This window comes from Microbacterium tenebrionis (assembly GCF_903645325.1).
GTDB classification, from domain to species: domain Bacteria; phylum Actinomycetota; class Actinomycetes; order Actinomycetales; family Microbacteriaceae; genus Microbacterium; species Microbacterium tenebrionis.
Genome location: NZ_CAHJXQ010000009.1, coordinates 55,930 through 105,177 on the forward strand (window position 1 = coordinate 55,930; position 49,248 = coordinate 105,177).

The following is a 49,248-nucleotide window of genomic DNA, read 5'->3' on the forward strand; positions in this document are numbered from 1 at the left end:
CCGCCAGCGCGTGCCTGCAGGGGCGTGGGTGCCGTGTCCGCGGGAGCCGCGGCGTGCGCGGGCGTTGCGGCCAGCGCTCCGACCAGGACGCTGACCATCGCGGCCGGCGCACCGATCTGGGCGGATCTCTTGCGGTTCGACATCGCTGCGAGTCTCACGGTTTCCCTCCTGTTCGGACCCTGAAACGCTGACACGGATGTAAAGGGAAGTCAACCAAAGTGACGAATGTGATGCATGTGACAGAAGAGGCGATGTGCGCCATCGCGGCGGAGGTGAGATAGTCGAGACGTGTCTGACGTACCTGCAGCATCCCCCGGCGACTGGCTGACCACTCCTGACCTCGTCGAGGCCCTGGGGGAGCCGCTCGGCCGGGTCCGCCGACTGATCGCCGAGCAGCATCTGGTCGGCTCGACCCGCAACGGCGCGTTCGCCGTTCCCGGCATCTTCATCGTCGACGGACGCCCACTGGCCTCTCTGCGCGGAACGATCATCGTGCTCGCAGATGCAGGCTTCTCCGACGACGAGATCATCGACTGGCTGCTCGCCGAGGATGAGGAGCTGGGCAGAACGCCCATCGCCGCGCTCCTCGACGGGCACAAGAGCGCCGTCCGCCGCGTCGCGCGCGCACTGGCCTGAGGCCTCAGGCGGTTCTGACCGTCGCCGCCCTGGCGAGCTCGCGGAGCGTGCCGACCGCCGCAGTCTCGAGCCGTGCGCCCGACAGGGCGCGATCGGCCTCTGCGGCGTAGTCCTCGATCATCGCCTCGACGCGGTCCAGCGCTCCCGAGGCCGTGATCGTCGCCTGCAGTGCCGCGACCTGGCTCGCATCGAGGTCAGGATCGCCCAGCAGGTCGTCGAGCACGCGGCGCGCGGGGGCGTCGAGGTGCTGACGTGTGAGCGCCACGAGCACGGTCCGCTTGCCCTCGCGCAGGTCGTCTCCCGCCGGCTTGCCGGTGACGGACTCGTCGCCGAACACGCCCAGCACGTCATCGCGCAGCTGGAAGGCCATCCCGACCGGATGCCCGAACGCGCGCAGCGCGCGGAGCTGGTCGGCATCCGCCCCGGCCAGCTCCGCACCCAGCGCGAGCGGCTGCTCGATGCTGTATCTGGCCGATTTCAGCGAGACGACGCGCAGGGCGCGCTCGGCGTGCTCGTCGTCGGGATTGACGCGCCACGCCGATTCCTCGGCGATGTCGAGGAACTGGCCGGTGGTGACGTCACGACGCATCCGCGCGTATCCGGCGCGGACGTCGGGGGCGTGCGGATGCTGCGCGAGAGCATCTTCAAGCAGATCATCGCTCCACGAGATGAGCAGGTCGCCGAGCAGGATGGCGGCCGAGCGGCCGAACGCCGCCGCATCGCCGCCCCATGAGCGGGCGACGTGCTCGTGCTCGAGAGCGCGGTGTGCAGCGGGCCTGCCGCGGCGGGTGTCGGAGTTGTCGATCAGATCGTCGTGCACGAGCGCGGCCGACTGGAACACCTCGAGCGCGGCGCACAGGTCCCATACGGCGTCGGACTCAGCCGCCGTCCGGTCCGCGAAACGGGCGACCGCCTGCCAGCCGGCGTGGCAGAAGCGCGCCCGCAGACGCTTGCCTCCCTGCAGAGTGGCGACGGCGGATTCGATGAACAATGCGGCATCGGGCCCGTACTCCGCGGACTCGGCCCGCAGACGTGCGGTGAAGCGATCCAGGCGGGTGGCGACGGCCTGCTGGACTTGCTGGGAGAGGGGCACGATAATCAGCTTAGGTTCTCAGCCGAAACCTAGCCTCAGCCCGCGCGCTGAGCGTAAACTGGAGGACACTGACCCGAGGGAGGCGTCATGCCACTGTCTGAACAGGAGCAGCGTCTGCTCGATGAGATGGAACGCCATCTCCTGCACAACGATGCCGACATCGTCAGCGCGCCCTCCGGCGATCGAGCACTCAGCTACCGTAACCTCGTCTACGGCGCTGTCCTGCTGCTGGTCGGCATCGGAGCGCTCGTCGCCGGCGTCGCACTGGGCAGCCAGCTCGGCGCGGTCGTCAGCATCGTCGTCGGCGTCATCGGCTTCGCGGCCATGCTCGCCGGCGTGATCCTCGCCGCGACCCCCACGCGCCGCACCGGCACGAGCCGTTCGCCGAAGGCCCAGACGCCGAAGGGCCCGCAGAACTCCTCGTCTTTCATGGACCGCATGAATGACCGCTGGGATCGCCGCCACGAGGGTCACTGACCCCGGGGCCTCCACCAGCCCCCACTTCACAAGCCCGGATGCGCAGAGCATCCGGGCTTTTTCGTCGTTCTGAGACGATCTCCTCCACTCCGGCTCCACTGTCCTCCACTGGTAATCCATGCCCTTGATCCGCGGAATCCTGCGGGTCTGCTCGCGTGTGCTCCGAAGTTCTGCCATTCTCTTCGCAACTCTTCCTATATAAGTGGAGGGAAGTGGAGTAAAGTGGGGAACACCTCGAGTTGGCCGGACGAAGGGGGGTGATGGCCGATGTTGCTGGGAACGTATTCACCGAAGCTCGACGACAAAGGGCGCGTCATCCTTCCGGCGAAGTTCCGTGAAGACCTCGGAGGCGGCATCGTCGTCACCCGCGGTCAGGAGCGCTGCCTCTACGTCTTCAGCACGGCCGAGTTCGAGGCGATGCACGAGCGGATCCGGCAAGCGCCGCTCAGCAACAAGCAGGCCCGTGACTTCCTGCGCATGTTCCTCTCGGGGGCCAGCGCAGAGATGCCCGACAGCCAGAACCGCATCACCATCCCCGGTCACCTCCGTCAGTACGCGGGGCTCGAGAAGGAGCTCATCGTCACCGGCGTCGGCGCCCACGCCGAGATCTGGGATGCCGCGGCCTGGAACGACTACCTCGCCGCCGGCGAGGAGAGCTACTCAGAACTGGAGCAGGAGGTGATTCCCGGACTCTTCTGACCTCGGCTGTGATGCCCCGCCGCTCCCGCCCCGACACACTTCCCCGGTGCCGGGTCGTGAAGCGGAGGGGGATCAGGGCCCAGGTCCCCGGAAACGATCATGAACCTCCGCGACATCCACACCCCAGTACTCCTCGAGCGCTGCATCGAGCTCATGGCCCCGGCGCTGCAGCACGACGGCGCGATCGTCGTCGATGCGACGCTCGGCATGGGCGGGCACTCCGAAGCGCTGCTCGAGCGATTCCCGAACATCCGCCTGATCGGCCTCGACCGCGACACCGACGCGCTGCGCATCGCCGGCGAACGCCTCGCGCGCTTCGCCGACCGCGTCACCCTGGTCCACACCGTCTACGACGAGATCGGCCTGCACGCGCAGGGTGCCTCGGCCATCCTCATGGACCTCGGCGTCTCCTCGCTCCAGCTCGACGAAGCAGACCGCGGCTTCGCCTACTCCAAGGATGCTCCGCTGGACATGCGGATGGACCAGACCAAGGGCGTGACCGCGGCCGAGGTGCTCGCGACCTACAGCGAGGGCAACCTCCGCCGCATCTTCGAGCGGTACGGCGAGGAGAAGCTCGCCGCACGCTACGCCCGCTTCATCGTGCAGGCGCGCGACGAGAAGCCGCTGGTCCGCTCCCAGGACCTCGTGGACCTGCTGCAGTCCGCGACCCCGGCAGCTGCGCAGCGCGCCGGTCACCCCGCCAAGCGCGTGTTCCAAGCTCTGCGCATCGAGGTGAACTCGGAGCTGAGCGTGCTCGCCGACGCGATTCCCGCCGCGATGGATGCTCTCGCCGTCGGCGGCCGGATCGTGATCATGAGTTACCAGTCGCTGGAGGACCGCCTCGTCAAGCAGGCGTTCGCCGCGGCATCCGCGTCGACGGCGCCGGCGGGGCTTCCCGTCGAACTGCCCGAGCACGCACCGCGATTCCGCACGCTCACCAAGGGAGCCGAACTCGCGAGCGACGAGGAGAAGGCGCGCAATCCGCGTGCCATACCGGTGCGCCTGCGCGCCGCAGAACGAGTGAGGGAGGCCGCATGAGCCGCGCCACCGCAGCAGCCCTGCTGCCCGAGTCCCCCCGGCCGAACACCGCGGCGCCCCGTACGGAGCGCCGCCTCACGAGCGTCACGGCACCGGCCCCGCGTCGACGCCCGAAGCTCGCCTATGCCCTCGTCGCGGTGGCCGGCGCCGCCGCGATCGCCGCCGCGCAGATCGGGCTGTCGCTGGCGATCACCAACGACTCGTTCGTCCTCGCCGACCTCACCTCCCAGCAGCGCGAACTCGATCTTCAGACCAGCGCTCTGCAGGACGATCTCGCCGGGATCTCGTCACCGCAGCTCCTGGCGACGAAGGCCTCTCAGCTGGGTCTCGTCGTCGCGGGCCCGGCGTCGTACCTGCGACTGAGCGACTCGGCCGTGCTCGGTTCGGACGAGGGCGCCAGCTGGGGCTCGACGGTCAATCCGGAGGGAGCGGGCGCCGTCAACAACGCTCTGCTCGACGAGGACGCGCAGGAGGCGGTCGCGGCGGAGGAGAACGCCGAGACGAGCACGACGAAGGACCCCGACCTGCCGCCGGCCATCACCGATGGTCTCCCCAGCCCCACCACCCGCTGACACCGACCCACTGCTGACACAGGACACGGAGAGAGCCGCATGACCACTCGAGCCACGCGCGGACCGCGCCGCCGGACCGTCGTCGCCCTCGCCGTCATCCTCATCGTGCTGTCGGCGTTCGTCGTGCGCCTGGTCGACATCCAGGTCGTCAGCGCCAGCGACCACGTCGAGGACTCGCTCCAGGTCGGCCAGCTCGGCAGCACCGACACGATCCACGGCGACCGTGGTTCGATCGTCGATCAGAACGGAATCGCGCTCGCCGCGAGCGTCAAGGTCTACGACGCCCAGCTCAGCCCGAGCCTCATGCAGGAGCTCGAGGACGACGAGAAGAACCCTCCCAAGGTGCCGTGGAACGAGGCATCCGACCGGATCGCAGCGATCATCGGGCAGGACCCCGAGGAGCTCCGCGCGGCCGTCGCGGCCAACCTCGAGGCCGACCCGAACTCGCAGTACTACCAGCTCGCCAAGGGCCTCAGCACCGAGAAGTACCTCGAGCTGCGCGACCTCGGGCTGCTGTACGTCTACGCGAAGGCCCGCGAGACCCGCGTCTATCCGAACGGCGCCGTCGCAGGCAACGTCGTCGGCTACGTGGACTCAGCCGGCGACGGCCAGGCCGGCATCGAGCAGATGCAGACGCAGTGCCTGTCGCCCACGAGCGGGGAGCGCAGCTACCTCCGCGGCAAGGACGGCGTCACGATCCCCGGAAGCGAGCGGACTGTCGATGCCGTCGACGGCGGCACCGTGACGCTCACGATCAACAGCGACCTGCAGTGGTACCTGCAGCAGATGATCGCCGAGGAGGCGCAGACGCAGAAGGCGCAGTCCGGCACGGTCACGGTGGTCGAGATCGAGACGGGCAAGATCCGTGCGGCGGCCGAGTGGCCCTCCCTCGACCCCAACGACCTGAACGCCTCGTCTCCCGATGACTGGGGCACCAAGGTGTTCGGCAACACGTTCGAGCCCGGCTCCACGTTCAAGGCCGTGACGGCCGCGGCCCTCCTCGACTCCGGCGCCGTCGACATGAACACGACGGTCACGGCATCCAGCCACGAGAAGTTCGCCAACGGCGCCGTCATCAACGACGCGTTCGTCCACGGCGCCTATCAGTACACACTCGCAGGGGCCCTCATCGACTCCTCGAACGTCGCGCTGTCCAAGTTCGGCACCATGGTCGACCCGCAGGTGCGCTACGACTACCTGGAGAAGTTCGGGGTCGGACAGACGACCATCGACTTCCCCCGTGAGGCGACCGGTGAGATCCACCCCGTCTCCGAGTGGGACGCGCAGTCGCTCTACACGACGACGTTCGGCCAGTACTACACCGTCACCGCGCCTCAGCTCGCGAACGTCTACCAGGCGATCGGCAATGACGGCGAGAAGATCGACATCTCACTGATCGAGTCGTGCACGATGCCCGACGGCACCGTGATCACCCCCGAGGCTCCGAAGCACGAGCAGGTCATCAAGAAGAGCACGGCGACGACCCTGCAGCGCATGCTCGAGAACGTCGCCGTCCAGGGGGGACTTGCCGATCAGATCAAGATCCCCGGCTACCGGATCGGCATCAAGACCGGTACCGCGCAGGTCACCGACGGCAAGGGCGGCTACAAGAAGGGCGTGTACTACACGAGCATGGTCGGCATCGCCCCGATCGATGACCCGAAGTACGCCGTCGTGGTCACTCTGGACCAGCCGACTAGGATTACATCGTCCGCAGCAACCGCATCCGCCTTCCAGAAGGCGATGACACAGGTCCTGAAGACCTACCGCGTATCGCCGTCCACCGTGCCGATGGACGAGCCGCTGCCCAAGTTCAAGTAGCCGGCCCCGTGCCGCGCATGGAGACGTCATGATCGCCCTGTCGCTCGCCGAGATCGCAACCATCACCGGCGGCGACCTCCGCCTCGTCGGAACCGACACCGACAGCACCCTCGTCGACGGCGTCGTCGACACCGATTCGCGGAACATGACCGCGGGCGGGATCTTCATCGCCAAGCCCGGTGCCGACACCGACGGTCACCGGTTCGTGGGCGCCGCAGTCGCGAACGGTGCGGTGCTCGCTCTGGTGGAGCACCTCGTCGACGACGAGGTCACGCAGATCGTCGTCCCCGACGTCGTCGAGGCACTCGGCGCACTCGCCCGCGAGGTCGTCGCACGCGTGCGCGCAGCAGGCGATCTGAAGATCGTCGGCATCACCGGTTCGAACGGCAAGACCACGACGAAGAACTTCCTGGCGCGGATCCTGCAGGACGACGGCGAGACGGTCGCGCCCATCAACTCCTACAACAATGAGGTCGGCGCCCCGGTGACGATGCTCCGCGTCACCGAGACCACGCGGTACCTGGTCAGCGAGTTCGGCGCTGCAGCGCCCGGCAGCATCGCGAAGCTCGCGGGCCTCGTGGAACCCGACGTCGCCGTCGTCCTCATGGTCGGCATGGCGCACGCCGGGGGCTTCGGCGGGATCGAGGCGACCGCCAAGGCGAAGTCCGAGCTCGTCACGGCATCCCGCGCCGACGGTACGGCCGTCCTGAACATCGACGACCCGCGCGTGGCCGCCATGCGCGAGATCGCTGACGGGCGGGGGATGACCGTCCTCGGCTTCGGCCGGAACGAGGAAGCCGCCGTCCGGGCATCCGATGTCGAGGTGTCGGCATCCGGTACGCGGGCGACCATCACGACGGGCGGCGCGTCCTACCCGCTGCATCTGAAGGTGCTGGGCGCCCACCACATCGGCAACGCCCTCGCCGCCATCACGGCCGCCGGCGCCCTCGGCGTGTCGCCCGCGGACGCCATCGCCCGACTCGAGACCGTCGAGATCGCCGAGCGGTGGCGGATGCAGCCGATGGGCAACGACCGAGTCCGCATCATCAACGACGCCTACAACGCCAGCCCCGACTCCATGGCCGCAGCTCTGCGCACGCTCGCACAGATCACCGCTCCGGGTGAGCGCACCGTCGCCGTCCTCGGTGCGATGAGCGAGCTGGGCGAGACCGCGGGGGAGGAGCACGATCGGATCGGGCTGCTCGCCGTCCGCCTGAACATCCAGCGCATCGTCGTGGTCGGACCCGAGGCGCGACGGCTGTATCTCGCCGCCGTCGGCGAGGGATCCTGGGACAGCGAGGCGATCCATCTGCCCGATCAGGATGCCGCGTTCGAGTACCTGCGCACCGAGTTGCGCGACGGCGACCGCGTGCTCGTGAAATCGTCCAACTCCGTGGGCCTGCGGCACCTCGGCGATCGTCTGGGAGAATTGTTCTCGTGAGATCACTCCTCATGGCGGCCGCGATTTCGCTCGCCTTCACTCTGTTCCTCACCCCTGTCTTCCTCCGGCTGTTCCGCCGGTGGGGCTGGGGGCAGGTCATCCGCACCCCCGAAGACATCGCGAACCCGAGCCACGAGGCCAAGCGCGGCACGCCCACCATGGGCGGCGTGATCTTCATCGTCGGCACGATCGTCGGCTACTTCACCGGCGTCGTAGCCGGCGGCAGCGAGCCTGCGCTCTCGGCCATCCTCGTGCTGTGGCTCATGGTCGGATTCGGAGCCGTCGGTTTCATCGACGACTACATGAAGGTGCGCTCCCAGCGCAGCCTCGGCCTGTCCGGCTGGCGCAAGGTCATCGGTCAGCTCGTCGTCATGATCCCGTTCGGCGTCGTCGCGCTGAACTTCCCCAACCAGTACGAGCAGACCCCGGCGAGCGGCTACATCTCGCTGTTCCGCGACATCTCGTGGCTGAACCTGTTCGCGTTCGGGGTGATCATCGGCTGGATCGTCTACCTGGTCTGGATCGCCGTCATCGGCATCGCGACCTCCAACAGCGTCAACCTCACAGATGGCCTGGACGGCCTTGCCGCCGGCGCCGGGGTCTTCGTCGTCAGCGCGTACAGCCTCATCGCCTTCTGGCAGTTCAAGCAGTCCTGCGTCGGAACGGGCGTCGACAGCGATGCGCTCGACGCGTGCTACGAGGTCCGCGATCCGTTCAGCCTCGCGATCGTGGCGGCGTCCTTCGCCTCCGGTCTCATCGGCTTCCTGTGGTGGAACGCACCCAAGGCCAAGGTGTTCATGGGCGACGTCGGATCCATGGCCATCGGCGGCGTGATCACCGCCATGGCGATCCTCACCCGCACCGAGCTGCTCCTGCTCGTCATCGCCGGGATCTTCGTGCTGTCGTCGGGATCGGTGATCCTGCAGCGCCTGTACTTCAAGATCACCCGCGGCAAGCGCCTGTTCCTCATGAGCCCGTTCCACCACCATCTCGAGATGCGCGGCTGGCTCGAGGTCACGATCGTCGTGCGCTTGTGGATCATCGCCGGGCTCCTCGCGGTCGCGGCGATCGGCCTGTTCTACGTCGAGTGGCTGACGCTCGCATGAGCGCGCCCCTGGACGCCCTCACGAGCTGGCATGCCGACTGGAAGGGTCTGCGCGTCGCGGTCCTCGGGCTCTCGGTCACGGGGTTCTCGGCCGCCGACACCCTCACCGAGCTCGGTGCCGACGTCCTCGTCATCTCCGAGTCCGCCTCCGAGGAGTACGAGCGGCTGGTCCCGGTCATCGGCGCGCGCCTCGCGCTCGGACCGCTGGAGGCCGTCCCGCAGGAACTCGTCGACTTCGCACCGCAGGTCGTTGTCGCATCCCCCGGCTTCGCGCCGTCGCATCCGCTGATCCGCTGGACCCAGGATGCCGGAATCGCCCTGTGGGGCGACGTCGAGCTGGCCTGGCGGGTGCGCGACAAGGTCGTGCGCGCCGACGGAACTCCGGCCGACTGGGTGCTCATCACGGGCACCAACGGCAAGACCACCACGACGCAGCTGACGGCGACGCTGCTCGTCGAGGGCGGGCTGCGGGCTGCACCGTGCGGCAACATCGGCGTCCCCGTGCTGGATGCCGTGCGCGACCCTGCCGGCTTCGACGTGCTCGTCGTCGAGCTGTCCAGCCATCAGCTCTGGTACATCGGTCAGAGCGCTCCGGAAGGCGAGCTCGTGCCGCACTCGTCGGTGTGCCTGAACATCGCCGACGACCACCTCGTCTGGCACGGCAGCGCCGACGCCTATCGGGCTGCGAAGGCGTTCGTCTACCGCAACACGCGCGTCGCGTGCGTCTACAACAAGGCCGATCTCGCGACGCGCGAGATGGTCGAGGACGCCGACGTCACCGAGGGCGCCAGGGCGATCGGGTTCGACCTCGGCGTGCCGGGGCCCGGCGACCTCGGCATCGTCGACGGCATCCTCGTCGATCGCGCCTTCCTCGACGACCGTCGCAACAGCGCCCTCGAGCTCACGACGATCGCCGAGCTCGAGCGACTCGGACTGTCGGCCCCGCACATCGTCCAGAACATCCTCGCCGCGAGCGCTCTCGCCCGCGCGCTCGGGACGCAGCCGGAAGCCATCCGCCGCGCGCTCGCGGGGTTCCACCTCGACGAGCACCGCATCCAGGTCATCGCCCGTCATGCGGGCATCACCTGGGTGGACGACTCCAAAGCAACCAACCCGCATGCTGCGGCATCCTCGCTGCGCGCGTACCCCGGCGCCCTCTGGGTGGTCGGCGGCGATCTCAAGGGCGTCGACCTCACGGAGCTCATCGCGGGCGCCGGCCGCACGGCGGGCGCAGCACTGGTGATCGGCGTGCGGCGCGACGAGATCGTCGCCGCATTCGCACGACACGCGCCGGACGTACCGGTCCACGAGGTCGTCACTGGTGAGACTGAAGATGTCATGACCCGAGTGGTGCAGCTCGCCGCGGGGATCGCGACCGACGGGAGCACGGTGCTGCTGGCCCCGGCGGCGGCATCCTTCGACCAGTTCACGAGCTACGCGGATCGTGGCCGCCGTTTCGCCGAGGCGGTGCGCACGTGGATCGACAGTACTGGGACCGACAGGGGGAGTGCCGATGACACAGGTGGCTCGCCCTCCGCGCACCGACCCTGACTCCGGAGCACGCGGACTTGCGGCGCGCGTCTCGCTCGGCCGCATCTTCACCCCGCCCTCGAGCGAGTTCCTCCTCATCTCCTCCACGGCGCTGCTGCTGACGATCTTCGGGATCGTCATGGTCATCTCGGCCACGAGCGCGACCGAGACCGGTGTGATGGACACCGCGCTCAAGCAGGCCACGTTCGCCGTCATCGGCATCCCGCTGATGTTCCTCGTGAGCAGGCTGCCGATCGGGTTCCTCAAGAAGATGGCGTGGCCGGCGCTGATCCTCGCGACGATGATGCAGCTGCTCGTGTTCACCCCGCTGGGCATCGAGGACGCCGGAAACCGCAACTGGATCGACCTCGGCGTCGTCTCGATGCAGCCCTCGGAGTTCCTCAAACTCGCCCTCGCCCTGTGGATCGCCTACGTGCTGCTGCGCAAGCGCACCCGCCTGGCCATCTGGCACCACGTGTTCATCCCCGTCGTTCCGGTCGCACTGCTCGCGATCGGGACGGTCATCGCGGGCAACGACCTGGGCACGGCGATGGTGCTCGTGCTGATCCTGCTCGGCTGCCTCTTCTTCGCCGGGGTCAAGCTGCGGCTGTTCATCCTGCCCGTGCTCCTCGGGATCGTCGGCGTCGTCGCCCTCGCGATCGTCAGCCCCGACCGGATGCGCCGCATCACCGCGGTCTGCTCCGACATGAGCAACTACGAGCACGACTGCTACCAGTCGATCCACGCCGTGTGGGGCATGGCCAACGGCGGGATCTTCGGCCTCGGCCTGGGCAATTCGCAGGAGAAGTACGGATGGCTCCCCGCGGCCGCCAACGACTTCATCTTCGCGATCGTCGGCGAGGAACTCGGTCTCATCGGCTGCATCGTCGTGCTCGCCCTGTTCACGTTCTTCGCGGTCGGCGCGTTCCACATCATGCGCAAGACGAGCGACCCGTTCATCCGCGTCGCGACGGGCGGGATCACCGTCTGGATCCTCGGTCAGGCGCTCATCAACATCGGCGTCGTGATCGGCGTCTTCCCCGTCATGGGCGTGCCGCTGCCGTTCATGTCGCAGGGCGGAACGGCGCTGCTGGCGGTGCTCCTCGCGTGCGGCGTGCTACTGGCGTTCGCTCGCACGATTCCCGCATCAGAGCGGGGTATGGTCGCGAAGTGACCTCGTACCTTCTCGCCGGCGGTGGCACCGCCGGGCATGTGAACCCCCTGCTCGCCGTCGCCGACGCACTGCGCGAGCGGGAGCCCGACGCCGACGTCCTCGTCCTCGGCACGAAGGAGGGCCTGGAGGCGCGGCTCGTCCCGCAGCGCGGCTACGAGCTGCTCATCGTCGACAAGGTGCCGTTCCCGCGGCGGCCCAACGCGCAGGCGCTCAGGTTCCCCTCGCGCCTCGGGCGGGCTGTCGGTCAGGTGCGGCGGCACATCCGCGAGCACGCGGTCGACGTCGTGGTGGGCTTCGGCGGATACGCCTCGGCACCCGCCTACATCGCGGCTCGTCGCGAGAACGTGCCGTACGTCGTGCACGAGGCGAACGCGAAGCCCGGCCTCGCGAACCGGCTGGGAGCCGGGGGAGCGGCGGGCATCGGCGTCGCCTTCGCCGGCACGCCGCTGAAGAACAGCGAGGTCGTCGGGATGCCGCTGCGCCGCGAGATCGTCGCCCTGGACCGTGCGGCGCTGCGCGCCGAGGCCGCAGAGGCGTTCGGGCTGGACGCCGGCCGCCCTGTGCTGCTCGTGTTCGGCGGGTCGCTCGGCGCTCAGCGCCTGAACGAGGCCATCGCCGGCTCGTGGGGAGACGTGCTCGCCGCCGGATGGCAGCTGCTGCACATCACGGGCGAGCGCAGCGAGCTCGAAGACCCGGAGGTGCCCGGCTATGCGATGCGACGATACGTCGACCGCATGGACCTGGCGTTCTCTCTCGCGGATCTGATCGTCTCGCGAGCCGGATCCGCGACGGTCAGCGAGATCAGCGCGCTCGGCATCCCCGCCGTGTACGTGCCCTACGCGGTCGGCAACGGCGAGCAGCGTCTGAACGCGGCGTCGGCGATCGCGGCAGGAGCGGCGATCCTGCTCGAGGACGGCACGTTCGACGGCGACGTCGTGCGCCGGGAGATCGTGCCGCTCATGGGCGACCGCACCCGCATCGACGCGATGACTGCGGCGGCCGAGCAGGTCGGCACGCGCACGGGCACCGAGAACGTCATCGCGATGATCGATCGCGCCCTCGGCGCGGGGCGCTGAGCCCGCTCCTGGGCCCCGCGAATTAGGATGGATCCGACATGATCAGACCTGACCTCTCGCTCCCGATCCCGGAGTCCATCACCGCAGCCCACTTCATCGGGATCGGCGGTTCCGGCATGAGCGGCCTGGCGAAGATGTTCCTCGATGCCGGCATCCGCGTCTCCGGATCCGACCGGGCCGACAGCGACAATCTACAGGCTCTCGCCGCCGCGGGGGCGACCGTCCACGTCGGCCACGACGCCGCGCACCTCGGAGATGCCGACACCGTCGTGCACACCGGAGCGATCTGGCCCGAGAACCCCGAGTTCGTCACCGCGAAAGAACGCGGACTGCACGTCATCCACCGCTCTCAGGCGCTGCACTGGCTGATCGGAGGGCGCCGGCTCGTCTCCGTTGCGGGCGCCCACGGCAAGACGACCTCGACCGGCATGATCGTCACGGCGCTGCAGGCGCTCGGCGCCGATCCGAACTTCGTCAACGGCGGTGTCATCGAGCAGCTCGGGACTTCGAGCGCCTCCGGGGCGGACGACCTGTTCGTCGTCGAGGCCGACGAGTCGGACGGCACCTTCCTGCTCTACGACACGGCCATCGCGCTGATCACGAACGTCGACCCCGATCACCTCGACCACTACGGATCCGACGAGGCGTTCCACGACGCGTTCATCCGATTCGCGGATGCCGCCACCGAAGCGGTCGTGATCTCGAGCGACGATCCGGGAGCGCTGCGCGTCGCAGCAGGCCTCTCGCACCCGAACGTCATCACGTTCGGCACCGCCGAGGGCGCAGATGTGCGCCTCACGGAGATCTCTGCCACGGGTCCCGTCGCGGCGACCATCGCACGCGGGGGAGAGACCGAGCGCATGCAGCTCGCCGTCGCCGGGGTCCACAACGCGATCAACGCCGCCGGCGCGGTCGCCGTCCTCCTCTCGCTCGGCTACGGGCTGGTCGACGCCGTGCGCGCAGTGGAGGGGTTCGCCGGGACCGTCCGCCGGTTCGAGCTGCACGGCGTCGAGCGCGGCGTCAGCGTGTTCGACGACTACGCCCATCACCCCACCGAGGTGAAGGCGGCGCTCGAGGCTGCGCGCGGCGTCGTCGGCGACGGACGCATCATCGCGATCCAGCAGCCGCATACGTACTCCCGCACCCAGCACATGTACCGGGAGTTCGCCGAGGTTCTCGAAACGCACGCGGATCACACGGTCATGCTCGACGTCTACGGCGCCCGCGAGGACCCCGTCCCCGGCGTCACCGGAGAACTCGTCAGCGGGGCATTCGCCGACCAGGGGCACGTGCACTACGTGCCCGACTGGCAGCAGGCGGCGGAGTACGCCGCCTCGATCGCCCGCGAGGGCGACTACGTGATCACCCTGGGCTGCGGCAACGTCTACCTGATCATCCCGCAGGTGCTCGAGGCGCTGCGGCAGAACGCAGAAGGCTGACCCGTGCGTCGCCCGGCCCCGCTTCCGACTCCGCCGGAGGAGGCGCAGTCCGCTCCGGCGCGGCCCCGCCGCCCCAGTGCGTCGCGCGAACGGGCCGACCTGCATGCCGGGGATGCGGGCGCAGAGCAGAGGATGCCCGACCGGGTGGATGAGCACAGCGACCCGGATGCGTTCGACGAACGGGAGAGCCTGGAAGGGCTCACCGCACGCGACGTCTGGAAGGCCGCCCGTGCGCGCCGCAAGCGCCTGCGCGCCGAGATCAGGCGGTTCACGCAGCGGTCGCGTCGCCGGCGAATGGTGTGGCTCGGCGCCCTCGGCGCGGTCGTGCTCCTCATCGGCGGGAGCGTCATCGCCGCGTACAGCCCGTTGTTCGCCGTCGAGCGGATCACGGTCGCCGGCGCCTCCAGACTCGATGCGGCGACCGTCGAGGCCGCGCTGTCCGACCAGATCGGCCGGCCTCTCGCCCTCGTCGACGACAGCGAGGTCAAGGCGGCTCTGCTGGCGTTCCCGCTCATCGAGACCTACGCACTCGAGGCGAAGCCTCCGCATGACCTCACCGTGCGGATCGTCGAGCGCACACCGATCGGCGTCGTCGAGTCGGATGCCGGGTACACGCTCGTGGATGCCGCCGGCGTCGCGTTGAGCACGACCGAGCAGGTGCCGGACGGGCAGCCGATCCTGCATGTCGAGGGTGGCCCGGGGTCGGACGTCTTCGAGGCCGCAGGACTCGTCGTCCGCTCTCTGCCCGACGAGCTGCGGGCGCAGCTGACCGAGGTCACCGCCGGCACGCTGGACGACGTGACGCTGAAGCTGTCCACCGGCCTCACCGTCGTGTGGGGGAGCTCCGAGGACTCCGTCCTCAAGAGCGTCACCCTCAGCAGCGTCCTCGTCGCCAAGCCCGACGCCCGCAGCATCGATGTCTCGTCCCCGCAGGTGCCGGTCGTCGGCTGACGTCCCGATCCGCTCGTTTGCGAGGGGAAACGCGCGACACGCCCGTGTCGCTGCCCGCGCGCGCGGGAACGGCGCTTACCTTCGATCAAGAGAACGCAATACCGGGAAATACTTTACACCTCTAGTTGAGGTTTAAGGTTCACATTCTTTCCAGGCTCGACAATCGGAGGCCGGCCATGAGCCAGAACCAGAACTACCTCGCCGTGATCAAGGTCGTCGGCGTCGGCGGTGGCGGCGTCAACGCCGTCAACCGCATGATCGAACTCGGCCTGCGCGGCGTCGAGTTCATCGCCGTCAACACCGACGCCCAGGCGTTGCTGATGAGCGACGCCGACGTCAAGCTCGACGTCGGGCGCGAGCTCACCCGCGGACTCGGCGCCGGCGCCGACCCCGAGGTCGGCCGTCGCGCCGCCGAGGACCACGCGGAGGAGATCGAGCAGGCACTGACCGGCGCCGACATGGTCTTCGTGACCGCCGGCGAGGGCGGTGGCACCGGAACCGGCGGCGCACCGGTCGTCGCCCGCATCGCGAAGTCGATCGGCGCGCTGACCATCGGTGTGGTCACCAAGCCGTTCTCGTTCGAGGGCCGTCGCCGCCAGAGCCAGGCCGAGGCCGGCGTCGCGAAGCTCAAGGAAGAGGTCGACACCCTCATCGTCGTGCCGAACGACCGACTGCTCGAGATCAGCGACCGCGGCATCTCGATGATCGAGGCGTTCGCCACGGCCGACCAGGTGCTCCTTGCCGGTGTGCAGGGCATCACCGACCTCATCACCACGCCCGGCCTCATCAACCTCGACTTCGCCGACGTCAAGTCGGTCATGCAGGGAGCGGGTTCCGCCCTCATGGGCATCGGCTCCGCCCGTGGCGCCGACCGCGCCATCAAGGCCGCCGAGCTCGCGGTCGAGTCCCCGCTGCTCGAAGCATCCATCGAAGGAGCGCACGGCGTGCTGCTGTCGATCCAGGGTGGATCGAACCTCGGCATCTTCGAGATCCACGACGCTGCGGACCTCGTCAAGGAGGCCGCGCACCCCGAGGCCAACATCATCTTCGGTACCGTCATCGACGACACGCTCGGCGACGAGGTGCGCGTCACCGTCATCGCGGCAGGCTTCGACGGCGGCGAGCCGTCGCTGCGCCTGGACCCGATGGTCGTCTCGCGCCCGGAGCCGGCTTCCCTGCCCGAGGTGACGCTGTCCGACGACGAGACCGAGGCGCAGACTGCCGAGCCCGCCGCGACGCAGCCGGCGCCGCGCATCCCGACCACGAGCCTCGAGCCGGCCTTCGCGGACGACGACATCGACATCCCCGAGTTCCTGAAGTGAGCCTCTCCGCGCGGCTGTCGGCGATCGATGCGCGAATCGCCGACGCCGCGCGTCTGGCCGGGCGCGACCCGGCCGGGATCACCCGGATCGTGGTGACGAAGTTCCATCCGGCGTCCCTCGTCCACGAGCTGCACGCGCTCGGCGTGCGCGACGTGGGCGAGAACCGGCAGCAGGAGCTCACGGCCAAGCGCGCCGAGGCAGCGCTGGACGGACTGCGCTGGCACTTCATCGGGCAGGCGCAGACGAACAAGGCGGCGGCGATCCGCCGCGGCGCGGATGCCGTGCACTCGGTCGACCGCGTCAAGCTCGCCGACGCCCTGCACGGGGCGGCGGATGACGATGACGTGCTGGACGTCCTCGTGCAGGTGAATCTCACCGACGACACCGGCCGCGGGGGCGTCGCGCCCGCCGATGTCGAGCGCCTGGCGGAGCACGTCCTCACGCTGCCCTCGCTGCGACTGCGCGGCGTCATGGGCGTCGCTCCGCTCGACGAGAACCCGGCCCCGGCCTTCGAAAGACTGCACGGCATCGCCGCAGCGGTGCGCGCGCTCGAGCCGGATGCCACCTGGATCTCCGCCGGAATGACCGGCGACTTCGCCGAGGCGATCGCGGCAGGTGCGACACACCTGCGGATCGGGTCGGCAATAACCGGACCCCGGCCTGACCGGGGTTAACCTCGAAACAGATCAGCCCACGTCGAACACGGAGGACACGATGGGAAACCCGCTGAAGAAGACCATGGTGTACCTGGGCCTGGCCGATGAGGAAGAAGCCTACGAAGAGCAGGCGGCTCCCGCACGCGCCCACCGCGAGCGCGATCGCGACCACGAAGAGGTCGTCGCCGCGCCCGTGACCCCGCTGCGCCGCCCGGTCGCCGTGAAGCAGCCCTCCGCCGGCGCTGTCAACGAGATCCTCACCGTGCACCCCAAGCAGTACCGCGACGCGCAGCTGATCGCCGAGAGCTTCCGCGAGGGCGTGCCGGTCATCATCAACCTCTCTCAGATGTCCGACGCCGACGCGCGTCGCCTCATCGACTTCGCGAGCGGACTCTCGCTCGGCCTCTACGGGCGCATCGAGCGCGTCACGAGCAAGGTGTTCCTGCTCTCGCCCGAGAACATCGCCGTCTCCGGGCACGGTGGCATCGCCAGCGCAGACCCGGAATCCGCGGGTTTCGACCACTCCTGATCCGTGGCCGCGCTCTCCTGGATCGCCTCGATCGTCCATCTGGTCCTGCTGATCTACATCTTCGTGCTGTTCGCGAGGCTCATCCTGGATTACATTCCGCTGTTCAACCGCGAATGGCGGCCCCAGGGCGCCGGCCTCGTGGCGGCTGAGGTCGTCTACACGGTCACCGACCCCCCGATCCGTCTCTTCCGGCGCTTCATCCCTCCGCTGCGCATCGGCACGCTGTCACTGGATTTCGGCTTCACGTTCACGATCCTCGCCGTGCTCATCCTCATGGCCATCGTGAGGCAGTTCATCTGATCGGGGGCTATGCTTGCACGGAGGTGCGCGCCCCGGGTACGCGCCGGATCCACACAAGCCATGCTTCAGACACTGGCAGCAGAACTCATCGAAAGAGGAGCCGAGAAAATGGCACTGACCCCGGATGACGTCGTCACCAAGCAGTTCCAGCACGTCCGATTCAAGGACGGCTTCGACCCGGACGAGGTCGACGACTTCCTCGACGAGATCGTCGTCGAGTGGCGCAAGACGCTCGACGAGAACGCCGAGCTGAAGGCGAAGCTCGCCGCATACGAGTCCGGCGAGAAGCCGGCAGCCGAGGCGAAGGGCGAGGAGCCCGCTTCCGCCGTCGTCGACGAGGTCCCCGCACCGGTCGCGGCAGCTCCTGCGGCTCCGGCCGCCGCCGCAGGGTCCACCTCCGCGACGGCCGGCATCATCGAGCTGGCCCAGCGCCTGCACGACGAGCACGTCGCCGAGGGCGAGTCGAAGAAGAAGCAGCTCATCTCCGAGGCCGAGTCCGAGGTCGAGCGCATCCGCACCGAGGCACAGGCCAAGCAGCGCGAAGAGTCGGCACGCCTCGAGCGCGAGCGCAACGCCCTCGAGGCGCGCATCACCGAGCTGCGCAACTTCGAGCGCGACTACCGCACGCAGCTGCGCAGCTACATCGAGGGCCAGCTCCGCGACCTCGACGAGAAGTCGAACACGACGGACTCCACCCCGGTCTCTGCGATCGGACTGTAGGTCAGCCCTTTGGCTGAACGCCGTCCCCTTCGTCGCTCGGCGGCCGGCATCATCGTCGCGATACTCGCGGCACTGGTGCTGGCCGCCGATCAGTTCGTGAAGCACCTCACCGTCGAGCACCTGCCGCTGCACGAAGTCGTGCCGGTGCTGGGCGAGTTCCTCCAGCTGTACTTCGTGCGCAACCCCGGCGCGGCGTTCTCGATCGGCTCCGACTACACCTGGATCTTCACGATCGCGCTGTCCGTCGTCGCCGTCGTGATCATCTGGAAGGCTTTCGACCTGCGATCGCGGATCTGGGCTGTCGTGCTCGGGAGCCTCCTCGGCGGGGTGCTCGGCAATCTCACGGATCGCTTCTTCCGCGAGCCCGGGTTCGCCGTGGGCCACGTCGTCGACATGATCTCCATGCCGTGGATGATGCCCGCGATCTTCAACGTCGCCGACATCTTCATCGTCTGCGGCATGATCACCGTGGCGCTGCTGGTCGTCCTCGGCATCCGGTTCGACGGCACGCGCGAGAAGGATCACGTCGAGTCGGCGGATGCCGCAGGTTCGGGCGACGGCGAGCCCGAGGTCGCCCAGAGAGAAGCCTGATCGTGGAGTCGCGATCGCTACCCGTCCCGGACGGGCTCGACGGGACGCGCGTGGATGCAGCGCTGGCCAAGATGCTCGGATTCTCGCGCACCTTCGCCGCTGAGGTCGCCGCCGCGGGCGGCGTCCGCCTCGATGGCGCGGTGCTGGACAAGTCGGATCGGCTGCGCGGCGGGTCGTGGCTGGAGGTCGAGTGGGCGCCCAAGCAGGAGCCGACGATCGTCCCCGTCGAGGTGCCGGAGCTCGGCATCGTCTACGACGACGATGACATGGTCGTGATCGACAAGCCCACCGGTGTGGCAGCGCACCCGTCGCTCGGGTGGGACGGCCCGACTGTGCTCGGCGCTCTCGCCGGCGCCGGTTTCCGCATCGCGACCAGCGGCGCCGCAGAGCGCGCGGGTATCGTCCACCGGCTCGACGTCGGAACCAGCGGACTGATGGTCGTCGCGAAGTCCGAGTCGGCCTACAGCGCCCTCAAGCACGCCTTCAAGGTGCGCACGGTCGAGAAGATCTATCACGCCGTGGTGCAGGGGCATCCCGACCCGCTGGCGGGCACGATCGACGCACCGATCGGGCGCCATCCCAACCACTCGTGGAAGTTCGCGGTCGTCCCCGACGGCAAGCCGTCCGTGACGCACTACGAGACGCTCGAGGCGTTCCCCGGAGCCTCGCTGCTGGAGATCCACCTCGAAACGGGACGCACGCATCAGATCCGCGTGCACATGGCCGCGCACCGGCATCCCTGCGTCGGCGACCCGCTGTACGGCGCCGACCCCACACTGTCGGCCAGGCTCGGGCTCACCCGGCAGTGGCTGCACGCGCAAAGGCTCGCGTTCACGCACCCGACGACGGGGGAGTGGGTGCAGTTCGAGTCGCCGTACCCTGCGGACTTCGTGCACGCGCTGGACGTGCTGCGCGGCGACGCCTGATCTCAGAACGAGCTCTCGCAGGCGGCGGCATCCGGACGGCGCCCGAGCACGGCCCGTCCGGATGCCGGTGTAGGTACCCCGACGTAGACTCGAATCGTGGCATCCGACTCCTTCGTACATCTTCACGTTCACAGCGAGTACTCGATGCTGGACGGTGCTGCGAAGATCAACGCGATGACGCAGGCGGCCGCCGATTACGGCATGCCGGCGATCGCCGTCACCGATCACGGCAACACCTTCGCGGCCTTCGAGTTCTACAACGCGGCGAAGAACGCCGGGGTCAAGCCGATCGTCGGGCTCGAGGCCTATGTGACCCCTGGCACGCACCGCAGCGACAAGTCCCGCGTCGCGTGGGGTTCACCCGACCAGAAGAGCGACGACGTCTCGGGCTCCGGCGCCTACACGCACACCACGATGTGGAGCCAGACCACGGAGGGCATGCACAACCTCTTCCGGTTGAGCTCGCTCTCGAGCATCGAGGGCTACTACTTCAAGCCCCGCATGGACCGCGAACTTCTGCAGCAGTACTCGAAGGGCCTGATCGCGACGACCGGCTGCCCGTCGGGCGAGATCCAGACCAGGCTCCGCCTCGGTCAGTACGATGCGGCGCGCGCCGCGGCGGCGGAGTTCCAGGACATCTTCGGCAAGGAGAACTACTTCGCCGAGATCATGGACCACGGTCTGTCGATCGAACGGCGCGTGATCAGCGACCTGCTGAAGATCTCCAAGGACCTCGGCATCCCGCTGGTGGCGACGAACGACTCGCACTACACGCACCAGCACGAGGCCGACGCGCACGCGGCGCTGCTGTGCGTGCAGTCCGGGTCGACCATGGACGACCCGAACCGCTTCAAGTTCGACGGCGACGGCTACTACATCAAGACGGCGCAGGAGATGCGCCAGCTCTTCCGCGACCACCCTGAGGCCTGCGACAACACCCTGCTCATCGCCGAGCGGTGCGAGGTCGAGTTCAACACCTCGGCGAACTACATGCCCCGCTTCCCGGTGCCCGACGGCGAGACCGAGGACAGCTGGCTCATCAAGGAGGTCGAGGCGGGGCTGCACTACCGGTACCCGAACGGCATCCCCGACAAGGTCCGCAAGCAAGCCGAGTACGAGGTCGGGATCATCCTGCAGATGGGCTTCCCCGGCTACTTCCTCGTCGTCGCCGACTTCATCAACTGGGCCAAGGACCACGGCATCCGCGTGGGCCCCGGGCGCGGCTCCGGTGCCGGTTCCATGGTCGCGTACGCCATGAAGATCACCGATCTCGACCCCCTCGAGCACGGCCTGATCTTCGAGCGCTTCCTCAACCCCGACCGCGTCTCCATGCCCGACTTCGACGTCGACTTCGACGACCGTCGCCGCGGCGAGGTCATCGAGTACGTCACCGAGAAGTACGGATCCGAGCGCGTCGCGCAGATCGTCACCTACGGCACCATCAAGTCGAAGCAGGCGCTCAAGGATGCCGGCCGCGTCCTCGGCTTCCCCTTCAGCATGGGGGAGCGCCTGACCAAGGCCATGCCCCCGGCCGTGATGGGCAAGGACATGCCGCTGGACGGCATGTTCGACTCGGCGCACCCGCGCTACAAGGAGGCCAGCGAGTTCCGCGCCCTCATCGAGACCGATCCCGAGGCGAAGACGGTGTTCGACCGCGCGCTCGGTCTCGAGGGGCTGAAGCGTCAGTGGGGTGTGCACGCGGCCGGCGTCATCATGTCGTCCGAGCCTCTGCTCGACATCATCCCGATCATGCGCCGCGAGCAGGACGGTCAGATCGTCACGCAGTTCGACTACCCGTCGTGCGAGTCGCTCGGCCTCATCAAGATGGACTTCCTGGGGCTGCGGAACCTCACGATCATCTCGGACGCCCTCGACAACATCCGCATGAACCGCGGCGAGGAGGTCGACCTCGAGCACCTCGAGCTCGACGACCGCGCCGTGTACGACCTGCTCGCCCGTGGCGACACGCTCGGCGTCTTCCAGCTCGACAGCCCGCCGCTGCGCTCGCTGATGCGCCTGATGAAGCCCGACAACTTCGGCGACATCTCGGCCCTCATCGCCCTGTACCGCCCGGGTCCGATGGGTGCGAACTCGCACACGAACTACGCGCTGCGCAAGAACGGCCACCAGGAGATCTCGCCGATCCATCCCGAACTCGCTGAGCCGCTCGCCGACATCCTCGAGGAGTCGTACGGCCTGATCATCTATCAGGAGCAGGTCATGGCGATCGCGCAGAAGGTCGCCGGCTTCAGCCTCGGTCAAGCAGACATCCTGCGCCGCGCCATGGGCAAGAAGAAGAAGTCCGAGCTCGACAAGCAGTACGAGGGCTTCTCGGGCGGCATGAAGGAGCGCGGTTACGGCGAGGCTGCGATCAAGGCCCTGTGGGACATCCTGCTGCCCTTCTCCGACTACGCCTTCAACAAAGCGCACTCGGCCGCCTACGGCCTCGTCTCGTACTGGACGGCCTACCTCAAGGCGCACTACCCCGCCGAGTACATGGCGGCTCTGCTCACGAGCGTCGGCGACTCCAAGGACAAGATGGCGATCTACCTCAACGAGTGCCGTCGCATGGGCATCCGGGTGCTCCCGCCCGACGTCCGCGAGTCGATCAACTTCTTCGCCGCCGTCGGCGAGGACATCCGCTTCGGGCTCGGTGCGGTGCGCAACGTCGGCAGCAACGTCGTCGACGGCATCGTGACGTCGCGCGAGAAAGAGAATTTCGCGTCCTTCCACGATTTCCTCAAGAAGGTGCCGCTGCACGTCTCGAACAAGCGCACCGTCGAGTCTCTGATCAAGGCGGGCGCGTTCGACTCGATGGGCGACACGCGCCGAGCGCTCATGGAGATCCATGAGGACGCGACGGAGGCCGCCGTCGACCAGAAGCGCAACGAGGCCCAGGGCGCGATCGGATTCGATTTCGACAGCCTGTACGACGAGCACGAGGATGCGCCGCCCGCCAAGGTCCCCGACCGTCCCGAGTGGACCAAGAAGGACAAGCTCGCCTTCGAGCGCGAGATGCTCGGCCTGTACGTCTCCGACCATCCGCTCGCGGGCCTCGAGGTGCCGCTCGCGAAGCACGCGTCGATCTCGATCCACAACCTGCTCGCGTCGGAAGACCTGCAGGACGGCGACCAGGTCACGGTCGCGGGTCTCGTGACGAGCGTGCAGCACCGCGTTGCCAAGGCCAGCGGCAACCCGTACGGCATGATCACAGTCGAGGACTTCAACGGCGAGGTCACGATCATGTTCATGGGCAAGACATACACCGAGTTCCAGCACGTGCTGCAGCAGGACGCGATCCTCGCGGTCCGCGGTCGTGTGTCGCGGCGCGATGACGGCCTCAACCTGCACGCGCAGTCGGCGTTCGCACCCGACGTCGGCTCGTTCGACGCGGCAGGTCCGCTGTCGCTGCTCCTCGCCGAGCAGCGCGCGACCGAGCACGTCATGAACGAGCTCGCCGAGGTCCTCCGCCGGCACAACGGCGAGACCGAGGTGATCCTCCGGGTGCACCGCGGACAGACGGCGAAAGTGTTCGACGTGCCGATGCCCGTCAAGGTGTCCGCCGACCTGTTCGGCGACCTCAAGTCGTTGCTCGGCCCCGCCTGTCTCGGGTGAGTCGGGCAGCCCGGACGGGCAGGTCTGCCCCGGGTGGGACTCGGCGGCCTCGGGTAGGGTAGGGACTCATGAGTACGGACGCACCTGAAGAGCTGTTCTCCGAGGACGATGGCGTGCTCTACGCCGAACAGATCGTGCCCCAGCACGGCATCCTCGGCTTCACCCTGCGCGAGCTGCTCATCGTGATCGCGTGGGCGCTCATGCTCGTCGTGTCGTTCTTCCCGCTGTACGCGGAGCTCGGCGCGGGATCGATCTGGAATCAGGGGATCTCCTGGCTGCTGCCGGTTGGTCTGCCGACGGCGGCCGCCTTCCTCCTCGTGCTGCGCAGGTTCTCGCCGGAGGGCATCCGGCGCGTCGGGTCGCTGGGCGTCGACCAGTTCGCCTCCGTCGCCTTCGCCGTCGCGGCGGTCTACTGGGCGGATCGCACGTGGGCGATGCTCTCCGCGGTCCTGCTGCCTGGGGACCACGTCTTCAGCTGGGTGGTCATCGCCGAGCTGGTTCTTGCTCTGGCCCTCGTCCTGCTCACCGTCTTCGCCCCCTTCATCCCCGGCATCCGCGATGATTTCCGTGGACGGCTCATCACTCTCGCCCACCGCAACGCGAACCCGGCCCGCCCCGTCGCACCGCACACCCGCCCGGAGCCCGCCGCAGTCGCGGCTGCACCGGTCGCGCCGGGCGACGACGAGCCGGCCGACCGCACCCGCGCGAACGCGATCACCCTGGATGACGACGATGACGATGAGGCGGATGCCGTGATCGCCGAGCTCTTGGACGACGTCGACTTCGACGAGGTCACGCACGAGCGGGAAGAGCCCGCTGCGAGCATCTCGCTGACCGATCACGCGGCCGGAGGCGAGCCCGGGTCATCGCCGCAGCTCGACGACGACTACGTCCCCGGGTACGCCCGCACCGCGACCGATCAGTCGGATGCACCGGAGCCGGAGCAGCTCCAGCCGTTCTGGGCGCTGGCTCCGACCGAACGCGACGTGTTCGACGAGCGGGGAGAGCCGCTGTTCCGCATCGGTCCGGACGCGTGGGCCCTCGTCATCGAGGATCGCGGCGGCGCTTACGTCGTGAGGCACGACGACGGCCGGATCGGCTTCCTGCACGACATCGCAGACATCACGAAGGGCTGACGTGCGCACCATCGATCTGCGGGGGCGCGAGCTCTCGCCTGCGGACATGCTCGCCGCCGTGCCGCGCGCCGCCCAGGCGCGCGCGGAAGCGCTCGAGACCGCGGCGCGGATCGTCGAGGACGTCCGCACACAGGGCGAGGCGGCCCTGCGCGCGCAAGCGGAGAAGTTCGACCGGGTCACCGGGCACGAGATCCGCGTGCCGGCCGAGCACATCCAGGATGCCGTCGCCGCGCTGACGCCCGAGATCCGCACAGCACTCGACGAGGCGATCAACCGCGTGCGACAGGCATCCGCCGCCCAGGTTCCCGAGTCCCGAGTCACCCGGATCGGCCGCGGAGCGCAGATCACGCAGCGCTGGCAGCCGGTCGGCCGCGTCGGCGTGTACATCCCCGGCGGCAAGGCCGTATACCCGTCGAGCGTCATCATGAACGTCGTCCCCGCGCAGGTGGCAGGGGTCCAGCAGATCGCCCTCGCCTCGCCTCCGCAGCAGGATCAGGACGGTCGGATCCACCCGGTGATCCTGGCCGCGGCGGGCCTTCTCGGCATCACCGAGGTGTATGCGATGGGCGGGGCAGGAGCCATCGGCGCCTTCGCCCACGGCGTGGCGGACCTCGATCTCGACCCGGTCGACGTGGTGTCCGGACCAGGCAACAACTACGTCGCCTCCGCCAAGCGCGCCGTCGCGGGCGTCGTCGGGACCGACTCCGAGGCCGGTGCGACCGAGATCCTCGTCGTGGCCGACCGCACCGCCGACGCGCGCCTCATCGCCGCCGACCTCGTCAGCCAGGCCGAGCACGACGAGCAGGCCTCGGCTGTGCTCGTCACCGACGACGCGGACCTCGCCGAGTGCGTCGCCGCCGAGGCGGAGCGACTCGCGGCATCCACCAGGCACGCCGAACGCGTCGGCGTCTCGCTGAACGGGGAGCAGTCGGCGATCGTCCTCGTCGACGACCGCGCGATGGCCACGGCCTTCAGCAACGCCTACGCTCCGGAGCACCTCGAACTGCACCTCGAGGATGCCGAGGAGGCGGCAGCCGCGTTCACGAGCGCCGGCGCGATCTTCGTGGGCGACCAGACTCCGGTCAGCCTCGGCGACTACATGGCCGGCAGCAATCACGTGCTGCCCACCGGAGGCCAGGCGCGCTACGCGCCGGGTCTCGGCGCCTACACCTTCCTGCGCCCGCAGCAGGTCATCTCCTATGATCACGCGGCCCTCGCCGAGGTCCGCGCCGGGGTCGTCGCGCTCGCGAACGCCGAGGTCCTCCCGGCGCACGGCGAGGCGATCGAAGCGCGCTTCCAGGAAGGCGACGACGCAGCGGCTACGCTGTAACACCATGCACTGCCCGTTCTGCCGACACCCCGACTCCCGCGTGATCGACTCGCGCACCAGCGATGACGGACTGTCGATCCGCAGGCGCCGGCAGTGCCCGGAGTGCGGAGGCCGGTTCACGACGACCGAGACGGCCAGTCTCAGCGTCATCAAGCGCAGCGGCGTCATGGAGCCGTTCAGTCGTGACAAGGTGATCTCCGGCGTGCGCAAGGCGTGCCAGGGGCGGCCGGTGACCGAGGCGGATCTCGCGGTCCTCGCCCAGCGGGTCGAGGAGGCCGTCCGCCAGACCGGCGTCTCGCAGCTGGACGCCAACGAGATCGGCCTGGCGATCCTCGGGCCCCTGCGCGATCTCGACGAGGTCGCCTATCTGCGCTTCGCCAGCGTCTATCAGGCGTTCGACTCCCTCGAGGACTTCGAGACCGCGATCGGCGAGCTGCGGGCCGACCACGCAGGGTCGGAGCAGGCCGGAGCCGACGGGTAATCTGGCAGGGATGTATCCCCTCCTCTTCCGCACCGTCCTCTCGCGCTTCGATCCGGAGTTCGCCCACCACGCCGGCATGGCCGTGATCCGCGTGCTCGGCGTGCCGCCGTTCTCCTGGGCGACGCGGGCGCTGTGCGCACCGAGCTCGGATCAGCGCGTCGAGGCGCTGGGACTCACGTTCGACTCGCCGTTCGGCGTCGCCGCCGGATTCGACAAGAACGCCGTCGGTGTGCGCGGACTCGCAGCCCTCGGCTTCGGACACGTCGAGATCGGCACGGTCACGGCCATCCCGCAGGACGGCAACCCCAAGCCCCGGCTGTTCCGTCTCGTTCCCGATCGTGCAGTCATCAACCGAATGGGCTTCAACAACGCCGGTGCGGATGCCGCGGCGAAGCGCCTGACGAGGCTGCGCCGTCGGCGCCCTGCGACGGTCGTCGGCGTGAACATCGGCAAGAGCAGGGTCGTCGACGTCGACAACGCCACGGCCGACTACGTCGCCAGCGCCACCCGGCTCGCGCCCCTCGCGGACTATCTCGCCGTCAACGTCTCGTCGCCCAATACACCGGGCCTGCGGGGTCTGCAGGCCGTCGAGACTCTCGCGCCCCTGCTCCGTGCGGTGAAGGATGCCGCCGGCACCACACCACTGCTCGTCAAGATCGCACCCGATCTGCCCGATGACGAGATCGCCGCGATCGCGCGCCTCGCCGTCGCCGAGGGGCTCGACGGCATCATCGCCCACAACACGACGATCGGTCGTGAGGGGTTGAGCACTCCGGCGGACGTCGTCGAGGCTGCCGGAGCGGGCGGACTCTCGGGTGCACCGCTGCGCGAGCGTTCCCTGCAGGTGCTCCGCGTCGTGCGTGCGGCGGTTCCCGACGGCTTCTGCGTGATCTCCGTCGGGGGAGTGGAGACGGCATCCGACGTTCAGGAACGTCTGGATGCGGGTGCCACGCTGGTCCAGGGGTACACGGCGTTCCTGTACCGCGGCCCGCTGTGGGCGCGTCAGATCAATCGCGGACTCAGGCGGGGTACTGGCCGCGCTTGACCTGAGGCTTCGGCAGGCGCATGAAGCGCATCTGCAGCGACCGCATCGCCGCATACCAGCCGAGGCCCTTCTCGAGCCGGTCCTTTCCGAACTTCACCGCCGCCTTCTTCTTGACGCGGGCGGCGAGGAGCACCATGTCGAGCACGGCGATGATGATGAAGGCCCACAGGCCGACGAACGCGTAGAACGAGAACGTGGGGTTCGGCACGAGGGAGATGAGGATCACGATCACCATCAGCGCCATGACCCACTCGGACGCGTGCCACCCGGCATCCACGTAGTCGCGGACCCAGCGCCGCTGGGGGCCCTTGTCGCGCGGCGGGAGGTACTTGTCCTCACCGGCGGCCATACCGGCCTGCGCGCGCTCGCGCTGCTCGCGCAGCTGGACGCGTGCGGCGGCCTTCGCCTCCTTCGTGTTCGCGACCAGCGGGCGACGGCGAGCAGCGACCTGCTCGGCGCGGCTCGGGGTCGGCCGACCCTTGCCGACCGCCGGCGTCTCGGCGGACTCGTCGTTCGTCGATGGGGTGCTAGCGGCCACGGGGCTCCTCGGCTCGAAACGGGGTGAAGCCTTAAGATTACTCGCATGACCGCAGAGCACGCTCCCAGCTCCGAACAGTCCGAAACCGGCCCGTCTGTCGAGTCCGCCGTCGCCGAAGCCGTGGCACTCGGGATCCCCGGTGCACTCGCCGATCTCGGCGATCTCGTGCGAATCCCCGGCATCGCCTGGCCGTCCTTCGACCAGACCCAGCTCCAGCGCAGCGCCGAGCGCGTGGCGGAGCTCGCCGAGGGCACGGGCGTCTTCGACGAGGTGCGCGTCCTGCGAGCGGCGATCCCCGGCACCGACGAGTTCGGGCAGCCGGCGGTGCTCGCCACCCGCGCTGCCCGGGGCGGCAAGCCGACGATCCTGCTCTACGCGCACCACGACGTGCAGCCTCCGGGCGACGATGCGCTGTGGGAGACGCCGCCGTTCGAGCCGACGGTCCGTGACGGGCGACTCTACGGGCGCGGCGCAGCGGACGACAAGGCCGGGATCATGACGCACATCGCGTCTCTGCGCGCTGTGCGCGAAGTGCTCGGCGACGACCTCGACCTCGGTGTGTCGCTGTTCATCGAGGGGGAGGAGGAATACGGCTCCCGCTCGTTCGCGCAGTTCCTCAGCGACAACGCCGGCGCGCTGCGTGCGGATGCCATCGTCGTCGCCGACTCGGGCAACTGGGACTCGGCGACGCCGGGACTGACCGTGTCGCTGCGCGGCAATGCGCGGTTCACGCTGAAGGTGCGCACTCTCGACCACGCCTCGCACTCCGGGATGTTCGGCGGCGCCGTGCCCGACGCCATGATGGCGACCGTGCGGCTGCTCTCCACGCTGTGGGACGAGGACGGGGCCGTCGCTGTCGAGGGGATGACCGAGCGCGACGCGCCGACTCCCGAGTACACCGAGGAGACGCTCCGCGACGAGGCGGGGCTCCTGCCCGATACGACGCCGATCGGTCGCGACAGCATCCTCAGCCGGATCTGGAACAAGCCGTCCGTCACGGTCATCGGCATCGACGCCACGAGTGTGGAGTCGGCATCCAACACCCTGCTCCCCGAGGTGACCGTGGTCATCAGCGCTCGCGTCGCGCCCGGTCAGACAGGGGAGGAGGCCTACACCGCTCTCGAGGAGCACCTGCGCGCGCATGCACCGTACGGCGCGGAGCTCGCCTTCTCGGATCTCGACCTCGGCAATGGCTTCCTCGTCGACACGAGCGGGTGGGCCGTGGGTCTTGCCCGGCAGGCGATGGCCGACGGATACGGGGTGGAGCCGGTCGACCTCGGCGTCGGCGGATCGATCCCGTTCATCGCCGACCTCGTCAGGGAGTTCCCCGAGGCGCAGATCCTCGTCACCGGCGTCGAAGACCCGCACTCGCGGGCGCACAGCCCGAACGAATCCCTGCACCTGGATACGTTCCGCCACGCCATCGGCACCGAAGCGCTGCTGCTGGCGAGGATGAACGCCGCAGCTCGGTGACCAACCAGGGCCCTCCCCGGTCCCTCGGCGGTAGAATCGCCGTAGCAGAGTCAGTCGCGCGCGTGCGCGGCGTGTCACAAGGAGCGACATGAGCGACACCATCACCACCCCTGAGACCAAGGCCGCCCACGGCGTCACCCTCACCGACGCCGCAGCCACGAAGGTGAAGAACCTTCTCGAGCAGGAGGGCCGTGACGACCTCCGTCTGCGCGTCGCCGTGCAGCCGGGCGGATGCTCCGGGCTCATCTACCAGCTGTACTTCGACGAGCGCTACCTCGACGGCGACGAGACCGTCGACTTCGACGGCGTCGAGGTCATCGTCGACAACATGAGCGTGCCGTATCTGGACGGCGCGGCGATCGATTTCAAGGACACGATCTCGGAGCAGGGCTTCACGATCGACAACCCGAACGCAGCCGGAAGCTGCGCCTGCGGCGACAGCTTCCACTGAACATCAGCCGTGCCCAGCCTGCGTGGTTGGCATGAATCAGGTGTGAGCTTGCCCTAGACTGGGGTACGCCCTGTCCGCGATCTTGAAAGGTGTATCGTGCCCTCGAAACGCCGCCTTCGTTGGGTCGCAGTTCCTGTGGGAATTGCGGCAGCCGTGGCCCTGGCGGGATGTACTCCCACCGAGCTCCACGGATTCCTCCCGGGCTTCGTGGAAGACGGCACCGCCGCCACGAACCAGACCGACCGTGTCGCGTCGCTCTGGGTCAACTCCTGGATCGTGCTCCTCATCGTGGGTCTGATCACGTGGGGTCTGATGGGCTGGGCCGCCATCGCCTATCGTCGGCGCAAGGGCCAGACCGGTCTGCCGGTCCAGATGCGCTACAACATGCCGATCGAGATCTTCTACACGGCGATCCCGCTGATCCTCGTGCTGGGCATGTTCTTCTTCACGGCACGCGATCAGGCCGAGATCGAGACCCAGTGGGGCGATGACGCCGACGTCGAGATCACCGCGATCGGCAAGCAGTGGGCGTTCGACTTCATGTACGCCGGCGAGGACGACGACCTCTCCGACGCCGTGTGGACCATGGGTGTCCAGGCTCAGCCCGACGCCGAGGGCAACGTCGACACGGAGAAGCTGCCCACGCTGGTGCTTCCGGTCGACCAGAAGGTGCACATCAGCCTGCAGTCGCGCGACGTCATCCACTCCTTCTGGATCATCGACTTCCTCTACAAGAAGGACATGTACATCGGCAAGGACAACTCCTGGTCCTTCATCCCGACCCGCGTCGGCGAGTACGACGGCAAGTGCGCCGAGCTCTGCGGCGAGTACCACTCGATGATGCTGTTCAACGTCAAGGTCGTCGAGCAGGACGAGTACGACGCGTACATCGAGACGCTCCGCGACGAGGGCAACACCGGCGACATCGCCGATGCCTATGACCGCCTCAGCAACAACCCGGGCACGGGTGCTCCGGAAGCGGCCTCCGAAGAAGAGGGAGAGTAATCCTCATGACTACCACTGAGGCCCCCAGCCAGACCGCTGGCGTTCGGCCCACCGCGATGCCGGCCCGCCAGGCCGCGCTGCTGAGCTCCTCCCGCACGGAGGAGAAGGGCAACATCGTCGTCAAGTGGCTGACCTCCACCGACCACAAGACGATCGGGTACATGTACCTGATCACCTCGGTGCTCTTCTTCCTGCTCGGCGGCGTGATGGCGCTCGTCATCCGTGCAGAGCTGTTCGCTCCGGGAATGCAGATCGTCCCCACGAAGGAGCAGTACAACCAGCTGTTCACGATGCACGGCACGATCATGCTGCTCATGTTCGCGACGCCGCTGTTCGCCGGCTTCGCCAACGCGATCCTCCCGCTGCAGCTCGGTGCGCCCGATGTCGCGTTCCCGCGTCTGAACGCCTTCGCGTTCTGGCTGTTCGGCTTCGGCTCGATCATCGCCATCGCCGGCTTCCTCACCCCGCAGGGTGCGGCGTCCTTCGGCTGGTTCGCATACCAGCCGCTCGCGAACGCCTCGTTCTCGCCGGGCGCCGGCGGCAACCTGTGGATGGTCGGACTCGGCATGTCCGGTTTCGGAACCATCCTCGGTGCCGTGAACTTCATCACCACGATCATCACGATGCGTGCGCCGGGCATGACCATGTGGCGCATGCCGATCTTCTCGTGGAACACGCTCATCACGAGCTTGCTGATCCTCATGGCGTTCCCGGTTCTCGCCGCGGCGATCTTCGCCGCCGCTGCTGACCGCATCCTCGGATCGCACATCTACGACCCGGCGAACGGCGGCGTGCTGCTGTGGCAGCACCTGTTCTGGTTCTTCGGCCACCCCGAGGTGTACATCATCGCGTTGCCGTTCTTCGGCATCGTCTCCGAGGTGTTCCCTGTCTTCAGCCGCAAGCCGATCTTCGGCTACAAGACGCTGGTCTACGCGACGATCGCCATCGCTGCGCTGTCCGTGGCGGTGTGGGCGCACCACATGTATGTCACGGGCTCGGTGCTGCTGCCGTTCTTCGCGCTGATGACGATGCTCATCGCCGTCCCGACGGGGGTGAAGATCTTCAACTGGATCGGAACGCTCTGGCGAGGCTCGGTCACGTTCGAGACGCCCATGGTGTTCGCGCTCGGCTTCCTCGTGTCGTTCGTGTTCGGCGGTCTGACCGGTGTGATCCTCGCGGCACCGCCGCTGGACTTCCACCTCAGCGACTCCTACTTCGTCGTCGCACACTTCCACTATGTGGTGTTCGGAACCGTCGTGTTCGCGATGTTCTCCGGCTTCTACTTCTGGTGGCCGAAGTGGACCGGTCGGATGCTCAACGAGCGTCTCGGCTACGTGCACTTCTGGATGCTGTTCGTCGGATTCCACATGACCTTCCTCATCCAGCACTGGCTGGGCGTCGATGGCATGGTGCGCCGCTACGCCGACTACTCAGCCGCTGACGGCTGGACCTGGGGCAACCAGGTCTCCACGATCGGTGCGATCATCCTCGGCGCCTCGATGCTGCCGTTCTTCCTGAACGTCTGGATCACGGCACGCAAGGCGCCGAAGGTCACGGTCAACGATCCGTGGGGCTACGGCGGATCGCTCGAGTGGGCGACCAGCTGCCCGCCGCCGCGTCACAACTTCACGTCGATCCCGCGCATCCGCAGTGAGCGTCCTGCGTTCGACCTGAACCACCCCGAGGCTGCCGAGCACCCGGTCTCAGCGCCGGAGCCGGCCACCGCCGGTGCGAGCGGAGAGGCGAAGTAAGCAATGCGTTCAAACATCGTTCTGGGGGGGATCCTCGCCGCGTTCTTCGCCGTCGTCGGCACGGTTTACACGGTGTGGCACATCATCGCGTACCCCGATCTGGTCGGCGCGATGCGCGTCGAGTGGGTCGGAACGGTCGCACTGTTCTTCGGCATGTTCATGTCGGCCATGGTCGCCGTCTACCTGCAGCGCACGCACAAGGCGCAGGGCGGCGAGCTGCCGGAGGACATCCTGACCTCCGATATCGACGACGGCGACCCGGAGCTCGGCGAGTTCAGCCCGTGGTCGTGGTGGCCGCTCGTGCTGGCTGCTTCCGCCGGTGTCTTCCTCGTCGGCATGGCCGTGGGCCAGTTCCTGCTGCCGATCGGCGTCGCGATCTTCGCTGTGGCGATCGTCGGCTGGGTCTACGAGTACTACCGCGGACACTTCGCTCGATAGAAACGCGGATCTGCCCGCACAGACAAGAGAACGCCCCTGGCATCAGCCAGGGGTGTTCTGCTGCGTCCAGCTACTCGCCGGAATCCGGAAGGAAGGCAGTGATGCCGTTCGCTCGATCGATGACGACCGGCTGATACGTGTCGTAACCCAACATCGCGAGGGACGCGACCGATGGCGGCATCTTCTCGAACGGTCGACCGGAGCTGTCGCACGTCGTGAACTTGTTCGCCTCGAAGTAGAGGGGCTCGCTCCAGATCGACTCCAGCGTGATCTTCTTCTGTGCCGCGCGGCAGAGCAGGACAGCGTCGTCGGGCAATCCGGATGTCGCGCCGGTCGCAGGATCCACCAGGTGCGCACGGCCGTCGAGGCTCACCAGCAGCCACTGGCTCCCCGGCATCCACCCAGCAGACCGGTCGTGGGGCACGCCGACGTTCATGGCATCGGCGCCCAGATCGAGCGACCAGACCTCCTCGCCTGACCCGACGTCGATACCGAACATGGTCTGCGCGACGTCTTCGTATGCGAACTCGCCCGCGGTGGTGCCGTTCCGGGTGCTCGTGACGGTGCCTTCGTCGTACCTGCACAGCACGATCACGTCTGCCTCGACCCGGATGTGATGGTCTGCGACGGCGCAGGGACGAGCGCCCTCCAGGCGCCACACCGTTTCCCCGGATTCCTTGTCGATCGATGAGACGGTGCCGCTGACCAAGGATTCGGTCGTCGGACCGTCGTGAGACTCGACGCTGCTCGGGGCCGGAAATCCGGCGATCAGGAGAGACCCGTCGCCGACGTCCCTCCAGCTGAGTGTCGCATCCGGTGACGATCGGGGACCGAAGACCTCGGCGAATGGCCGTGTCCACAAGATCTCCCCATCATTCCCGTACTGCACGCCTCGTGTCTCCAGGATCGACAGATCGCCGATGAGAGGTTCGCCTTCGCCGATGAAGGGCGCACCGGCCGCCGTTGCGGGAGCGAGCTTCTGGTCGGCGGGCGAGTACTGCAAGACTCGGTCCGAGGCTGTCCGGCTGCCCGGATAGTTGCCGACGATGCAGAATTCACTCTCTCCGCACACGAAGGGGCGGTATGCCCACACCTGCGTCTTCTCCAGCCCCGGGTCGATCACCTCGCCCGTGCGCACATCGAGGATGAGGAACCGGGACCAGGACCATGCTCCGGCATCCTCCTGCTCGGGAACCAGCGCCGCCACCTGCCACTCGTCATCGACCTTCGCACTGCGGGCTGGTGGGACGACCCCGTCGACGTCCTGCCGGGCACGGTCCGGCGGGACCACAGTTCCGTACCGCTGCTCACGTCGTAGGCGACCAGTCGCTCCTTGCTGGCGGTCATGCTGCTGCTGCTGTCCGTGCGCGACGACTCCTCGTAGACGAGTACGACGTCCTCGACGACCATCGGCGAACTCAGCAGCGTGCCGTACACGCTCCAGTCCGCTTCAGCGACGGTGCCCCATTGGTCCGCCACAGGTGTCGGCGCGCATCCGGCGAGTGCCACGATGAGTGCGAGAAGCGCTGCGATGCGCGACTTTCTGTTGAGAGCGGTATTCACACCACGAATGTAGACCGGAGGCTCGGAGGCCCGCTCGCGGGCTGTGAATAACCCCGTCTCGACGAGGTCAGGAGCGTGCGCGGATGCGGGGAACACCCGTGAGGGGATCGATCGGGCGCCGGTGGATGCCGTCATGGTCTTCGACCGGGTAGCCCTCTCGGACCCAGTACTCGTAGCCGCCGATCATCTCGCGCACGTCGTACCCGAGCTTCGCGAACTCGAGCGCTCCCTTCGCGCCGGCGTTGCACCCGGGGCTCCAGCAGTACACGACCACCTCGGTGCCGGCGGGGATCTCCTGCGGGGCGCGCTCCGCGATCTCCCGGTAGGGCATGTGCACGGCGCCTGCGACCCGTCCCTGTGCCCAGGCTTCACCTGAGCGGACATCGATCACCACGACGCCGTCTCCGGCCGTCTGGCGGGCGTAGAGGTCACTGGCATCGGTCTCGAAGGCCAGCTTGGCGGCGAAGTAGTCGGCTCGATCGATCATGGCCCCAGCCTAGAGCCGCGCTCGCCCTCGACGATCGAGTATGACGACCTTGTCGGAGCGACGAGAAAGGCCCCGATGCGCAGAGCGCACCGGGGCCAGGGGAGAGGGGAGGGACCTACTGGCCGCCGTCCTTCTCCTTGTTCTTCTTGCCCTGGTCGGTGGCGATCACCGAGCTGGGCGTGTTCGGCGTCTCGTCGACGTGGGTCTCGCGCTCGGGCTGCGCTGGCGCATCCGGGAACCCGGCACGCTCATGGGCGCCCTGAATCTCAGCGGCCTCGGTCGCGTCCGTATCGGCGGTGACGTGGTGCTGGTGTGCATCCGCGGCATCCACCTCTGCCTGGGTGAGCGGTGCGAGCCGGTCCTCGTAGAACCAGCGCGAGAGGCTCGAGCGAAGGTTCTGCGTCCAGGAGATGCGTCCCTTCGCGTTCGGGCGCACCACAAGGGGCTCGTAGCTGTCCACGTCGATGAGCTTCCAGCGGTCGTACTTGTCGACCGGCTGATGCACCTCGATGTACTCGCCACCGGGGAGGCGGACGATGCGTCCCGACTCGTAGCCGTGCAGCACGATCTCGCGGTCCTTCTTCTGCAGCGCGATGCAGATGCGCTTGGTGACGAAGTACCCGGCGATCGGGCCGAGGAAGAGCAGTGCCTGCAGGGTGTGGATGACGCCTTCCATCGTGAGGTGGAAGTGCGTCGCCATGAGGTCGGACGATGCCGCCGCCCACATGACAGCGTAGAAGATCACCCCGGCGACACCGATCGCGGTGCGCGTCGCGGCGTTGCGCGGGCGCTGGGCGATGTGGTGCTCGCGCTTGTCTCCGGTGACCCACGCCTCGATGAAGGGGTAGATGGCGACGAGCACGATGAACAGACCCAGCACCGCGACCGGCACGAGGATGCCGAACGACCAGGTGTGGTTCAGGAACACGATGTCCCAGTTCGACGGTGCGAGGCGCAGCGCGCCGTCCGCGAAGCCGATGTACCAGTCGGGCTGGGTGCCGGCCGAGACGGGGGACGGGTCGTACGGTCCGTAGTTCCAGATCGGGTTGATCTGGAAGAACGTCGCGATGAGCACGATCGTGCCGAAGACGATGAACAGGAAGCCGCCCATCTTCGACATGTACACCGGCATCATCGGGTAGCCGACGACGTTGTCGTTCGTGCGGCCGGGGCCGGCGAATTGGGTGTGCTTGTTGACGATCATCAGCATCAGGTGGACGACGATCAGGCCGATCACCAGCAGCGGCAGCAGCAGGATGTGCAGCGTGTACAGGCGGCCGACGATGTCGACGCCGGGGAACTCGCCGCCGAAGAGCAGGAACGAGGTCCACGTGCCGATCAGGGGGAGGCCCTTGACCATGCCGTCGATGATGCGCAGGCCGTTGCCCGAGAGCAGGTCGTCGGGCAGCGAGTAGCCGGTGAAGCCCTCGGCCATCGCGAGGATGAACAGCACGAAGCCGATCACCCAGTTCAGCTCGCGCGGCTTGCGGAACGCACCGGTGAAGAAGATGCGCAGCATGTGCACGCCGATTCCCGCGACGAACACGAGCGCGGCCCAGTGGTGGATCTGGCGGACCAGCAGGCCGCCGCGCACGTCGAACGAGATGTTCAGGGTCGACTCGAGAGCCGCCGACATCTCGATGCCGCGCATCGGGGCGTAGGCGCCGGTGTAGTGCGTCTCAACCATGGACGCCTGGAAGAAGAAGGTCAGGAAGGTTCCGGAGAGGAACACGACGACGAAGCTCCACAGCGCGATCTCGCCGAGCATGAACGACCAGTGGTCGGGGAAGATCTTGCGTCCGAGCTCCTTGACGAAGCCGGAGAGGCTCGTGCGCTCATCGATGTAGTTCGACGCTGCGCCGACGAAACGACCGCCGAGAGGGGCTTTGTTGTCCTTGTCCTCTTTGGACAGCGTTGCGGTGCTCAATGGCGCTCCCAGAAGCTCGGGCCGACAGGCTCGGTGAAGTCGCGGCGGGCGACGAGGTAGCCCTCGTCATCGACGGTGATCGGGAGCTGCGGCAGCGGGCGTGCGGCCGGGCCGAAGATCACCTTGGCGTGGTCGGTGACATCGAACTGCGACTGGTGGCACGGGCACAGCAGATGGTGCGTCTGCTGCTCGTACAGGGCCACGGGGCAGCCGACGTGGGTGCAGACCTTGGAGTACGCGACGATGCCGTCGTACGACCAGTCCTTGCGCTCCTCGGACTCGATGAGCTGCTCGGGGCGCAGACGCATCATGAGGACGATGGCCTTGGCCTTCTCCTCCAGGTAGCCGTCGTGGTGGGACAGGGTCGCGAGTTCCTCGGGGATGACGTGGAAGGCGGACCCCAGCGTGACGTCCGCAGCGCGGATCGGCGTGCCGTCGGGGTCGCGCACCAGACGCTGGCCCTCGGCCCACATCGTGTGCTTGAGCAGAGCGACCGGGTCGCCCTTGGTGGGGTCGTCGGGCGTGCTGTGCGGCGCAAGGCCGCGGAACAGCGCGACTCCCGGGACGATCGAGGCGACCACGGCGGCGATCAGCGAGTTGCGGATCATCGTGCGGCGGCCGAAGCCCGACTCCTCGTTCGCGTCGGCGAACGCCTGGATGGCGGCCTCGCGCGTCGAGTCCTTGCCCCGGGTGGGGTGGCGGTGCTCGATGTGCTCCTTGTCGCTCATCAGCGCCTTGGACCAGTGGATCGCGCCGATGCCGATCGACAGCAGCGCGAGTGCGATGCCGAGACCGATGAAGAGGTTGTTGTTGCGGATCGACGCCATCGAGCCGTCTTCGATCGGGAACAGCATGTAAGCCGCGACGGCCCAGATGCTGCCGGCGAGCGACAGGTAGAACAGCGTGTAGACGGTTCGTGCGGCCCGCTTCTCAGCCTTCGGGTCCAGGTCGGTCATCCGCTCGCGGTGCGGCGGCAGCCCGGGGTTCTGCACGGGATCGCTGACTGCGACACCCAGCCCGGGGGAGGGCTGGTAGGCCCTGTCAAGGGCCTGCGAGTCGTCGTCGTGTGCCATGGTGCTCCTCGTACGTTCCTCTTCGTTGAATATGCGTCAGTTGGACTTCGCCGTGATCCACACGGTCGCGCCGACGAGGGCGCCGATGCCGAAGATCCAGACGAACAGGCCCTCGGAGACCGGTCCGAGCGAGCCCAGCGTGAACCCGCCGACCTGGACTTCCTGCTGCTGGAAGATCAGAGCGGCGATGATGTCGCGCTTGTCCTCGTCCGACAGGTTCATGTCGCCGAAGACGGGCATGTTCTGCGGGCCGGTGACCATGGCCGCGTAGATGTGCAGGGGGCTGGTGCTCGTGAGCGGCGGGGCGTACTTGCCCTCGGTGAGCGCACCACCGGCTGCGGCGACGTTGTGGCACATCGCGCAGTTGATGCGGAACAGCTCGGCGCCGTGGGCGATATCCGCATCCTTGCCGTCGAGCACCCAGTCCTCGGGGTACGTGGGGCCGGGCGCGACGGACTGCACGTACGAGGCCATGGCCTCGATCTGGTCCTGGGTGAACTGCACCGGCTTCTGCGGGGCCTGCGGACCCTGCATCTGCAGCGGCATGCGTCCGGTCGCGACCTGGAACTCGACAGCCAGCTCGCCGACGCCGTACAGGCTCGGGCCGCTCTCGGTGCCCTGCAGGTCGAGGCCGTGGCAGGTGGCGCAGTTGGCCTGGAACAGCTTCTCGCCGTCGTCGACCGTCAGCTGGGTGCTCGCCGACGTCGGGGTCTCGCTGGCTGCCATCGCCGCCGACGCACCGGCGTAGATGCCTCCGGTGATCAGGAGTCCCGCACCGATGAGCGCCGCAGCGGCCAGGGGGCTACGGCGTCCGTTCGAGCGACGCTTCTTCTCTCGTGCCATTTCGCAGGTCAGCTCCGCTCTTATTTCAGGAAGTAGATGACGAAGAACAGCACGATCCAGACGACATCGACGAAGTGCCAGTAGTACGACACGACGATCGAGGAGGTCGCCTCCTTGTGTGCGAAGTTCTTGACCGCGAACGCGCGCCCGATGACGAGCAGGAACGCGATGAGTCCGCCGGTGACGTGGAGGGCGTGGAAGCCCGTGGTCAGGTAGAAGGCCGAGGCGTAGGCGTCAGCCTGGATCGGCATGCCCTCGGCGACCAGCTGGGCGTACTCCCAGACCTGGCCGGAGACGAAGATCGCGCCGAGCGCGAAGGTGACCCAGAACCACTCGACCATTCCCCAGCCGAAGAGGCGACGGCGTCCTGCGCCGTTGAGCTGCCCCTTCTTGATGCGGTAGGCCTGCAGGTCCTCGGCCGCGAAGACGCCCATCTGGCACGTCACAGACGAGAACACCAGGATCGCGGTGTTGACGGCGGCGAACGGAACGTTCAGCAGCTCCGTGCGATGCGCCCACAGTTCGGGCGAGGTGCTGCGCAGGGTGAAGTAGATCGCGAACAGACCCGCGAAGAACATCACCTCGCTGCCGAGCCACACGATGGTGCCGACAGCTACCGGATTCGGGCGCTTGATCGTTCTTGCCGCCGGGGCATAGGTCGCTGAGGTGGTCACCTCTCCATTATGGCCGATCCGCGAGCGTGATTCTTGCATCCCCGGTCCTCGTTTCCATGTTCAGCGACTTAGGGGACCCTAAGAGAACACTGCGAATCCGCGATGAATTCAACGGAATCAGCCGATGGTGCATCGACGGGACGCGGATGAGGAATTCATCCGCGCCGATAGGATCGCACACATGGCTGATTCCCTGACCTGGCCCGATGTCCTCACGACGCTTCTGGAGCGTCGCGATCTGAGCGTCTGGGAGTCGACGTGGGCGATGCGTCAGGTGATGCAGGGCAAGGTCTCGGACGCCCAGTTGGCCGGGTTCCTCGTCGCGCTGCGCGCCAAAGGGGAGACGATCGACGAGATCGTGGGATTCCGCGACGCGATCCTGGAGGCGGCCGTCCCGCTTCGCGTCACGCCGAACGTCCTCGACATCGTCGGGACGGGCGGCGATCGATTCGGGACGGTCAACGTCTCGACCACCGCCGCCATCATCATCGGTGCGACCGGAATCCCCGTCGTCAAGCACGGCAACCGTGCCGCGAGCTCCGCATCCGGCTCGTCCGACGTGCTCGGCGCTCTCGGACTCCAGCTCTCGATCTCGCCCGACGACGTCGCCGCCGTGCTGGACCGCACCGGCATCACGTTCGCCTGGGCCGCCGCGTTCCACCCAGGATTCAAGAACGCAGGCGCCGCGCGCAGCGAACTCGGCGTGCCCACCGTGTTCAACATGCTCGGCCCGCTGTGCAACCCCGCTCGCGCGGAGGCCAACGCGGTCGGCGTCGCCCAGATGGAGCGGGTTCCCCTGATCACGGGCGTGTTCCGCACCCGCGGTGCGACCGCGCTCGTCTTCCGCGGTGACGACGGGCTCGACGAGCTGACCACGACAGGTCACAGCCGCATCTGGGAGGTCTCCCGCGGAGACATCCACGAGCACGACCTCGATCCTCGTGATCTCGGCATCCCGACGGCGGACATCGCCGACCTCATCGGCGGGTCGCCGGCGCACAACGCCGGCATCCTGCGCGACACGCTGGCCGGTACCAGGGGCCCCGTCCGCGACATCGTGCTCCTCAACGCCGCGGCCGGCATCGTCGCGTTCGAGCTGTCGCAGGATGCGACGCAGGCGACGCTGCCGATCGTCGAGCGCCTGCGCGAGGCCTATGCGCGTGCCGAAGCGGCCATCGACGACGGCAGCGCGACGGCGAAGCTCGACGCGTGGGTCGCAGCCACACGCGAACTCGCCCAGGGCTGAGATGGATCCCGTCGACGCGCTGCTCGAGATCGCCTCCCTCCTCGAGCGCGAGCGGGCGTCACGGTACCGCGCGAAGGCGTTCCGCCAGGCGGCTGCGACCCTGCGCGAGCTCCCGGCCGAGATCATCGAGGACCCGACACGCCTGCGCGCGGCGAAGGGCATCGGCGAGTCGACGTTCGCCGTGATCCGCCAGGCCCAAGCGGGGGAGGTGCCCGATTACCTCGCGGATCTTCGGGGCCAGGTGGCGCCGGAGAAGACGACGGTGCTGCGCACGAAGCTGCGCGGCGATCTGCACGCGCACACCGACTGGTCGGACGGCACGACGCCGATCGCCGTCATGGCGGACGCCGCCCGCGCCCTCGGCCACGAGTACCTGGCGATCACCGACCACTCGCCGCGGCTCCGCGTCGCCCGAGGGCTGTCGGCCGAGCGTCTGCGCGAACAGATTCCGCTGGTGCGCGCGGAGTCGACGGATGCGTTCAGAATGCTGACCGGCATCGAGGTCGACATCCTCGAGGACGGCGCACTGGACCAGGAGCGGGAACTCCTCGAAGAGGTCGACATCGTCGTGGCATCCGTGCACTCCAAACTCCGCATGGAATCGCGCGAGATGACCCGGCGGATGCTCACGGCGGTCGCGCACCCGCACGTGAACGTGCTGGGGCACTGCACCGGCAGGCTCGTGCAGGGCGAGCGGGGGACCCGGCCGCAGTCCGTCTTCGACGCGCGAGCGGTGTTCGACGCGTGCGCCGAGAACGGTGTCGCGGTCGAGATCAACTCGCGACCCGAACGGCAGGATCCGCCGGACGATCTGATCGCGATCGCGATCGATGCGGGATGCCTGTTCTCCATCGACTCGGATGCGCACGCGCCCGGCCAGCTCTCACTGCTCGATCACGGCGCCGAACGAGCGGAGAACGCGTGCGTTCCGGCCGAACGCATCGTGACGACCTGGGGCCTCGAGCGTCTGATGGCGTGGGCGGAGTGATCAGACGATCCGCACCGTGGCCGGTGCTCGTCGGCATCCTCGTCGCGGCTCTCAGTCTTCGCGCGCCGATCATCGCGCTCACGCCGGTCCTGCCCGAGATCATGGCCGACCTCGGCATCGGCTCCGCGTCGGCGGGACTGCTGACCACCGCGCCGGTGGTGATGTTCGCGCTGATGACGCCGCTCGCGGCGCTCGTGATCCGCCGCGCCGGCCCCGAGCTCGCGCTGCTGATCGCGCTCGGCGGCGTCATGATCGGCACGCTGGTGCGTGCGCTCCCCGGATTCGGACCCATGCTCACCGGAATGGTCATCATGGGCGCGACGATCACAGCCGGAAACGCCGTGATCCCGGTGATCATCCGTCGCGACCTCCCGCCCGAGCGCACGGCCGTGGCGACGGCTGCGTACACGGCGACGCTGAACGTCGGCTCGCTCCTGACCGCTCTGGCGACCGTTCCTCTGGCGGAGGCGACGGGCTGGTCGGCGGCGCTGCTGATCTGGGGTGCGTTCACCGTGATCGGTCTCGCGCTGTGGATCGTGCACATCGCCCGAACACGTTCCTGGCGTTCCGCCGAGCGCTCATCGGGGGAGGCCTCGGAGACCCGCGCGACACGATCCGAAGCGGCGAGCATCACCGGGCCGCTGCCGGTCGTCGTCGACAACCATGGTCGTCGGGATGCTGATAGTCCCGGAATACGCCGGCGTCTGGGCCTCATTCGGCGTGATCACGCACTCGAGCGGATTCGTGCTGATCGTCACCGGCCTCGTGCGGGTCTCGCGGTCGGATGCCGAGGCCGCGACGATGTCGGCCGTGGTGCAGGGTGGCGGATACCTGTTCGCCGCTCTCGGTGCGCCGATGATGGGTGCGCTGCGGGAGGCGAGCGGAGGATGGCAGCTGCCGCTGCTCGTGGTCGCGGGCATCGTGCTCGTCTACACCGCCTCGCTCGTGTCGGCGATGCTCACGGTGTTCCTGCGGCGCTGAGCACCTATCCGACGGGGCGGTCGAGCGCCGCGATCGCGCGCTGCATGGAGCTGCCGAGGTTCCACTGAGCGGCGAGCTCCTCGGCCGACGCGGTCTGGGCGGCGTCGAGGGCGCGGGCCGGGGTTGCGGGAACCGCGATGTCGAGGCCCCGTGCGACCTCGACGACAGTCGGTGCGACATCGAGGTAGTCGGATGCCGCGATGACCTTCGCCTGCACACCTGCGCTCATGCCTTCGCCGGCGACCGCGGCGGCACGGATGCCGGCGAGATCGCCGTGGTCCTTGAGGAGCGCTGCTGCTGTCTTCTCGCCGACGCCGGCGACTCCGGGCAGGCCGTCCGAGGCGTCGCCGCGCATGGTCGCGAAGTCCGCGTACTGCGAGGGGAGGACGCCGTACTTCGCGACGACGGTGGCGTCGGTGACGATCTCGAGGTTGCTCATGCCGCGCGCGGTGTAGACGACGCGGATGCCGCGGTCGTCGTCGACGAGCTGGAACAGGTCGCGGTCGCCGGTGACGATGTCGACGGGGATGGTGGATCGCGTCGCGAGTGTACTGATGACATCATCGGCCTCGTGGGCGGCGACTCCGATGATCGGGATGCCGAGGGCGGTGAGCGTCTGGCGGATCAGAGGGATTTGGGCTTCGAGCGGATCGGGCACCTCTTCGACGTCCGGTCCTGCGGCGACGACTTCGACGACGCGGTGCGTCTTGTAGCTGGGGATGAGGTCGACGCGCCAGTGCGGGCGCCAGTCGTCGTCCCAGCAGGCGACGATGTGCGTGGGCTCGTAGAGCGTGACCAGCTTCGCGATGATGTCGAGCAGACCACGCGCCGCGTTCACCGATGTGCCGTCCGGTGCCTTCACCTTGTCCGGTACGCCGTAGAACGCGCGGAAGTACAGGGATGCGGTGTCCAGCAGCATCAGCTTGTCGCTCATGCGTTCAGCATGTCACAGGGGAACGGTCAGCATCCGGGGGAGCTCGGCGCCTGTTCGCAGGTGTAAGCGACGAGCGCGGTGTGCGCCTCGAAGATGCGGATCTCCTGCGGTGCGCCTGCCGAGGTGACCTCGCCGGCGATCGGGAACCAGCCGACGCCCAGATCGATCTCAGCGGTGTAGCGGACGTCGACCTGCGCGGTGTATGCGCCGCGTTCGGCATAGGTGTGGCTCGTGTCGGTCGGCGTGAACTGCGCCTGGCCGAGGGCCTCCCATGTCTCGCCGCCCGTGGTCGTGGTCGCTGTGGACCCGTCGCCGAACGCGAAGTCGAACGCGGAAGGGGTGAAGCGGACAGCGAGGGGGAATCCGAAGAGTTCGCCGTCGACGGTGTGCACGGATGCGTCGGCGACGAAGTTCGTCGGAAGGCCGGCGACGCCGACGTTGTCGGGCTCGCCGGTGATGACGGAGCCGTCCGGAGCGAAGCGGGCGAGGTCGGTGATCGTGATCGGCGGGATGCCGGCCTCCTCGTCCTGCTCCTCAGCGGGTTCCTCGCCGTCTTCGCCGGGGAGGAAGCAGGGGCGGCCGGAGTCCCACGCGTCCAGGCACAGCGTGAACTTGTCGGGGACGGGTGGGGCAGGGGACCAGTCGATGATGATCTGCTGCCAGTCGTCCCGGGAGATGGGGAAGATGCCCGGGTCGGGGGAGGTGGTCTGGGTTCCGTCAAGGATGATCTCTGAGCCGGAGTTACCTACTGAGCATGCGCCCAAGTCCTCTTTCCACTGCGGGCACGAAGAGGTTGCTGCCATCCCCGTGGGCACAAACGCCGCGAGAACGATTGACAACGCCGTCAGGAGCCCGCGCACGTCTCATCCTCGACCGCTTGGGATTCGCTGAGCGAGAGGCGGGATCCGCTCATCGTGAAGGTAACGTCGACGGCGGAGTGATCGGGGCGCGTAGGCGAGACGAGTGATGTGCCATCAGCATCAACCACATCAACGTCGCTCAAGTCTTTACACACCCGAGCACTTACTGTGCCGTCACTCGTGACCGTCGCTCCTCGGAACCATTCGATTGCGGCGGCCCCGGTTCGAGTCACGCCCTCGGCATGCAGTTGTGATAGCCCTTCGCGCTCTTCCGATCGATACGTCCCCGAAGTGAACTCGTCTAGTTGATCGAAAGTAGACGGGTCGCTGTAGTCCACGGCGTTGAATGCGTCGTTGTATGCCCGGTACACCTCCTCGGCGGCTGCGAACGCCTCCTCCTCGCTGGCGAACGCGGCGGTCGGCGTGGGCGTCGGCTCGGGCGCGGGCGTGCACGCGCTCAGCGTCGCTCCGGCCAGCATCAGCAGCGCCAGCATCCGGAACCGGTTCGTCGTCGATCGGAGCACCATCATCCGATCACGGTAGCCCGACCCCGCCGCATCCCGCCGTACTTATCCACAGCACACCGATGGCGCCATCTCTGATACTCTGAAGTGTCACTCGTGGCGCGTACACGCGCGCCCGGGTGTCACCAATCAAATCCAACTGCCTTTCCAGCGCTGGTCACGCGTGCGTGAGTGCTGAACAGGCCCGAGTATCCACCCAACAAGGACAACCCACTACATGACTACCGCAACGACCGCCCCGGCCACCAAGCAGGTCGCCATCAACGACATCGGATCTGCTGAGGACTTCCTGGCCGCGGTCGAGAAGACTCTGAAGTTCTTCAACGACGGCGACATCATCGAAGGAACGATCGTCAAGATCGACCGCGATGAGGTTCTGCTCGACGTCGGCTACAAGACCGAGGGTGTCATCCCCTCCCGCGAACTTTCCATCAAGCACGACGTCGACCCCAACGAGGTCGTCAAGGTCGGCGACGAGGTCGAGGCCCTGGTTCTCCAGAAGGAGGACAAGGAAGGCCGTCTGATCCTCTCCAAGAAGCGTGCGCAGTACGAGCGCGCCTGGGGCGACGTCGAGAAGATCAAGGAGAACGACGGCGTCGTCACCGGCACCGTCATCGAGGTCGTCAAGGGCGGCCTCATCGTCGACATCGGCCTCCGTGGCTTCCTGCCCGCGTCGCTCATCGAGCTGCGTCGCGTCCGCGACCTGACCCCCTACCTGGGCCAGGAGATCGAGGCGAAGATCCTCGAGCTGGACAAGAACCGCAACAACGTCGTCCTCAGCCGCCGCGCTCTGCTCGAGCAGACGCAGTCCGAGTCGCGCACGACGTTCCTCAACAACCTGCACAAGGGCCAGGTCCGCAAGGGCGTCGTCTCGTCGATCGTCAACTTCGGTGCGTTCGTCGACCTCGGCGGCGTCGACGGTCTCGTCCACGTCTCCGAGCTGTCCTGGAAGCACATCGAGCACGCCTCCGAGGTCGTCGAGGTGGGCCAGGAGGTCACCGTCGAGATCCTCGAGGTCGACCTCGACCGCGAGCGCGTCTCACTGTCGCTCAAGGCGACGCAGGAGGACCCGTGGCAGGTCTTCGCCCGCACCCACGCGATCGGCCAGATCGCTGCGGGCAAGGTCACCAAGCTCGTTCCGTTCGGTGCGTTCGTCCGCGTCGCAGACGGCATCGAGGGCCTCGTGCACATCTCCGAGCTCTCCAGCAAGCACGTCGAGCTGGCTGAGCAGGTCGTCTCCGTCGCCGAAGAGGTCTTCGTCAAGGTCATCGACATCGACCTCGAGCGTCGCCGCATCTCGCTGTCGCTCAAGCAGGCCAACGAGTCGGTCGACCCCAACGGCACCGAGTTCGACCCGGCCCTGTACGGCATGCTCGCCGAGTACGACGAGAACGGCGAGTACAAGTACCCCGAGGGCTTCGACCCCGAGACGGGTGCCTGGAAGGAAGGCTTCGACGCTCAGCGCGAGGCATGGGAGCAGGAGTACGCTGCGGCCCAGGCTCGCTGGGAGGCTCACAAGGCAGCCGTCGTCAAGGCCGCCGAGGCCGAGGCTGCCGCGGGCGACGACTTCGGCGCAGCCGCGGGTCAGTCGTTCACGAGCGACTCCGCCGGCGCCGGCACGCTCGCCGATGACGAGGCTCTCGCGGCTCTCCGCGAGAAGCTCTCGGGCGGCAACGCGTAAGCACGTCCCACTGGAACGGGCCGTCACCCTTCGGGGTGGCGGCCCGTTCCGCGTCTGCGGATGGCTTCGTGACGCAACGTTACGCCCGACTCGTAACATGGCGAAGGGTCCGCGACGATGGAGGAATGAGCTCCGCACTCCTTCCTCCGCGCACGGAGAACGCCGCGCCCTCGGGCGCCGCGACCGCCGTGCGTCTGGACGGCGTGCGACGCAGCTTCGTCGTCGCCGAGGGGCAGCGCCCCGTTCTGCGCGACCTCGACATCGAGCTCGGTGCCGGTGAGATCGTCGCGGTCGTCGGCCCGTCCGGATGCGGCAAGTCGACGCTCCTGCGCCTGATCGCCGGCCTCGACACCCCGACCGGCGGCATCATCTCGATCGATGGAACCGGCGTCGCCGACACCGACGAGCGCACGGCCGTCGCCTTCCAGGAACCGCGGCTGCTGCCGTGGCGCACCCTCGCGCAGAACGTCGAGCTCGGGCTTCCCCGCTCGCTGAAGGGCCGCTCCGCGCGCAAGGAGCGCGTCGCCGAGCTCCTCCGCCTCGTCGGGCTCGAGCACGCCGCGGACCAGCGACCCCGCGAGGTGTCCGGCGGCATGGCGCAGCGGGCGTCCCTCGCCCGGGCCCTCGCCCGCAACCCCAGCGTCCTGCTGCTCGACGAGCCCTTCGGCGCGCTCGACGCCCTGACCCGGCTACGGATGCAGGACCTCCTGCTCGACATCCACGCCGCCGAGCCGACGACCATCCTCCTCGTCACCCACGACGTCGAAGAGGCCCTCTACCTCGCGGACCGCGTGCTGCTGCTGCGCGCGCTGACCGCAGACCCCGACCCGGATGCCGCCTCGATCGCCCGAACGATCGATGTGCCCGGCATCCGCCCGCGAGACCGCGCCGATCGCGGCCTCGCGGACCTGCGCGCCGAACTCCTCGAGGGGCTCGGCGTCGACACCCACCACCACAACACCAATCTGGAGCCCCGATGAGCATCATCTCGCGCCGAATCGTCCCTGCGACCGCGATCGCCGGTGCGATGATGCTCATGGCATCCGGCTGCGTCGCCGGCGAGAACGCCGACGCCGCTCCCGTCGAGGGCTCCGACTGGTCCGCGAGCACCGTCACGGTCGACTGGGCCACGTACAACCCGCTGAGCCTTGTCATCAAGGACAAGGGCATCCTCGAGGACATCCTCGGCGACGATGTCACCGTCGAATGGGTGCAGTCCGCCGGCTCCAACAAGGCCAACGAGCTGCTGCGCTCTGGTTCCGTCGACGTGGGATCGACCGCCGGCTCCGCGGCGCTCCTCGCCCGCGCCAACGGCTCGCCCATCAAGGTCATCGACATCTACTCGCAGCCGGAGTGGTCGGCGATCGTCGTCGGCCCCGACAGCGACATCACGTCCGTCGAGGACCTCGCCGGCACATCGGTCGCCGCCACCAAGGGCACCGACCCGTACTTCTTCCTGCTGCAGGCGCTCGAGACCGCGGGCCTGAGCGTCGACGACATCGAGGTGCAGAACCTCCAGCACGCCGACGGACGCGCGGCCCTCGACGGCGGTTCCGTCGACGCGTGGGCGGGCCTGGACCCGATCATGGCGGCCGCCGAGGTCGAGTCCGGTGACAAGCTCATCTACCGCAACGTCGACTTCAACACCTACGGCTTCCTCAACGCCACCGAGGACTTCATCGACAACCACGCCGACCTGGCACAGGCCGTCGTCGACGCCTACGAGCACGCCCGCGAGTGGGCGCTCGAGAACCCCGAGGAGACGGCGCAGCTGCTCGCCGACGCCGCCGGAATCGACCTCGACGTGGCCACCACGGTGATCGAGGAGCGCTCGAACCTCGACGTCAGTGGCGTCCCCGGCGACGACCAGCTCGCCGTCCTCGAGAAGATCGCCCCCGTGATCGTCGACTCCGGCGACGTTCAGGGCGGTCGGGATGCCGTCGACAAGGCGCTCTCCGAGATCATCCACCCCGACTTCGCTCAGAAGGCCGTCGAAGGCTGATGAGCGACATCGCCGAAGCCTCGGCGCTCGAGGGCTCCCGGCGGGCCCTCGAGCAGTCGGCCGGTTCCGGACGTAGCGCAGGGCGGAATCTCTGGAACCGCCCTGG

48 protein-coding genes (1 of these 48 only partly in view) are annotated in these 49,248 nt (G+C 68.0%); 36 read left to right on the plus strand and 12 right to left on the minus strand.

Going from position 1 to position 49,248, the window contains the following annotated elements:
* Window positions 1-98, minus strand: the beginning of a protein-coding gene (locus HWX58_RS12005) for a LysM peptidoglycan-binding domain-containing protein (RefSeq protein ID WP_175988127.1). It extends 889 nt beyond the left edge of the window; 98 of the gene's 987 nt are visible here — the first part of the coding sequence; the start codon lies at window positions 96-98; its stop codon lies off the left edge, out of view.
* A gap of 190 nt (window positions 99-288) precedes the next feature.
* On the opposite strand from HWX58_RS12005, the gene HWX58_RS12010 reads away from it, so the two are divergent.
* Window positions 289-636 (plus strand): Rv2175c family DNA-binding protein, encoded by a 348-nt coding sequence (locus HWX58_RS12010; protein ID WP_175988039.1) that lies wholly within the window; start codon window positions 289-291, stop codon window positions 634-636.
* Window positions 637-640: 4 nt separating this feature from the next.
* Here the strand turns inward: HWX58_RS12010 and HWX58_RS12015 are convergent, their stop codons facing one another.
* Window positions 641-1,729, minus strand: a complete 1,089-nt coding sequence (locus tag HWX58_RS12015; RefSeq protein WP_175988041.1) for a polyprenyl synthetase family protein — start codon at window positions 1,727-1,729, stop codon at window positions 641-643.
* Window positions 1,730-1,816: 87 nt separating this feature from the next.
* Between HWX58_RS12015 and HWX58_RS12020 the strand changes: the two genes are divergently transcribed.
* The 24 genes from HWX58_RS12020 (at window position 1,817) to HWX58_RS12135 (ending at window position 27,703) form a co-directional block, all read left to right on the plus strand.
* A complete protein-coding gene (locus HWX58_RS12020) occupies window positions 1,817-2,206 on the plus strand; it encodes an SCO2097 family morphological protein (RefSeq protein WP_175988043.1) in 390 nt (129 codons plus the stop codon).
* Between the two features lie 267 nt (window positions 2,207-2,473).
* On the plus strand, window positions 2,474-2,905 hold the full coding sequence (gene mraZ / locus HWX58_RS12025) for a division/cell wall cluster transcriptional repressor MraZ (protein ID WP_175988045.1): 432 nt from the start codon (window positions 2,474-2,476) through the stop codon (window positions 2,903-2,905).
* Window positions 2,906-3,004: 99 nt separating this feature from the next.
* A complete protein-coding gene (gene rsmH / locus HWX58_RS12030) occupies window positions 3,005-3,943 on the plus strand; it encodes a 16S rRNA (cytosine(1402)-N(4))-methyltransferase RsmH (protein ID WP_175988047.1) in 939 nt (312 codons plus the stop codon).
* The gene (ftsL, locus tag HWX58_RS12035) at window positions 3,940-4,515 is read left to right on the plus strand and encodes a cell division protein FtsL (protein ID WP_250646222.1); all 576 of its coding nucleotides are present in this window, start codon (window positions 3,940-3,942) and stop codon (window positions 4,513-4,515) included. The genes rsmH and ftsL overlap by 4 nt, the downstream gene beginning before the upstream one ends.
* 39 nt (window positions 4,516-4,554) lie before the next feature.
* On the plus strand, window positions 4,555-6,336 hold the full coding sequence (locus HWX58_RS12040) for a peptidoglycan D,D-transpeptidase FtsI family protein (RefSeq protein ID WP_175988049.1): 1,782 nt from the start codon (window positions 4,555-4,557) through the stop codon (window positions 6,334-6,336).
* Window positions 6,337-6,364: 28 nt separating this feature from the next.
* Window positions 6,365-7,777 (plus strand): UDP-N-acetylmuramoyl-tripeptide--D-alanyl-D-alanine ligase, encoded by a 1,413-nt coding sequence (locus tag HWX58_RS12045; RefSeq protein ID WP_175988050.1) that lies wholly within the window; start codon window positions 6,365-6,367, stop codon window positions 7,775-7,777.
* Window positions 7,774-8,883, plus strand: a complete 1,110-nt coding sequence (gene mraY / locus HWX58_RS12050) for a phospho-N-acetylmuramoyl-pentapeptide-transferase (RefSeq protein WP_175988051.1) — start codon at window positions 7,774-7,776, stop codon at window positions 8,881-8,883. Before HWX58_RS12045 ends, mraY begins: the two co-directional genes overlap by 4 nt.
* A complete protein-coding gene (gene murD, locus HWX58_RS12055) occupies window positions 8,880-10,433 on the plus strand; it encodes a UDP-N-acetylmuramoyl-L-alanine--D-glutamate ligase (protein ID WP_175988052.1) in 1,554 nt (517 codons plus the stop codon). Before mraY ends, murD begins: the two co-directional genes overlap by 4 nt.
* Window positions 10,396-11,586 carry a putative lipid II flippase FtsW gene (gene ftsW, locus HWX58_RS12060; protein ID WP_175988053.1) on the plus strand — a complete coding sequence of 397 codons (1,191 nt, stop codon included), beginning with the start codon at window positions 10,396-10,398 and terminating at the stop codon, window positions 11,584-11,586. Before murD ends, ftsW begins: the two co-directional genes overlap by 38 nt.
* The gene (locus tag HWX58_RS12065; protein ID WP_175988054.1) at window positions 11,583-12,662 is read left to right on the plus strand and encodes a UDP-N-acetylglucosamine--N-acetylmuramyl-(pentapeptide) pyrophosphoryl-undecaprenol N-acetylglucosamine transferase; all 1,080 of its coding nucleotides are present in this window, start codon (window positions 11,583-11,585) and stop codon (window positions 12,660-12,662) included. Before ftsW ends, HWX58_RS12065 begins: the two co-directional genes overlap by 4 nt.
* Before the next feature lie 38 nt (window positions 12,663-12,700).
* Entirely contained in the window at window positions 12,701-14,101 is a 1,401-nt protein-coding gene (gene murC, locus HWX58_RS12070) for a UDP-N-acetylmuramate--L-alanine ligase (RefSeq protein ID WP_175988055.1), read from the plus strand.
* Window positions 14,102-14,104: 3 nt separating this feature from the next.
* Window positions 14,105-15,052, plus strand: coding sequence for a cell division protein FtsQ/DivIB (locus HWX58_RS12075; protein ID WP_250646223.1), 948 nt, complete (start codon window positions 14,105-14,107; stop codon window positions 15,050-15,052).
* Between the two features lie 176 nt (window positions 15,053-15,228).
* Window positions 15,229-16,374, plus strand: a complete 1,146-nt coding sequence (gene ftsZ / locus HWX58_RS12080) for a cell division protein FtsZ (protein ID WP_175988056.1) — start codon at window positions 15,229-15,231, stop codon at window positions 16,372-16,374.
* Window positions 16,371-17,048: a YggS family pyridoxal phosphate-dependent enzyme gene (locus HWX58_RS12085; RefSeq protein ID WP_175988057.1), complete on the plus strand. Its 678-nt coding sequence runs from the start codon at window positions 16,371-16,373 to the stop codon at window positions 17,046-17,048. Before ftsZ ends, HWX58_RS12085 begins: the two co-directional genes overlap by 4 nt.
* A gap of 40 nt (window positions 17,049-17,088) precedes the next feature.
* Complete coding sequence (locus HWX58_RS12090; protein WP_175988058.1) at window positions 17,089-17,559, plus strand: cell division protein SepF; 471 nt, start codon at window positions 17,089-17,091, stop codon at window positions 17,557-17,559.
* Window positions 17,560-17,562: 3 nt separating this feature from the next.
* A complete protein-coding gene (locus tag HWX58_RS12095) occupies window positions 17,563-17,859 on the plus strand; it encodes a YggT family protein (protein WP_175988059.1) in 297 nt (98 codons plus the stop codon).
* 108 nt (window positions 17,860-17,967) lie between these two features.
* Window positions 17,968-18,579, plus strand: a complete 612-nt coding sequence (locus HWX58_RS12100) for a DivIVA domain-containing protein (protein ID WP_175988060.1) — start codon at window positions 17,968-17,970, stop codon at window positions 18,577-18,579.
* A gap of 9 nt (window positions 18,580-18,588) precedes the next feature.
* On the plus strand, window positions 18,589-19,170 hold the full coding sequence (lspA, locus tag HWX58_RS12105) for a signal peptidase II (protein WP_175988061.1): 582 nt from the start codon (window positions 18,589-18,591) through the stop codon (window positions 19,168-19,170).
* A gap of 2 nt (window positions 19,171-19,172) precedes the next feature.
* Window positions 19,173-20,096: an RluA family pseudouridine synthase gene (locus tag HWX58_RS12110; RefSeq protein ID WP_175988062.1), complete on the plus strand. Its 924-nt coding sequence runs from the start codon at window positions 19,173-19,175 to the stop codon at window positions 20,094-20,096.
* A 96-nt stretch (window positions 20,097-20,192) separates the two neighbouring features.
* Complete coding sequence (gene dnaE, locus HWX58_RS12115) at window positions 20,193-23,711, plus strand: DNA polymerase III subunit alpha (protein ID WP_175988063.1); 3,519 nt, start codon at window positions 20,193-20,195, stop codon at window positions 23,709-23,711.
* Window positions 23,712-23,779: 68 nt separating this feature from the next.
* Window positions 23,780-24,847, plus strand: coding sequence for a hypothetical protein (locus HWX58_RS12120; protein ID WP_175988065.1), 1,068 nt, complete (start codon window positions 23,780-23,782; stop codon window positions 24,845-24,847).
* A gap of 1 nt (window position 24,848) precedes the next feature.
* The gene (gene hisD / locus HWX58_RS12125) at window positions 24,849-26,177 is read left to right on the plus strand and encodes a histidinol dehydrogenase (RefSeq protein ID WP_175988067.1); all 1,329 of its coding nucleotides are present in this window, start codon (window positions 24,849-24,851) and stop codon (window positions 26,175-26,177) included.
* A 4-nt stretch (window positions 26,178-26,181) separates the two neighbouring features.
* The gene (gene nrdR, locus HWX58_RS12130; protein ID WP_175988069.1) at window positions 26,182-26,658 is read left to right on the plus strand and encodes a transcriptional regulator NrdR; all 477 of its coding nucleotides are present in this window, start codon (window positions 26,182-26,184) and stop codon (window positions 26,656-26,658) included.
* A gap of 10 nt (window positions 26,659-26,668) precedes the next feature.
* Window positions 26,669-27,703: a quinone-dependent dihydroorotate dehydrogenase gene (locus HWX58_RS12135; RefSeq protein ID WP_175988071.1), complete on the plus strand. Its 1,035-nt coding sequence runs from the start codon at window positions 26,669-26,671 to the stop codon at window positions 27,701-27,703.
* Here the strand turns inward: HWX58_RS12135 and HWX58_RS12140 are convergent.
* On the minus strand, window positions 27,678-28,241 hold the full coding sequence (locus tag HWX58_RS12140) for a DUF3043 domain-containing protein (RefSeq protein ID WP_175988073.1): 564 nt from the start codon (window positions 28,239-28,241) through the stop codon (window positions 27,678-27,680). The two genes, HWX58_RS12135 and HWX58_RS12140, sit on opposite strands and share 26 nt — an antisense overlap.
* A gap of 45 nt (window positions 28,242-28,286) precedes the next feature.
* On the opposite strand from HWX58_RS12140, the gene HWX58_RS12145 reads away from it, so the two are divergent.
* From HWX58_RS12145 to HWX58_RS12165, 5 genes are all read left to right on the plus strand, one after another.
* Complete coding sequence (locus HWX58_RS12145) at window positions 28,287-29,714, plus strand: dipeptidase (protein WP_175988075.1); 1,428 nt, start codon at window positions 28,287-28,289, stop codon at window positions 29,712-29,714.
* Between the two features lie 88 nt (window positions 29,715-29,802).
* On the plus strand, window positions 29,803-30,165 hold the full coding sequence (gene erpA, locus HWX58_RS12150; protein ID WP_175988077.1) for an iron-sulfur cluster insertion protein ErpA: 363 nt from the start codon (window positions 29,803-29,805) through the stop codon (window positions 30,163-30,165).
* Between the two features lie 96 nt (window positions 30,166-30,261).
* Window positions 30,262-31,170: an aa3-type cytochrome oxidase subunit II gene (gene ctaC / locus HWX58_RS12155; RefSeq protein ID WP_175988079.1), complete on the plus strand. Its 909-nt coding sequence runs from the start codon at window positions 30,262-30,264 to the stop codon at window positions 31,168-31,170.
* A 5-nt stretch (window positions 31,171-31,175) separates the two neighbouring features.
* Window positions 31,176-32,921, plus strand: a complete 1,746-nt coding sequence (gene ctaD / locus HWX58_RS12160) for an aa3-type cytochrome oxidase subunit I (RefSeq protein ID WP_227530771.1) — start codon at window positions 31,176-31,178, stop codon at window positions 32,919-32,921.
* Between the two features lie 3 nt (window positions 32,922-32,924).
* Window positions 32,925-33,359, plus strand: coding sequence for a cytochrome c oxidase subunit 4 (locus tag HWX58_RS12165; protein ID WP_175988081.1), 435 nt, complete (start codon window positions 32,925-32,927; stop codon window positions 33,357-33,359).
* A 70-nt stretch (window positions 33,360-33,429) separates the two neighbouring features.
* On the opposite strand, the gene HWX58_RS12170 is transcribed toward HWX58_RS12165, so the two are convergent.
* The 6 genes from HWX58_RS12170 to ctaE form a co-directional block, all read right to left on the minus strand.
* Window positions 33,430-34,650 (minus strand): hypothetical protein, encoded by a 1,221-nt coding sequence (locus HWX58_RS12170; protein WP_175988083.1) that lies wholly within the window; start codon window positions 34,648-34,650, stop codon window positions 33,430-33,432.
* A gap of 339 nt (window positions 34,651-34,989) precedes the next feature.
* Complete coding sequence (locus HWX58_RS12175; RefSeq protein WP_175988085.1) at window positions 34,990-35,409, minus strand: rhodanese-like domain-containing protein; 420 nt, start codon at window positions 35,407-35,409, stop codon at window positions 34,990-34,992.
* A gap of 115 nt (window positions 35,410-35,524) precedes the next feature.
* Complete coding sequence (qcrB, locus tag HWX58_RS12180; protein WP_175988087.1) at window positions 35,525-37,336, minus strand: cytochrome bc1 complex cytochrome b subunit; 1,812 nt, start codon at window positions 37,334-37,336, stop codon at window positions 35,525-35,527.
* Window positions 37,333-38,409 (minus strand): cytochrome bc1 complex Rieske iron-sulfur subunit, encoded by a 1,077-nt coding sequence (gene qcrA, locus HWX58_RS12185; protein WP_175988089.1) that lies wholly within the window; start codon window positions 38,407-38,409, stop codon window positions 37,333-37,335. Before qcrA ends, qcrB begins: the two co-directional genes overlap by 4 nt.
* A 36-nt stretch (window positions 38,410-38,445) precedes the next feature.
* Window positions 38,446-39,252, minus strand: coding sequence for a cytochrome bc1 complex diheme cytochrome c subunit (gene qcrC / locus HWX58_RS12190; RefSeq protein WP_175988091.1), 807 nt, complete (start codon window positions 39,250-39,252; stop codon window positions 38,446-38,448).
* 20 nt (window positions 39,253-39,272) lie between these two features.
* Window positions 39,273-39,965, minus strand: coding sequence for an aa3-type cytochrome oxidase subunit III (gene ctaE / locus HWX58_RS12195; protein WP_175988093.1), 693 nt, complete (start codon window positions 39,963-39,965; stop codon window positions 39,273-39,275).
* A 142-nt stretch (window positions 39,966-40,107) separates the two neighbouring features.
* On the opposite strand from ctaE, the gene trpD reads away from it, so the two are divergent.
* Genes trpD through HWX58_RS12210 form a run of 3 tightly spaced genes read left to right on the plus strand, consistent with a single transcriptional unit; the run spans window position 40,108 to window position 43,209 of the window.
* Window positions 40,108-41,172, plus strand: coding sequence for an anthranilate phosphoribosyltransferase (gene trpD, locus HWX58_RS12200; RefSeq protein WP_175988095.1), 1,065 nt, complete (start codon window positions 40,108-40,110; stop codon window positions 41,170-41,172).
* A 1-nt stretch (window position 41,173) separates the two neighbouring features.
* The gene (locus HWX58_RS12205) at window positions 41,174-42,160 is read left to right on the plus strand and encodes a PHP domain-containing protein (protein WP_175988097.1); all 987 of its coding nucleotides are present in this window, start codon (window positions 41,174-41,176) and stop codon (window positions 42,158-42,160) included.
* Window positions 42,148-43,209, plus strand: a complete 1,062-nt coding sequence (locus HWX58_RS12210) for an MFS transporter (RefSeq protein WP_175988099.1) — start codon at window positions 42,148-42,150, stop codon at window positions 43,207-43,209. Before HWX58_RS12205 ends, HWX58_RS12210 begins: the two co-directional genes overlap by 13 nt.
* Here the strand turns inward: HWX58_RS12210 and HWX58_RS12215 are convergent.
* From HWX58_RS12215 to HWX58_RS12225, 3 genes are all read right to left on the minus strand, one after another.
* Window positions 43,146-44,075 (minus strand): 5'-3' exonuclease, encoded by a 930-nt coding sequence (locus tag HWX58_RS12215; RefSeq protein ID WP_175988100.1) that lies wholly within the window; start codon window positions 44,073-44,075, stop codon window positions 43,146-43,148. The two genes, HWX58_RS12210 and HWX58_RS12215, sit on opposite strands and share 64 nt — an antisense overlap.
* A 26-nt stretch (window positions 44,076-44,101) precedes the next feature.
* Window positions 44,102-44,839 (minus strand): hypothetical protein, encoded by a 738-nt coding sequence (locus HWX58_RS12220; RefSeq protein WP_175988102.1) that lies wholly within the window; start codon window positions 44,837-44,839, stop codon window positions 44,102-44,104.
* 80 nt (window positions 44,840-44,919) lie between these two features.
* Window positions 44,920-45,465, minus strand: coding sequence for a hypothetical protein (locus HWX58_RS12225; RefSeq protein WP_175988105.1), 546 nt, complete (start codon window positions 45,463-45,465; stop codon window positions 44,920-44,922).
* 211 nt (window positions 45,466-45,676) lie between these two features.
* Here HWX58_RS12225 and rpsA point away from each other — a divergent pair, with 211 nt between their 5' ends.
* From rpsA to HWX58_RS12240, 3 genes are all read left to right on the plus strand, one after another.
* A complete protein-coding gene (gene rpsA / locus HWX58_RS12230; protein ID WP_175988107.1) occupies window positions 45,677-47,140 on the plus strand; it encodes a 30S ribosomal protein S1 in 1,464 nt (487 codons plus the stop codon).
* A 125-nt stretch (window positions 47,141-47,265) separates the two neighbouring features.
* The gene (locus HWX58_RS12235; RefSeq protein ID WP_175988108.1) at window positions 47,266-48,120 is read left to right on the plus strand and encodes an ABC transporter ATP-binding protein; all 855 of its coding nucleotides are present in this window, start codon (window positions 47,266-47,268) and stop codon (window positions 48,118-48,120) included.
* Window positions 48,117-49,142, plus strand: a complete 1,026-nt coding sequence (locus tag HWX58_RS12240; RefSeq protein ID WP_175988110.1) for an aliphatic sulfonate ABC transporter substrate-binding protein — start codon at window positions 48,117-48,119, stop codon at window positions 49,140-49,142. The genes HWX58_RS12235 and HWX58_RS12240 overlap by 4 nt, the downstream gene beginning before the upstream one ends.
* The last annotated feature ends 106 nt before the right edge of the window (window positions 49,143-49,248 follow it).

Bases quoted from the DNA above. Each gene is read 5' to 3' on its own strand.
- rsmH (WP_175988047.1), top strand. From the start codon at position 3,005: ATGAACCTCCGCGACATCCACACCCCAGTACTCCTCGAGCGCTGCATC.
- ctaE (WP_175988093.1), bottom strand. From the start codon at position 39,965: ATGCAAGAATCACGCTCGCGGATCGGCCATAATGGAGAGGTGACCACC.
- HWX58_RS12100 (WP_175988060.1), top strand. From the start codon at position 17,968: ATGGCACTGACCCCGGATGACGTCGTCACCAAGCAGTTCCAGCACGTC.
- HWX58_RS12175 (WP_175988085.1), bottom strand. From the start codon at position 35,409: ATGATCGATCGAGCCGACTACTTCGCCGCCAAGCTGGCCTTCGAGACC.
- ftsZ (WP_175988056.1), top strand. From the start codon at position 15,229: ATGAGCCAGAACCAGAACTACCTCGCCGTGATCAAGGTCGTCGGCGTC.
- rpsA (WP_175988107.1), top strand. From the start codon at position 45,677: ATGACTACCGCAACGACCGCCCCGGCCACCAAGCAGGTCGCCATCAAC.
- mraZ (WP_175988045.1), top strand. From the start codon at position 2,474: ATGTTGCTGGGAACGTATTCACCGAAGCTCGACGACAAAGGGCGCGTC.
- HWX58_RS12045 (WP_175988050.1), top strand. From the start codon at position 6,365: ATGATCGCCCTGTCGCTCGCCGAGATCGCAACCATCACCGGCGGCGAC.
- erpA (WP_175988077.1), top strand. From the start codon at position 29,803: ATGAGCGACACCATCACCACCCCTGAGACCAAGGCCGCCCACGGCGTC.
- qcrC (WP_175988091.1), bottom strand. From the start codon at position 39,252: ATGGCACGAGAGAAGAAGCGTCGCTCGAACGGACGCCGTAGCCCCCTG.
- HWX58_RS12165 (WP_175988081.1), top strand. From the start codon at position 32,925: ATGCGTTCAAACATCGTTCTGGGGGGGATCCTCGCCGCGTTCTTCGCC.
- nrdR (WP_175988069.1), top strand. From the start codon at position 26,182: ATGCACTGCCCGTTCTGCCGACACCCCGACTCCCGCGTGATCGACTCG.
- HWX58_RS12215 (WP_175988100.1), bottom strand. From the start codon at position 44,075: ATGAGCGACAAGCTGATGCTGCTGGACACCGCATCCCTGTACTTCCGC.
- HWX58_RS12120 (WP_175988065.1), top strand. From the start codon at position 23,780: ATGAGTACGGACGCACCTGAAGAGCTGTTCTCCGAGGACGATGGCGTG.
- trpD (WP_175988095.1), top strand. From the start codon at position 40,108: ATGGCTGATTCCCTGACCTGGCCCGATGTCCTCACGACGCTTCTGGAG.
- HWX58_RS12135 (WP_175988071.1), top strand. From the start codon at position 26,669: ATGTATCCCCTCCTCTTCCGCACCGTCCTCTCGCGCTTCGATCCGGAG.
- murC (WP_175988055.1), top strand. From the start codon at position 12,701: ATGATCAGACCTGACCTCTCGCTCCCGATCCCGGAGTCCATCACCGCA.
- HWX58_RS12145 (WP_175988075.1), top strand. From the start codon at position 28,287: ATGACCGCAGAGCACGCTCCCAGCTCCGAACAGTCCGAAACCGGCCCG.
- ftsW (WP_175988053.1), top strand. From the start codon at position 10,396: ATGACACAGGTGGCTCGCCCTCCGCGCACCGACCCTGACTCCGGAGCA.
- HWX58_RS12040 (WP_175988049.1), top strand. From the start codon at position 4,555: ATGACCACTCGAGCCACGCGCGGACCGCGCCGCCGGACCGTCGTCGCC.
- HWX58_RS12235 (WP_175988108.1), top strand. From the start codon at position 47,266: ATGAGCTCCGCACTCCTTCCTCCGCGCACGGAGAACGCCGCGCCCTCG.
- HWX58_RS12020 (WP_175988043.1), top strand. From the start codon at position 1,817: ATGCCACTGTCTGAACAGGAGCAGCGTCTGCTCGATGAGATGGAACGC.
- ftsL (WP_250646222.1), top strand. From the start codon at position 3,940: ATGAGCCGCGCCACCGCAGCAGCCCTGCTGCCCGAGTCCCCCCGGCCG.
- HWX58_RS12225 (WP_175988105.1), bottom strand. From the start codon at position 45,465: ATGATGGTGCTCCGATCGACGACGAACCGGTTCCGGATGCTGGCGCTG.
- HWX58_RS12090 (WP_175988058.1), top strand. From the start codon at position 17,089: ATGGGAAACCCGCTGAAGAAGACCATGGTGTACCTGGGCCTGGCCGAT.
- HWX58_RS12240 (WP_175988110.1), top strand. From the start codon at position 48,117: ATGAGCATCATCTCGCGCCGAATCGTCCCTGCGACCGCGATCGCCGGT.
- ctaD (WP_227530771.1), top strand. From the start codon at position 31,176: ATGACTACCACTGAGGCCCCCAGCCAGACCGCTGGCGTTCGGCCCACC.
- HWX58_RS12205 (WP_175988097.1), top strand. From the start codon at position 41,174: ATGGATCCCGTCGACGCGCTGCTCGAGATCGCCTCCCTCCTCGAGCGC.
- murD (WP_175988052.1), top strand. From the start codon at position 8,880: ATGAGCGCGCCCCTGGACGCCCTCACGAGCTGGCATGCCGACTGGAAG.
- qcrA (WP_175988089.1), bottom strand. From the start codon at position 38,409: ATGGCACACGACGACGACTCGCAGGCCCTTGACAGGGCCTACCAGCCC.